We start from the raw sequence: 56,043 nt of genomic DNA on the forward strand, positions 1-56,043 counted from the left end.
GCCCCGGCTGGCTCTCCACCCTGGACGCCATGGAGCGCAAGCTCGTCTCGGACAGCCTCGTGTACCGGTACGACCCGGCCGCCTCACCGGACGGCCTGCGCGGTTCGGAGGGCACCTTCAGCCTCTGCACCTACCTCTACGTCGATGCCATGGCCCGGGCCGGGCGGATCCGTCCGGCGCGTTACACCTTCGAGAAGATGCACACCTACGCCAACCATGTCGGCCTGTTCGCCGAGGAGATCGGCCCGAGCGGCGAGCAACTCGGCAACTTCCCACAGGCGTTCACCCATTTGTCGCTCATCATGGCGGCGTCGACCCTGGACGAGGCCATCGACAGGGCGCGTCAGCGTGACTGAGCCGGGGCACGGACAGCCGGGTAGGGCGCTCCCCGCTCCGATGGCCGCCCGCAGAGCCGAGCCGACTTCGATGCCCTGTACGCGCGGCTGCGCCAACAGGCGGAAGCAGTCGGATCCCCGCTCTCCACCGGCGGCCGCGGGGCGCTGGCCGGCATCACACCGACGACGATCCTGGCCGCGGCGGGCGGGGTGCGCCTGGGCTTGTCGGCCGTGGCGTCCTGCTCGACATCCCGCGCCTGCGGGGAGTTCCGTGGCTCGAGCCGGGCGACCACGTCACCGCCGATGACCTCTGGGCCGCAGAGGCCGCCCAGGGCGTGCGGGTCGAGACCGGAGACATCCTGCTCGTGCGGGTCGGCCACCGCCGCAGGCGTGAGGAGGCAGGGCCGTGGGACGCCTCGCGCAGCCGGGCCGGCCTGCATCCGGACGCGATGGAGTTCCTGGCCGAGCGCCGGGTCGCCGTACTGGGCAGCGACGGCAACAACGACACGGCCCCCAGTCTCAGCGAGGGTGTCGACTTCCCCGTGCACGTGCTGGGCATCCACGCCCTCGGGGTGCACTTCATGGACTACCTGCAGTTCGAGGACCTGGTGCCGCTGTGCGAGGAGGCGGACCGCTGGTCGTTCCTCTGCGTGGTCACGCCCCTGCGGCTCCCCGCGGCCACCGGTTCCCCCGTCGACCCCATCGCCATCCTCTGACCTGCGAGCCGGCTGATCCCCCGCCCGTACCCGTCCCCCCATGATCCGAGGCCTACCCATGGCAGGAACCGAGCACTACGACGTCATTGTCATCGGCACTGGAGCAGGCGGCGGCACGCTCGCCCACCGCCTCGCTCCTACCGGTAAACGTGTCCTCATCCTCGAACGCGGCGGATACCTGCCTCGCGAGCGGGACAACTGGGAGTCGACCGCGGTCTTCGTCAAGGGCAAATACCGCGCCCCGGAATTCTGGTACGACAAGCACGGCGAGAAGTTCCCGCCCGAGGTCAACTACTACGTCGGCGGGAACACCAAGTTCTACGGTGCCGCGCTGTTCCGCCTGCGCCCCGAGGACTTCGGTGAGTTGCAGCACCACGGTGGCATCTCCCCGGCGTGGCCGATCCGTTACGAGGATCTGGAGCCCTACTACACCCAGGCCGAGCACCTGTACCTGGTGCACGGCCACCACGGCGAGGATCCGAGCGAGGGGCCGGTCAGCGCCCAGTACGCGTACCCGCCGGTGCTGCACGAGCCGCGGATCCAGCAGCTCAGCGACGACCTGGAGAAGCAGGGTCTGCACCCCTTCCACCTGCCGATCGGCGTCGACCTCACCCAGGACGCCCAAGGAAACGCGGCCCATGGAAGCGTGTGCATCCGCTGCAACCGGGTCGACGGATTCCCGTGCCTGGTGCAGGGCAAGGCCGACGCCCAGGTCATCTGTGTCGACCCGGCCCTGGAGCACGACAACGTCACGATGATCACCGGGGCCGACGTGCGCAAGCTGGAGACCGGTCCGAACGGCCGCAGCGTCGACAAGGTGATCGTCGAACTCGCCGACGGGACGACCGTGGCGTACTCGGCAGACATCGTTGTGGTGGCCTGTGGTGCCGTCAACTCCGCTGCGCTGCTGCTGCGTTCGGCGAACGATCACCATCCGGACGGCCTGGCCAACGGCTCGGGGGTGGTGGGCCGCCACTACATGCGGCACAACAACCTCGCGCTGATGGCGGTGTCGAAGGAGCCCAACGACACCCAGTTCCAGAAGACCCTTGCCCTGAACGACTGGTACCTGGGCGCGGACGACTGGGACTTCCCGCTGGGCGGCATCCAGATGCTCGGCAAGTCGGACACCGATCAGATCCGGGGCGAGGCGCCGCGGTGGGCGGGCATGGCCTCGCCGGACCTTCCGTTCGCGGTGCTGGCCCACCATGCCGTGGATTTCTGGCTGTGCGGCGAGGATCTGCCCCACCCCGACAACCGCGTCACCCTCGACGACGACGGTGACATCCACCTCAGCCTGGACGAGAAGAACAACACCGAAGGGCTGAAGCGTCTTCAGCACAAGCTCCAGAAGATGCTCGGCCATCTGGGCATGCACCCCCACCACCTGCTGCCGCACAGTCTTTATCTGCACAAGGGCATGCCGATCGGCGCCACCGCCCACCAGGCCGGCACCGTGCGCTTCGGCACCGACCCGCGGACCTCGGCCCTCGACGTCGACTGCAAGGCCCACGACCTGGACAACCTCTACGTCGTCGACACCAGCTTCTTCCCGAGCATCGGTGCGGTGAACCCCTCGCTGACAGCCATCGCCAACGCCATGCGGGTCGGCGACCGCATCGCGGAACGCCTTGGCTGAACACAGCGCGCACCGCTGCCGCGCCGTCGAAGTCGGCGCGGCAGCGGTGCGAAAGCCCGTAGAAGGACAATCTCTTCCGTGGTGGCGAAGGCCGCGCCGAGGACGGTCGGCGCGCAGGTCGAGCGGCCTGGCAACGACCGAATCAGCCGCCGGTACCGAAGCCAGGAAAGAGCGTCATGCCGCCGTCCACATAGATCGTGGAGCTGGCCACGTAGTCCATGGAGTCGGAGGCAAGCACAGTCGCCGCGTGGGCGATGTCTTCAGGGTCGCCGACCCGGCGGTACGGGATCAGCTTGAGCAGGTAGGCCTCGGGGGTCTCCCAGGCGCTGCGGTTGATCGGGGTGCCGAGGGCACCGGGTGCGACGGCGTTGACCTTGATGTCCCTTGGCCCCAACTCCTGCGCCAGGGTCTGCATCATCAGCGGAAGACGCCTCGGCCAGGGCGACTCCTAGGGTCCGTCTTCAAAGATCATCAGATTGGTGGATCATGGTGAGGTGATACGTCGCCATGAACTAACCGATCAGGAATGGGAGTTGCTCGCTCCACTCATACCGCGGGCCGCGACAGGTCGTCCGCGCGTGGAGGACCGGCAGGTCGTCAACGGGATGGTCTACAAGATCCGGACCGGGGTCTCCTGGCGTGACCTGCCGGAACGCTACGGACCGTGGAAGACGGTCTATACCCGCTTTCGCCGCTACGCGCTGGACGGCGTGTTCACCCGGGCTCTCCAGCAGATCCAGGCCCACGCGGACGCGGCCGGCGACATCGACTGGCTCGTGCAGATCGACTCCACCATCGTGCGTGCTCACCAGCACGCCGCCGCCACCGGCAGAAAAAGGGGATCCACCGGCCGGACGAACCGGACGATCACGCCCTCGGCCGATCCCGAGGCGGACTGACCACCAAAATCCACCTTGCCTGCGACGGCCGCGGGCGGCCCCTCGCCATCCTGCTGACACCAGGCCAACGCCACGACAGCATCTGCGCACGCCCCCTCCTGGAACGGATCCGGGTCCCGCGCACCGGCCTTGGGCGTCCCCGCTGCCGGCCCGACCAGGTCATCGCCGACAAGGCCTACAGCTCCCGAGGCTTTCGCGCCTACCTGCGCAAACGCGGCATCGCCTGCACCATCCCGGAGAAGAACGACCAGCAGCAACACCGCCACAACCGCGGCCGCCGCGGAGGCCGGCCACCGGCATTCGACCGGCAGATCTACCGTCGGCGCAACGTCGTCGAACGCTGCTTCAACCGGCTCAAAGGCTTCCGAGGCATCGCCACCAGATACGACAAGACCGCCACCTCCTACGAAGCAGCGGTCAGTCTCGCGTCATTCCTGCTCTGGGCAAGACTCGTTTGAAGACGGACCCTAGTACGAGCCCGAACAGCGGCACGATCCACAGACTCGCCTTGGCGTACTGCCGTAGCCGGAAGCGGATGGCCCACGAGGTCATACGGAGCCCATCAGGACAGCGGTGTCGCCCGGCAGCGGTGTGATCGTCTGGTTTCCCGTGACCGGGGCGAGCTGGCCGTCGGCGCGGACCACCAACAGGATGTCGCGGTCCGCGGGGATCGGCTGGGAGCCGGGCTGGACGTGGAAGCGCGCGCCCATTTCGTAGCGTGCCGCCAGGCGGTGCCGGACGAGCGCGCGACCGAAGAGGATGTCGCCGCCGGTGTAGGGGGCGACCACGCCGTGGCTCCCTCGGTGGCCCCACCCGGTAGACGGGCCCCTGCACGTTGTCCTTGATGACGACGGAGGCGAGGGCGGGCGATGCCCAGGAGAATGTCCTCGTCCGTCATGGCGGTCGCCCTCCTCGTAAGCCTTGTGGCCCGTGGGGTTCCAGCGCGTCCACAAGACCTCCCCCCCCCGCCTACGGGGCTCTTGGAACCGAGCGGCGCCCGGCTGGACGCTGACGAGGGTCGTCTTCAGAACTCCGCCGAGCCCGCCGCGTGCCCAGGCCAACCGTGGTCACGAGACGGGCTCTCCGAGATCCAATCCACTACACCCACGTTCGGCACGCACCGCCACGGAGCCGTCCGGGTGACCCGGACCGTCTGCCTCGCCGTCAGGCAAGGACGTCGACGGCCCGGGCGACGGAGATGTCTTGCGCCCGTTCTGTTTGCGCGGGCATCCCGACCTGCGAGCTGCCCCCGGCGGGCACGCGCAAGATGCCATCGGCCGCACGCGGTCGCCGTCCGCACGCAACTCCGGGCGTTCCGGAGCGAGCGAATACCCCGAACGGATGGCCACTGGCCTCCGGGAGCGCGGTTTGTCGGCCACCCGGGAACCAGTCTGTTTGTCTTGGGCGGCGAAATCAGCCTGCGCTGCGGTGCGGTGCGATGCGATGGATGAGGACAGATGAGTCAGCTGGACTTGGCGCGGCTGCAGTTCGCGATGACGTCGATCTACCACTTCCTGTTCGTCCCGGTCACCATCGGGCTCAGCCTGCTGACCGCGACGCTCCAGACCGCCTGGTACCGCGGCGGGCAGGTCGCGTACCTGCGGCTGACGCGGTTCTTCGGGACCCTGCTGGTGATCAACGTCGCCGTCGGCGTGGTGACCGGCCTGGTCCAGGAGTTCCAGTTCGGCATGGACTGGTCGGGCTACTCCCGCACCGTCGGTGATGTGTTCGGGGCGCCTCTGGCGATGGAGGGCCTCGCCGCGTTCTTCCTGGAGTCGACGTTTCTCGGGCTGTGGATCTTCGGCTGGGACAAGCTGTCAAAGCGCGTCCATCTGGCGACGATCTGGGCGGTAGCAGGGGGCAGCGCACTGTCCGCGCTGTTCATCATGGCCGCGAACTCGTGGATGCAGCACCCGGTCGGCTACCAGGTCGACCCGTCCACCGGCCGCCCGCAGCTCGATGACGTCTGGGCGCTGTTCACCAACCCCGTCTTCCTCCGCGGCTACCTGCACGTACTGCTGGCCGCACTGGTCACCGGTTCGATGGTCATGCTCTCCGTTTCCGCCTGGCACCTGCGCAAGGCCCTTCGCGATGACAAGGGCGGCACCGAGGACCAGACCCAGTCCCAAGCCCAGACCCAGTCCCAAGGCCAGGACGACCCGACGGCGATGAAGGGGGAGGCCGCCGGCTTCCGGCTGTCAGCCCGTCTGTCGCTGTTCGTCCTCGTGCCGGCCCTGATGTTCGCCATGCTCGTCGGGAGTGAACTCGGCGTGACCGAGGGCAAGTACCAGCCGATGAAGATCGCAGCGGCCGAGGCGCAGTGGGAGACCTGCCAGCCCTGCTCCTTCTCCCTCTTCCAGATCGGCGGCGGCAACAACGACCAGACACCCACGCAGATCCTGGAAATCCCCCACCTGCTGTCCCTGTTGGCCACCAACCACTGGAACGGCAAGGTTCTCGGACTGAACGAGGTCAACAGCCAGTACCAGAAGGCCTACGGGCCGGGCGACTACGTGCCCAACGTCTTCATCCAGTACTGGTCGATGCGTGTCATGGCCTACCTCGCCTCGCTCGCCCTCCTCCTCGGAGTGTGGGGTCTGTGGCTGCTGCGCCGCGAACGGCTCACCCGCTCACGCTGGTTCCTGACCGCGGCGGTGTGGGCCGTGGTGCTGCCGTTCCTCATCAACACCTCCGGCTGGCTCCTCACCGAGAACGGACGCCAGCCCTGGATCGTGCAAGGCATCCAGTTGACGAAGAACGGGGTCTCCTCCTCCGTCAGCACCACCGAGGTCGCCATCAGCATCGTGGCCTTCTTCCTCCTCTACGCCGCGATGGCCGTGATCGCGGCCGTGCTGATGACGCGCCACACACGCAAGGGCACCGGCCCCCTGCACCAGGACGACCAGCCCGCAACCGAGATGACCTACTGAGGTCACGAGCCACCCGGAAGGCCCGCGATGGCATTCACCACCCTCTGGTTCATCCTCGTCGCCGTGCTGTGGACAGGCTTCTTCGTCCTGGAGGGCTTCGATCTCGGAGTCGGCATGCTCCACGGACTGCTCTCCCGCAAGGAATCGAGCCGCCAGGCCGTTCTTCACACCATCGGACCCGTATGGGACGGCAACGAGGTCTGGCTGGTCACCGCCGGTGCCGCGATGTTCGCCGCCTTCCCCGGCTGGTACGCCACCCTGTTCTCCGGCTTCTACCTCGCCCTTGTCCTGCTGCTGGCCGGACTCATCGTCCGCGGCATCGCCATCGAGTACCGCGGGCGGGTCGACAGCGTGCGATGGCGACGAAGCTGGACGGTCCTGCTGACCGTCGGCAGCGTGACCGTGCCCCTGGTGCTCGGCATCGCCCTCGGCGACCTGCTGCACGGCGTACCCATCGGCCGCGACCAGGAGTACGAGGGCACCTTCGCCGACCTTTTCACCGGCTACGGCATCTTCACCGGCATCACCCTCACCGCCCTCTGCCTCCTGCACGGCGCGACCTTCCTCGCGCTGAAGACCAGCGGGGACATCCGCGAGAAGGCCCGCAGGCTCGCCCGCCGCATCGCCGTGCCCGCCGGCCTGGTGGTCCTCGCCTTCGTCTTCTGGACACGCTCGCTCGCGGGCGGCGGCATCCTCCTCAACCTCGCCGAACTCGCCGCCGTCCTGGCCGTCGTCGCCGCGGCCTGGCTGATCAGCGGCGGCCACGACGGCTGGGCGTTCGGCGCCACGACTCTGGCGATGGCCGCGACCGTGGCGTCACTCTTCGCCGAGCTCTTTCCCAGGGTCATGGTCTCCAGCACGAGCGGCGCCTTCGACCTGACCGTCCACAACACCGCGTCCGGCCCTTACGCCCTCAAGGTCCTGACCGTGGTCGTCCTCGTCCTGCTCCCTGTCGTCCTCTGCTACCAGGGCTGGACCTACCACGTCTTCCGCCAGAGGATCTCCGCCGACCATTTCCCCACGCAGGGACAGCCTGCTACGCCGTCCACGGGCAGGCCGGACCAATGAGCCCGGCGCGTTCGTGATGCGGATCGCTGTATCTCGGCTCATCCAGCCCGGCGCTGTTGGGCTCGCAGGCAGAGACTGATCTTGTCGGCTCGCCCCCAAGGTCCCATCAGGGGCCGGCCACGCATCGGGCGCCACTGAGTCCTTCCCGGTAAGGGAAGGACTCAGAGACCAAGTTGTTGACCGCCGCGTGCGTCAGCAGCCGGTGCCGCGGTGGATCTGGTCCGCTCGTTCCCATGGGTCGCACCCTTGTCGTCCAAGGTGCGGCACGCGTCGGCGATGTCCTGGCTCAGACGGTCGATCTGCTCGCGGCTCAGGGTCTCCTTCTGGATCCGCAGGGGATGCCGGTCGCGATTCCGGCCACCTCTGGTTGCCAATGGATCAGGGGCAGGCGTATGCGTCTGTGCGTGCAAATGGCGGGGGCGAGCGCGCCGGATCGCCCTCCGTATTGCTTCCGTCAAAGCCTTGCGGACACCGGGTCCCCGGTCCTTGGCCCCGGGGGGAGGGGGGTTACAACCGGTTGCCGCTGCTTCTGTTCGCCGTGAGCGCGCACAGGGCGCCGAGGACGACGGCCAGGGCGCCGATGATGATGCTGTTGAGCGCGACTCCGGTGTCCGGGCTGTTGCCGACGATCCACGGCGAGATGATCATCCAGGTGCCCATCGCGCAGATCGCCCAGCTCAGGCCGTACATCCTCCCCGGCGTGACGGTGAATCCAAGAGCCAGCACGCCGATCGCGATTCCCATGATCAGGTTGTGCGTCGCCAGGTCGGGCTGGCTCGTCGTGTAGTGGAGTACCCACGGGGACACGGCGCAGTACAGGCCGAGCAGGAACACCGGCCCGTCCACGAGCGCCACGTCGCGACCACCGATCACGCGCTCGTACCGCGCGCGCATCTCGGATGCATCCGGGTGGCTGGTGATGTCGCCACCGGCATGTGAGACGTCGGCCATGACTCGTCTCCTTCGATCTGGTCCGATCTCCACGGCCCGACCGCGCCCGAAGCACCGCGCGGTCGGCGCCGCGCACCACCATTCTGCGCTTATTTCATCCTTATGTGTAGAGGTGTCGCTTACCTGACGATGCGGGCGACCGGACCGGCGGACCCGTGGCTCCGCCGGGCCCGCGAGGCCGTGTCAGGGGGCGATGAGCAGGCGGGCGATGGCGCGGCGTGCCCGGGTCGGCGCCTGTGGGTCGCGGTGCAGCTGGATCGACTGGTCGGCCGCGAGGATCACTCCGCCCAGCTCGAAGACGAGCTGGTCCACATCGGTGCGCTCGGGAAGCTGGCCGGTCTCGACCGCCGTGGTCAGTTCCGCCGAGACGTACGCCGTCCACGCGTCCAGCGCGGCCAGGACGGCGTCGCGGACCGGGCCGGGGCGGCCGTCGAACTCGCTCGCCACCGAGGTGAGGAAGCAGCCCCCGTGCCCTTCGTCCTCGGCCATGTAGGCGATCCACTCCTCGAAGGCGCGCGTCAGCCGCTCCGTGCCGGGCCTGGCCCCGACGGCCCGTGCCGGGACCCGTAGCCGGAACCGCTCGACCGCCGCGTCCAGTACGGCGAGCTGGAGGGCCTCCTTGCTGCCGAAGTGGCCGATCACGCCGGCCTTGCTCATCGTCAGATCGGTGGCGAGGCGCCCGATGGTGAGGCCTTCGAGGCCCTCGGCGGAGGCCAGTGCGAGGGCGCTCCCGATGATCCGGTCGCGGGTGGCGGCGGTTTCGGCGACGGACTTGCGCGGACTCATGCGGCCAGCTTAACCTAACGACCGTTCGCTATTAGCTTACGAACGTTCGTTATCTATAGCGAGCCCCAGTACAGCTCCGTGCCGGTGCCAGGGGGCATCCACGGACGCCCGAAGGGACTCATCCGTGAAGATCCACCACCTGAACTGCGGTTCCCTGCGAACGATCGACAGCGCGGAGGGAAGCCTCCCCGCGGTGTGTCACTGTCTCCTCGTCGAAACGGACCGCGACGGCCTCGTCCTGGTCGAGAGCGGCATCGGTACGGCCGATGTGGCACGGCCCGAGGAGAACCTCGGCGCGGACTTCCTCGGCCGCGCCCAGCCGGTCCTGGACCTCGCCGAGACCGCGCTGCACCAGGTCACCAACCTCGGCTTCCGGCCCGAGGACGTACGGCACATCGTGCTCAGTCATCTCGACCTCGACCATGCCGGCGGCCTGCCCGACTTCCCCTGGGCCAAGGTCCATCTGAGCGAGGCCGAGCACCGCGCGGCCATGGCGGCACCCGGCGCCCACCCCGAGGACCGCGTCCGCTACCGCCCGGCCCAGTGGGCGCACCGGCCGCACTGGGTCACGTACGCGGAGCCCTCGGGGGACCCCTGGTTCGGGTTCGACGCGGTCCGGCCGCTGGAGGGCCTGGACGCGGAGATCCTGCTCGTCCCGCTCGGCGGCCACACCCGGGGCCACAGCGCGATTGCCGTCGAGGACGCCGGGCGCCGGCTCCTGCACTGCGGTGACGCCTACTACTTCCACCGCGAGATCGACCCCGACCGCCCCCAGGGCCATCCCGGCATGGACATCCTCCAGCAGATCACCGAGGTGGACCGGCCCCTGCGGCTCGCCAACCACGCCCGGCTGCGCGAACTGGTCCGCCTGCACGGCGACGAGGTCGACGTCATCAGCGCCCACGACCCCTGGGAACTGGCCCGGTACACGGGCGGGGCGGAGGGCACGGGCAGCCGGTGAGGACGGCCCGGCGCCCGCGGTCCCCTGGTCAGAGCATCCTCCGGCCGCCTCCTCACCCGATCGAAGGATGATCGCTCCCCGGCCAATCCGTTCAGGCCTCAGCTCCGGAATACCTCCGAGAGCTCCGACAAGGAGCCGGGTGGGAGGAGACCGATGAGGCACAGGTCCGCAGACGCTTCGGACAGCGGCGCCGGGCGCACCGGGCGGGAACGGCAGGGGGCGCGCCGTCGTACGGCCGTGATCGGCGGGGGAGTGGCCGGTCTCACCGCCGCGCACGTGCTCAGCCGCGTCGGGCCCGTGGCGCTGTACGAGGCGGACGACCGGCTCGGCGGACACGCGCACACCCACGACCTGACCTCGTCCGACGGACGCCTGCACCGCGTCGACTCGGGCTTCATCGTGCACAACCACCGCACCTACCCGAACCTGCTGCGGCTGTTCGCCGAACTCGGCGTCGCCACCCAGGAGTCCGAGATGAGCATGTCGGTGCGGTGCGAAGGATGCGGACTCGAGTACGCGGGCGCGCGCGGCCCCGCAGGACTGTTCGCCCGGCCGCGCAACGCGCTGCGCGGCTCCTATCTGCGGATGCTCACCGAGGTGCCGGCCTTCCACCGCGCCGCCCGCCGCCTGCTGGCCGAGGGCGGCGAAGACACCCTCACCCTGGGCGAGTTCCTGGCCTGGCAGCGCTTCTCGCCCTATTTCACCCGGCACTTCATGACCCCGCTCGTCTCCGCCGTCTGGTCCTGCGACGCGGCCACCGCCCGCCGCTACCCCGCCGCCTATCTGTTCCGCTTCATGGAGCACCACGGCATGCTCTCGGTGGGCGACTCGCCGGTCTGGCGCACCGTGACGGGCGGCTCCCGCTCCTACGTCGACCAGCTGGCCAAACAGTTCGACGCGGTGCACACCTCCACCCCGGTCCGGTCCGTGCGCCGCCACGCCGACGGGGTGGAGATCACCACCGAGGACGGCACCACCGCCTCGTACAACTCCGTGGTCATCGCGGTCCACCCCGACCAGGCGCTGCGGCTGCTCGCGGACCCCAGCCCGGCCGAGCGCGAGGTGCTCGGAGCCTTCCGCTACTCACGCAACACCACCCTCCTGCACACCGACACGGCACTCCTGCCGCGCGCCACCGGGGCCCGCGCCTCCTGGAACTACCTGATGCCGGACTGCGACACCGACGCGGACCGGGTCCGGGTCAGCTACGACATGAACCGCCTCCAGCGGCTGGACGCGCCCGAGACCTATGTCGTCACCCTGGGCGGCCAGGACCGCGTCGACCCGGCCCGGGTCCTGGCCCGCATGGAGTACGAACACCCCGTCTACACCCCCGAGTCCGTCGCGGCCCAACGCCGACTCCCGCCGCTCAACGGCCCGGTGACCGCGTACGCCGGCGCCTACCACGGGTGGGGCTTCCACGAGGACGGCTGCCGGTCCGGCGTCGAGGCCGCCGCCGCACTGGGGGTGACCTGGTGATCGACACCCCCGCCCTCTATCCCTGCACCGTCGCGCACATACGCACCGCACCCACCCGGTACGGGCTCCGCCACCGGACCTACATGTGGCTGACGGACCCCGACCGACCGCCCGAACTGCCCTACCTCATGCGCCCGTTGGCCCGGTTCGATCCCCGCGACCACTTCGACGGCGACCAGCCGAGCATCCGGGCCGGCCTGGACCGCTTCCTCGCCTCGCACGGCGTCGACCTGCACGGCGGCCCGGTGGTGATGCTCGCCCACGCCCGGGTCCTCGGCCACGTCTTCAACCCGCTGACCCTGTACTGGTGTCACGACCCGGACGGCACCGCGCGCTGCGTCGTGGCCGAGGTGCACAACACCTACGGCGAACGGCACTCCTATCTGCTGCGCCCCGACGGCAGCGGGACCGCGCGGACACGCAAGGAGTTCTACGTCTCGCCCTTCTTCCCCGTCGACGGCGCGTACCGGATGCGGCTGCCCAGGCCCGGCAGCCGGCTCGACCTGACGGTCCATCTGGAACGCGAGGGTGCCCGGCCCTTCACCGCCACCGTCCGCGGGACCCGCCGGGCCGCGACCGCCGGCGCGCTGCTGCGCCAGGCGCTGCGCAACCCGTGGTCCACCGCCGCCGTGTCCGCCGCCATCCGGCTGCACGGCATCCGCCTGTATCTGCGCGGACTGCCCGTCCAGCCCCGCACCCCTCACCGAGCCCAGGAGAACGTGAAATGAGGACTGCCGAGTCCTGCCCCGTCGCGGCACCACGACAGGACACCGACCCGGACCGCTGGCCGGACGTGGTGACGCCGCCGGACACCTCGCGGGCCCGCACCGCCGTCACCCGGGCCCTGCTGCGCCGGGCGCTGGAACGCCTGCCCCTGCAGGCACGGTTCGCCGACGGAACCCGCGTCGGCGCGGGCGGCCCCGTCATCGAGATCCACGACCCGGCCGCCTTCCACCGCCGCATCGGCGCCCAGGGCCTCATCGGCTTCGGCGAGTCCTACATGGCGGGGGAGTGGGACGCGCCGGACCTGGTCGCCGCGCTCACCGTGCTGGCCGGGAACGCGGCACAGCTCATCCCGGCCCCGCTCCAGAAGCTGCGGGGACTGTGGGCTCTGAGCCGGCCCGACGTGCAGCGCAACACCCCGACGGGCGCCCGCGACAACATCAGCCGCCACTACGACCTGTCCAACGACCTGTTCGCGCTCTTCCTCGACGACACCCTCAGCTACTCGGCGGCCCTCTTCCGGGGCTTCCCCGCCACCTGGTCCCTGCTGGCCACCGCGCAGCACCGCAAGATCGACCGCCTGCTGGACCTCGCCGAGGTCGGACCCGGCACCCGGCTCCTCGAAATCGGCACCGGCTGGGGAGAACTGGCGATACGGGCCGCCGCGCGCGGCGCCCAGGTCACCTCGCTCACCCTCTCCGGGGAGCAACAGGCCCTGGCCCGCGAGCGGGTACGCGCGGCAGGACTCGACGACCGGGTGAGCGTCGAACTGTGCGACTACCGCGAGGCCGGGGGCACGTACGACGCCGTGGTCAGCGTCGAGATGGTCGAGGCGGTCGGCGAGGAGTTCTGGCCCGTCTACTTCGCCACCCTCGACGCACGGCTCGCCCCCGGCGGACGCGTCGCGCTCCAGGCGATCACCATGCCGCACGACCGCATGCTCGCCTCGCGCGACACCTTCACCTGGATCCAGAAGTACATCTTCCCCGGCGGACTGCTGCCCTCCGTGGAGGGGGTGGACGAGGTGACCCGCGCCCACACGTCGCTGCGCACCACCCGCAGGGACGCCTTCGGGGCGCACTACGCGGAGACCCTGCGCCTGTGGCGCGAACGGTTCACCGAGCGGGCGGACGAGGTCGCCGCCCTCGGCTTCGACACGACCTTCCGGCGCATGTGGACCTTCTACCTCGCCTACTCCGAAGCCGGGTTCCGCTCCGGCTATCTGGACGTCCAGCAGTACCTGTTCACGAAGGAGGACCCCACCCCATGAGCACCGCGCCCGCCGCCCGCACCGCTCGACGCGGCGCCGCCCACCGGCTCGCCGCACTGGCCGAGGACGCGCTCGGCGGACCGCTCCCGCTGCGGCTGCGCGCCTGGGACGGCAGCGAGGCCGGACCGCCCGGCACCCCCGTCGTGGTGGTGCGTTCACGACGCGCCCTCAGACGGCTGCTCTGGCAGCCCGGGGAACTGGGCCTGGCCCAGGCCTACATCACGCGCGACCTTGACGTCGAGGGCGACCTCGCACAGGCCCTGCGGGTGATGTGGGGCGCCGTACGCGAACGCGGTCTGCACACACCCCGGCTCACCCTCGCCGACCGGGCCCACGCCGCCGGAGCGGCCCTGCGCCTCGGGGCGGTCGGACCCCGGCCCGCGACCCCCGCCTCACAGGCCCGCCTGCGCGGCGGCCTGCACAGCAGGTCCCGCGACCGGGCCGCCATCAGCCACCACTACGACCTGTCGAACGCCTTCTACCGCCTGCTCCTCGACGACACCATGGCCTACTCCAGCGGCTACTGGACGAGCGACGACCCCGCCTTCGGCCCCGCCGACGCCCAGCGCGCCAAGCTGGAGCTGATCTGCCGCAAGCTCGGTCTGGTGCCGGGAGCCCGGCTCCTCGACATCGGATGCGGCTGGGGCTCCCTCACCCTGTACGCGGCCGAGGAGCACAAGACACAGGTCACCGCGGTCACGCTGGCCGCGGAACAGGCGGCGTACGTACGCGAGCAGGTGCGGGAGCGCCGGCTGGAGCACCTGGTCGACGTGGTGTGCCAGGACTACCGGGACATCGAGGGAGGCGCCTACGACGCGGTCGCCACGATCGAGATGGGCGAACACGTCGGCGACGCCGAGTACCCGGCCTTCGCCGCCTCCCTGCGCCGGCTGGTGCGTCCCCAGGGGCGCGTTCTCGTGCAGCAGATGTCCCGGGGATCCGTCGCCCCGGGCGGCGGCGCGTTCATCGAGGCGTACATCGCCCCCGACATGCACATGCGGCCCCTGGGCGAGACCGTGGGACTCCTGGAGGGCGCCGGTCTCGAGGTGCGCTCCGTGGAATCGCTGCGCGAGCACTACGTCCGGACGGTCGCGGCCTGGCACCGCACCCTGGAGGAGCGCTGGGACGACTTCGTGCGGCTCGTCGGGGAGGAGACGGCGCGCGTGTGGCGGCTCTACCTCGTCGGCGGGGCGCTCGCCTTCGAGGAGCGCCGCATGGGCGTCGATCAGATCCTGAGCGTGCGGCCCACCCCCGCCGGGGTCAGCGGCATGCCCGCCGTGCCGCGCGCCTGGTACCCGGACACGGACGAGCGATGAGCGGCTTCCCCTGGGACGCGTTCGCCCAGAACCTCGCTCTCGCGGCCGCCGCGGCGCTCGCCGTCATGCTCGCCACCTTCGCCGTCGCCGTACGCAGGGGCCTGCACCGGATCGTGGACGTCGCCTGGGGGATCGGGTTCACCGCGGTCGCCCTCGTCACGTTCCTGGCGTCCGCCGGGGAGGGCGACGACGCGCGGCGCGTGCTGGTCACGGTCCTCACCTCGGTGTGGGGACTGCGGCTGGCCGCGCACATCGCGCGGCGCGGCCGGGGGCACGGCGAGGACCCGCGCTACGAAGCCCTGCTGGCCAGGGCCCCCGGCAGCCGTGACCTCTACGCCCTGCGCATGGTGTATCTCCTGCAAGGGGCGCTGGTGTGGCTGGTGTCGCTGCCGGTCCAGGCCGCGCAGTACGTGCCGGGGCCGCTGACCGGCCTCGCCTGGACGGGCACCGCGCTGTGGGCGGTCGGCCTGTTCTTCGAGGCCGTGGGCGACGCCCAGCTCGCCCGCTTCAAGGCCGACCCCGCCCACCGCGGCCGCGTCATGGACCGCGGACTGTGGAGCTGGACCCGCCACCCCAACTACTTCGGCGACTTCTGCGTGTGGTGGGGCCTGTTCCTGCTCGCCTGCGACAGCGCGCCGTCGGCGGCGGTGTCGGTGGTGTCACCGCTGGTGATGAGCTACCTCCTCATCAACGGAAGCGGAAAGCCGATGCTGGAACGCCACATGGCCGAGCGTCCGGGTTTCCGCGAGTACGCGGAGCGCACCAGCGGCTTCTTTCCCCTGCCGCCGAAGCGTCGTGGCTGAGCGGTCCGGAGTTTCCCGTTCGGCACCGCGGCGTCGCCTGTGGGTCCCCTCCCGCCGGAGGGGACCCACAGGCGGTACGGCGAGCACCTCGTGCCCTCACCGGTGCAGGGGTGAGGGCACGAACGCTCAGGCGGGGAAATTCAGCAGAGCCAGCGGACCGGAGGTGGGCTCGGCCGAACCGCCGGCCGGCTCCACCGTGATCCCCATGCCGGACGCGCCGTCGACGGAGCCCTCCATCAGCACGGCCTCGGTGGTGCGGCCGGGGTCCATCAGCCCGGCGGACCGCATGGCGCCCGCGTCGGCGAACCACAGCTGGTAGACCTTGCCGCTCGGCGGCCTCGCCATCCGCGACGCGATGAACACGGCCTGGTCCCGGCTCTTGGACACCACGACCGTTCCGGTCGCGCCGTCCCCCAGCGTCGCCGTACGTGCCTTGGCGTCGGGGGCGGCGAGGACCGCGGCCACCTCGTTCGTACGCCGCTCGGCCTGGCGGGCCTGCTCCTGGGCGTCCTGGGCGCGCTCGTGCTGCCACGCCGCCGTACCGCCCAGCGCGGCAGCGGCGGCCAGGACGGCGGCCAGCGCCCACCGCGCGGGCCGGCGCCCGCGGGCGCCGGCGCGTCGGGGCGCCGTGAGCGGAATCGCGCGCGGCCCCTCCTGGCGGACCGTGGTGATCCGCCGCATGACCTGGTCCTTGAGGGCCGGGTCCGGCGACGCGGTGACGGCCAGGCCAAGCCGCGCGGCCGCGGCGGTCAGTTCCCGGACCTCCTGCGCACAGGCCTCGCAGTCCGCGGCGTGCCGCTCGAACCGTTCACGTTCGTCGTCGGCCAGCGCGTGCAGCGCGTACGCGCCGGTCAGTGTGTGCAGGTCCGTCGTGGTCACGCCGTCACCCCCAGGCAGTCACGCAGTCGGATCAGGCCGTCGCGCAGGCGGGTCTTGACGGTGCCGAGGGGAAGCGCGAGCAGCTCCGCCACCTCCCGGTAGGTCAGTCCGCGGTAGTAGGCCAGCGTCACCGACTGGCGCTGGAGCTCCGTCAGGGTGCGCAGACAGCGCCGCACCTGCTCACGTTCCAGACGCGCCTCGACCTGCTCGATCACCTCGTCGAACTCGGGCGTCCGGTCGAGGAGAGCGGCCTTGTGCTCCCGCGCCGCCGAGGCCTCGACCGAGCGCACCCGGTCCACGGACCGCTGGTGGGCGAGGGTGAGGACCCAGTTCGTCACCGAGCCGCGCTCGGGCCGGTAGCGGGCGGCGGTCCGCCACACCTCGACCAGCACCTCCTGGGTGACCTCCTCCGACTGCGCCCGGTCGCGCAGCACCCGGCGCACGATGCCGAGGACGGGTCCCGCCACGACGTCGTAGAGCGCGGCGAACGCCTGCTGGTCGCCCCGGGCGACCCGGGCCATGAGATCCGGCAGGTCCGGCTCCGCAGACGGGCTTCTCCCGATCTCCACGGCTTCCTTCACGGTGTGGTCCTCCAGGACGCGTTGACGGTTCGGAAGTGATCCGAAGCCGGTCGGGCGGCGGATTGGCCCGGGGCCGGAAAGATCCGGACGGGCCGGGACGCATGGGTGCGCCGGGGCACGGGGCGGCCCGCGGAACACGGCGCGCGGTCGGCGTTCAGACCTCCGCCGCCGACCGCAGACCGTCGCGCAACTGGTGCAGACCGCGTCGGGAGTGGCTCTTGACCGTGCCCAGCGGCAGGCCTGTGCGCTGCGCGATCTGCGTCTGCGTGAGGTCCTCGTAGAACGCGAGATGCAGCACCCGGCGCTGCGGTGTGGGGAGCTTGGCCAGCTCGTGCCGGACCAGGACACGGTCGAGCGCCGCTTCGGGCCGGGCCCGGGTGTCGTCGGCGAGGACCAGGAGCGCGCCGGCCGCGCCGACCAGCTCGGTGCGCCGGGTGCGCGCGGACAGCGCGTCGGCGATCTTGCGCCGGGTGATGCCGACGAGCCAGCCGGCGAGTGTGCCGCGCTCCGGGCGATAGCCCCGCCCGCCCCGCCACACGGCGAGGAACACCTGCTGGGTGACGTCCTCGGCCTCGCGCGAATCGCCCAGCGAGCGCCGGGCGAGCGTGTGGACGAGGGGGGCCCAGCGCCGGTACGCGGCGGCGATCGAGGCCTCGTCCCCGTCGATGATGCCCCGCGCCAGGTCCGCGTCCGCGATCGCGTCCGTGATCGTGTCCGCGGGCTCGGCGGTCCGCTGTTCGACGGTCGGATCTGCGCTCATGGCCACGGCTCCTCGCTCCGGGCGCCTCCTGCGGCGGGCCCCGTGAACCCATCGTGTGAACGATGGGACAGAGGCGACAACTCGCATCGTTTCTGCGTCGTATAGTCGCCGTATGGGTGAGAGCCGGACGGATCAGGGGCGGGGACCGGGCACAGGATCCGCCGAGGCCGGTGTCACCACCGGTGCGCTGGCCCGTCGCCTCGGAGTCTCACCCACCACCCTGCGGTCCTGGGACCGCCGGTACGGCGTGGGGCCCGCGGTCCGTTCCGACGGACGGCACCGCCGCTGGACGCCCCAGGACGTCGCGATGCTCGAGGAGATGTGCCGGCTGACCTCGGCGGGAGTGCCGCCCGCCGAGGCGGCCAGGGCCGCGAAGGGCGGGGCCGACCCGGTCGCGCCCGAGGCCGATGCCCCGCCCGGCCAGGACGATCCCCGTTCGCGCGCGGCCGGAGCGCTGCCCCTCGGTGACGCCCGGCAGGAGTGCAAGGGTCTCGCGCGCGCCGCCGTACGCCTCGACGCGCCCTCGGTGGACGACCAGTTGACCTCGCTCGTCACACGGCACGGCGTGGTCGTCGGCTGGGAGGAGGTGATGGTGCCGACCCTGCACGCGGTGGGGCGCAAGTGGGAGTCGGCCGGGGACCGTTACGTGGAGGTGGAGCACCTGCTGTCCTGGCACATCTCCCGGGTGCTGCACCGCGCCCCCGGACCGGCGGTGCCCGGAGTGCCGGCCGCCGGCACGGGACCCGTGGTGCTGGCCTGCGTGCCGGGCGAACAGCACTGCCTGCCGCTCGAGGCGCTGCACGCGGGGCTCGTCGAACAGGGCCTGCCCACCCGGATGTTCGGCCCCGCCGTGCCCCCGGAGGCGCTGACCACGGCGGTGCGGCGGCTCGGGCCGGTCGCCGTCGTGCTGTGGTCCCAGACCCGTTCCACCGCCGACCGCCCGCTGGCCCGGCACATCGCCGCCACCACCTGGGGCGTCAAGGGCGCACGCAGCCATCCCGCCGTCCTCCTGGGCGGCCCCGGCTGGGCCGGACGCGCGGAGCCGGGCATGCTCCGGCCGCCGGGACTGCGGGACGCGCTGACCACGCTGGCGGGTCTGGCCGGCGGCTGAACGGGCCGAGGCCCACCGCTCCGCCGCGCGCACGGGTCCGCAACCCCGCGCGCGCGGCCGGAGCCACCGTCGCCGGTGCCGATCAGCCCACAGTCGGCGTCGGAGAGGGCTTCGTGGCGGCGCCGCTGCCTGCGGGCGGCGTCAGGACGACGACCGGCTCGCCGGGCTGCGGCGCGGGCGGCGTCAGGTTGTCCTTGGGCACCTTCGGGAGGGTCGTCTCCTGGATGATCACCTGCTCGAAGTCGACCAGCCCGGTCTTCTCCATCACGGTGATGTGGTCCAGCACGGTGTCGTTGGCCTGGTCGGCGAGCTGACGTACGAGGGCGTTCTCGGTCGTGGCGCGGATCTTCGCGACGGTCGAGAAGATCTGTCCGTGCGTGATGCGCAGGATGTTGGCGAAGTCGGTGTCGAACTTCTTGCCGCTGTCCGCGCTCAACGTCGCCACGAAGCCCTGCTGTTGCGGGGACGGCTTGTTGGGCAGCGTGATGCCGAGCTGTGTGGCGATCTTGCGGCTCGTGTCGTCGAGCCCCGCATGCCCCGAGATCAGGTGCTCCCCCGCGGTGCGGACCGCCGGTATGGTCCCCTTCTGCAGGGCCAGTTGCCCGACCGGGTACTCCCACAGTCCCGCCGCGCGCACCTTGACGACGAAGTCGCGGTCGGCCTCGGTCAGCGGCCCCGAGGACGGATTGGCGATGATGCGCGTCGAGGTGGTGGACGCGGTGGACACCCCCAGCATGGCCGGATAGGCGAGCGCGGCGAGGGTCAGGGTCAACGCGCCGGTCACGAAGAGTGTTCCCGCGTTCCGTGCAATGCGCATTGAGCAGCCTCCTGGGGGCGGGGCGGCGCTCCGGAGCCGTTGACTCCGGGCCGCGCGGTGGATCCGGTGCGGATGGATCCGGTACGGGTGGTTCGGACGACCACATGTACGGCGTCAGGCCGGAAAGAAATCTCTACTCCGGGTAAAATCCCGGAAGTTCTGCCCGGTCGCCGAGTCTCCCGATCACGGCCGCTACGCCTGGTCACGGCCGCGACGCCCGGTCCCGGTCCCGGCCGCGACGCCCGGTCCCGGCTCCGACGCTCAGTCGCGGCCCCGGGCCTTCTTGAACCGGGCCAGCCCCTCGGACAGATCGACGATCGGGTCCGGGTAGTCGAAGGCCGCGCGGTCCAGGCCCCGGAGCTTCCACGGCTCGTGCACGGCACGCCCCGCGAGCCCCGCCAACTCGGGCACCCAGCGCCGGACATACGTGCCGTCCGGGTCGTACTTCCCGGCCTGGATCACCGGGTTCAGGACGCGGTTGGGCCGGCTGTCCGTGCCCGTTCCCGCCATCCACTGCCAGTTGAGCTGGTTGTTGGCGACATCGCCGTCCACCAGCAGGTCCAGGAAGTGCCGGGCCCCGACCCGCCAGTCCACGTACAGCGTCTTGGCCAGGAAGCTCGCGGTGAGCAGGCGGCCCCGGTTGTGCATCCAGCCCTCGTGCCGCAATTGCCGCATCGCCGCGTCCACCACCGGATAGCCGGTCCGCCCCTCCCGCCACGCCTCGATGTCGTCCCGCGCCTCGGCGGCCGAGCGCCAACGGTCGTGCTGGGAGCGGTAGTCGGCGGCGGACGCGTCCGGCCGGGCGGCCAGCACCTGGTGGTGGAAGTCCCGCCACGCCAGCTGCCGTACGAACGCCTCGGCGCCCGGACCGCCCGCGGCGGCCGCCCGGTGCACCAGCTCGACCGGCGACAGCGTGCCGAAGTGCAGGTGGGGGGAGAGCCGGGAGGTGGCGTCGCCCGGCAGGTCGTCATGGCGGTCCTCGTACGCCCCGATCCCGCCCCGCAGCCAGGCCGTGACGCGCTTCCTGGCCTCCGTCTCACCGCCCGTGGCCAGCCCCGGCGACACCCCGGACACCCCCGAGCGGGACGGGACCTCCTCCGAGCCGACGCCCTCCGGCACCCGGACGGCCCGGGGAGCGGCGACCACGTCCCGCAACGGCTGCCGCGCCCACTGGCGGTGGTAAGGCGTGAAGACGGCGAAGTGGTCGGAGGACGCCGGGGTGACCGCGCCCGGAGCCAGCGCGGTGATCACCGTCTCGTGGACGTGCAGTCGGCACCCCTCCGCCTCCAGCGCGGCGCGCAGCCGCTCCTCCCGGCGGTGCGCGAAGGCGCTGACCCCCGCCGCCATGTGCACCTCGTCGGCGTCGGCCTCCGCGACCGTCTTGGCCACCTCGGCCACCACGTCGCCGGAACGCACCACCAGGCGGCCGCCGCGCTCCCGCAGCCGTGCGTCCAGATCCGCCAGGCAGTCGGCGAGGAAGGCCATCCGGTTGGGAACGGTGAACCCGGCCTCCGCGACGGCCTCGTCGCGGACGAACAGCGGCACCACCGCGTCGGAACCGTCGAGGGCGGCCCGCAGCGGCGGGTGGTCGTGCAGCCGCAGGTCCGAGGTGAACAGGACGACAGAGATGGTCATGGCGTGGCTCCGGGGCAGGTCCGCGAGGGGTACGGCGTCGATCTGCTTCGTCTCGGCCGGCTCCCGCGGATGCGGGGTCAGCGGGTGAGCGCGGGTTCCTCCCGCCCGGCGGGCGCGTTCTTCACGGCGGCCTTCGCGATGTTGCGGGCCATACCGCCGAACACCACGGAGTGGAACGGCGAGACGCTCCACCAGTACAGGTGGCCGAGCAGCCCGTGCGGATGGAACAGGGCACGCTGGCGGTAGCGCGTACGCCCGTCGTCCGTCACCTCGGCGTACATCTCCAGCCAGGCCAGACCCGGCAGCCGCATCTCGGCGCGCAGCCGCAGCAGTTGACCCGGCTCGATCTCCTCCACGCGCCAGAAGTCGAGCGAGTCGCCGACACGCAGCCGGGCGGCGTCCCGGCGCCCGCGCCGCAGCCCCACCCCGCCCACCGCGCGGTCGAGCCAGCCGCGCACCGCCCAGGCCAGCGGGAAGGAGTACCAGCCGTTGTCACCGCCGATGCCCTCGATCACCCGCCACAGCGCCTCGGGCGACGCGTCCACGGTCAGCTCGCGGCGGTCGGTGTAGAGACTGCCGCCGGCCCAGTCGGGGTCGGTGGGCAGCGGATCACTGGACGTCCCCGGATACGAGGCCGACGACCAGCGCGTGGTCACCTGGGCGTCACGCACCCGCTGGAGCGCCAGGGACACCGACGAGTCGAAGCCGATCGGCCGTCCCGGGGGATCGGGAACGTACCGGACGATGTCGTGCTCGCGGCACACGACCTCGTGGCGCAGCGACTCGGTGAGCGGCCGCGCGATGGACGCGGGCACCGGGGTGACCAGGCCGACCCAGTGACTGGACAGCCGGGGCGTGAGCACCGGCACCGGGAAGATGAGCCTGCGGGGCAGCCCGGCGATGACCGCGTACCGCCGCATCATCTCCAGGTAGGTGAGGACCTCGGGACCGCCGATGTCGAACGCGCGATTGACCTCCGCGGGCATCCGGGCGCTGCCGACCAGGGTGCGCAGCACATCGCGTACGCCCATCGGCTGGATCCGGGTGTGCACCCAGCTCGGCGTCACCATCACCGGCAGCCGCTCGGTCAGATAGCGCAGCATCTCGAAGGAGGCCGAGCCGGAGCCGATGATCACCGCGGCGCGCAGCACGGTGGTCGGTACCCCCGATTCCAGCAGGATGCGGCCCACCTCGGCCCGCGACCTGAGGTGCGGTGACAACTCCGCCTCCGGTACGCCCGCGGGGGTGAGGCCGCCCAGGTAGACGATGCGCCGCACACCCGCCGCGCGGGCCTGCTCGCCGAAGATGCGGGCCGCCCTGCGGTCGGTCTCCTCGAAGTCGTGGCCCGTGCCGAGGGCGTGCACGAGGTAGTACGCGACCTCGCACCCGTCCATCGCGTCGGCGACGGATGCGGCGTCCGTGACGTCCCCGCGCACCACCTCCGCCTCGCCCGCCCAGGGGTAGTCGCGCAGCTTGGCGGGGGAGCGGGCCAGACAGCGCACCCGGTAGCCCTCGGCCAGCAGTTCGGGGACCAGCCGTCCGCCGATGTAGCCGGTCGCACCGGTCACCAGACACCTCGGTCCGGTGGGGGCGTCGTCGCTCATGGGTCCTCCGTCGGTGCCGCCGTCGCCCCCGCTGTCCGCCCCCTCCTGATCCCTTCCCCGTCGGCGCCCCCAGCGGATGCGCCGTACGGGACGGCCTGGCGCGAGACGGCCGTACGGGGGACAGGCCGCGGACTTCTATAGGCTGATCGCGTGGCCAGACGAGACGACCGTGACGACCGGACGGGTGACCCGGACCCCGACGCGGGCCGGGAGCCGGAGCGTGCCCCGGTGACGGATCTCCAGGCCTTCGCGGTCCAGCTGCGCCGCATGAACGGCGAGATCAACCGGCTGGTCCACGGCTTCGCCGGGGAGCACGGTCTGCACGCCACGGACGTGCAGGCCCTCGCCGCGATCCTCGACGCGCCCGAGCCGCTCACGCCCGGCCGGCTCCGCGAGCATCTGGGACTCACCTCGGGCGCGGTCACCGCGTGTCTGGACCGGCTGGAGCGCGCGGGCCACATCCGGCGCGTCCGGGAGAGTCCCGACCGCAGAGTGGTCCACCTCCACTACGTCCCGGATGCCAAGTCGGCCGCGCGCGCCCACTTCCGGCCGCTCGCCGAGGTCACCGCGAGCGTGCGGTCCGGCTTCAGCGAGGACGAGCTGTCGGTGGTCCTCCGCTTCCTGACGGAGATGAACGAACACCTTTCCGGCGTGCGTTCCCCGGGGCGCTGAACCCGTCCGTCCGCGGGAACGCCCCGACGGCCGCCTGCTCCTGTCGTCGTTTCCCGGCTGCCGGTGTGTCACGGGTCGTGGGTCCGGTCGCGGTCCGGTGCATCCGGAGGGGTGCCGGGTCCGGAAGCGAGGGCGTGGTCTACGATCTGGGCGCAAGATATCTCAATGATTGAGATTCTTTATTATTGAGATACCTGTCCCACCTGCCCGTGAAATCTGGAGAGCGATGTCCATCACCCCGCGACGGGCCCTGTGGCTGATCCCCGTCGTCCTGCTCGTGGCCTGGCTCGGCATCGGAGGCACTCTCGGCCCCTACGCCGGCAGACTCGGCGAGGTCGCCACCAACGACCAGGCCGCCTTCCTGCCGCGCAGCGCCGAATCCACGAAGGTGGTGGCCCAGCAGCGCGCCTTCCGGCAGGCCGAGACGCTGCCCGCGATCGTCGTCTGGACCGTGGACGGCGGCGGTTCCGCCGCCGGGGCCCAGCGGTCGGCCGCGAGCGGAGCGCTCGCCTCGCTCACCGGCGCCCCCGGCGTGGTCGGCCGGGCGTCCCCCGCCCTGCCGTCGCGGGACGGCAAGGCACTCGAGGGTGTCGTCCAGCTCAGGCCCGACCTCGGCGAGAAGCTCCCCGACGCCATCGAGCGCATCCGCACCGCCGCCGAACGCGTCCCGGGAACGACCGCCCAGGTCGCGGGACCGGCGGCCAGTCAGGCCGACCTCTCCGACGCCTTCGCCGGAATCGACGGCCTGCTCCTCGGAGTGGCCCTGGCGACGGTCCTGGTGATCCTGCTGCTGGTCTACCGCAGCGTGCTGCTGCCCTTCCTCATCATCCTCGGGGCCGTCTTCGCGCTGGGCCTGGCCTGCGCCGTCGTCTACGTCCTCGCCGACCACGACGTCGTCCGCGTGGACGGTCAGGTGCAGGGCATCCTCTCGATCCTCGTGATCGGCGCCGCGACCGACTACGCCCTCCTGCTGACCGCCCGCTACCGCGAGGAACTCGCCCTGCGCGCCGACCGGTTCACGGCCGTCCGGGCCGCGCTCCGGCAGTCCTGGGGCGCGATCGTCGCCAGCGCCGGAACCGTCGCCCTCGGACTGCTCGCGCTGCTGCTCAGCGACCTGACGAACAACCGGGCGCTCGGCCCCGTGGGCGCCATCGGCGTGGTCTGCGCCGTCCTGAGCACGCTCACCTTCCTGCCCGCCGTCCTGGTGCTGCTCGGCCGCGCCGCCTACTGGCCCGCCGGTCCCCGCCCGGCGGGGAACGCGCGGACCGGCAGCGGCATCTGGAACCGGGTCGCGGATCTGGTGGACCGCGCGCCGCGCAAGGTCTGGGCGATCGCCCTGGCCGGGCTCCTGGCCTGCGCCGCCTTCGCGCCCACCCTCTCCGCGAAGGGCGTCCCCCTCGACGAGATCTTCGTCAACGACGCGCCGTCCGTCGCCGCGCAGGAGACCCTCGGCCGCCACTTCCCCGGCGGCTCCGGGAACCCCGCCGTGATCATCGCGGACGCCGGCAGCGTCACGCGGGTCACGGCCGCGGCGCGTGCGACGGAGGGTGTCGCGTCGGCCGCCGCGGTGACGGCCTCCGGGCAGCCCGGCGAGGGAGAGCCCCGGGCCGTCGACGGCCGGGTGCGTGTCGACGTCACCCTGCGGTCCGCCGCGGACAGCGACGCGGCCAAGGAGACCGTCGCGCGGCTGCGCGAGGCGGTACACGCCGTGCCGGGCGCCGACGCGCTCGTCGGGGGCTACACGGCCCAGCAGTACGACACCCGGCAGACCGCCGAACGCGACCGCACGCTCATCGTGCCCGTGGTCCTCGCCATCATCCTGGTCATCCTGATCGGCCTGCTCCGCTCGCTGCTGATGCCGGTCCTGCTGGTGGCCACCGTGGCGCTCAACTTCCTCGCCACCCTGGGCATCTCGTCCCTCGTGTTCCGGCACGGATTCGGCTTCACGGGCACCGACGCGTCCGTGCCGCTGTACGGCTTCGTGTTCCTGGTGGCTCTCGGAGTCGACTACAACATCTTCCTGATGTCCCGGGTCCGTGAGGAGTCGCTGCTCCACGGGGTGCGCCAGGGGGTGCTGCGCGGACTCGTCGCCACCGGCGGAGTGATCACCTCGGCGGGCGTGGTGCTGGCCGCGACCTTCGCCGCCCTCGGCGTGATCCCGCTGGCCTTCCTCGTGCAGATCGCCTTCATCGTCGCCTTCGGCGTCCTGCTCGACACCCTGGTGGTCCGCTCCTTGCTGGTGCCCGCCCTGGTCCGCGACATCGGCCGCCGCGCCTGGTGGCCGGGGACGCTGAGCCGCGAGCCGGAGCCCGGGCCCGTGCCCCGCGAGGTCGAGCGCGTCGGGGTGTGAGAGGACCGGCTTCACGGAGGGCGGATGCGAGAGGCCCGGGTGTGACGGGGCCCCGTCGGACGGCCCGGGTGTGACTGGGCCGTGAAGGAGAGGGTCCGCCCGCGCGGTTCGCGCGGGCGGACCGTCCGTGTCCGTCGCCGAGTCCATGTCCGTGCCCATGTCAGTGCCAGTGCCCATGCCCGTGTCCGAGTCCAAGGCCAAGTCCGTGCCCGGCGCTGTCGACGGACGGCGAACAGACCTGACATGTCTCGGAGAAACCCGGGCAAGCGGATCCCACGGGACTCGTCGCTCCGGGTCCGAGGTCACAGCTGGAGGTGTCTGCCGCCATGGGCACAAAGGTGCTGGAACGATTTCCCGCAGGGGCTCCGCGTGGATCCTGGACCGCGGAGGAGTACGCGGCACGACGCCGTACCGAGGGACTGGCGGCGACGGTCGTGATGGACCTGAAGTCGGACGCCTTCCTCGTGGTCGTCCCGATCGGCGAAGAGGACTGATTCCGCGTCGCCGTTCCGATCGGGGACGCGGACCGAGGCGGACCCCGCGCGGTCGGGCCGGCTCAGCGGCTCGCCCCGCCGCCGACCGGAGCCAGTGACGCACCGTTCTCCAGACGGGCCGTCACGCCGGGACGGGCGTCCTCCGGAGCCCGCACGGCGAGCGTACGGCCGTCCGTCCGGGCCGTGACGGCGCCGCTCACCTCGATACGGGTGACGGCCCGGCTGCCGGCGGCGAGCAGATACCAGTGACCCGCGAGTGAACGCCAGTGGGCGGCGGCCACCACATGCTGGCCGAACCGGCCGCAGGCCGCGGTGGACCCGGCCCGCACGACCTCCCGGGCCGGTGCGGAGGGCGAGGAGGCGGGGGCGCGCAACAGCACCCGCACATCGCCGGGACCGCGCCACGTGGCGGCCCGGGTGCACACCCACACGGCGTGTCCCCCCTTCTCCGGCAGATCCTGCTCGGCGAAGTCCCAGGCGTTGACCGCCCGGACCCCGGCGCCGCGCAGCCGATCCAGCCCGCACGCCATGCGGGCCCAGGCGACCAGCGCGGCCGGGCCGGTCGCCTCCCTGGGCTGCCGCGCCGGAGGAGTCCCGTGCCCGGGCAGCGGGGTGTACGTCAGATGGACCGGCGACAGCTCGCCCAGGTCGGTCAGCAGGAACGCGTGCTTCTCCACGATGCGTTCCGAGGAGCGCAGCCGGAGCACCGGCCGACGGTCGCAGGCCGCGCCCGCGGCCGCGGTGGCGACCGGTGCCGTGACCCCGTCCCGGGCGACGTCGACCGGCCGGGACGGAGAGTCGGGACGCGTCAGGTCGCGCGTCCGTGTCTCGGCGATCCAGGGGGCGAGGAGAAACCTCGTCCCCCGGGCGCCGCGCCCGACGACCAGGGCGGCGGCGGTCGTCACATCCGCGTCGTCGGTCCGCGCGAGGGCGAGGGTGCCGTGCCCCGGCGCGTGGAGCGGCTCGCTGTAGCGCACCACGCGCCGGCCGTCGTGCAGCAGGACCACGGCGTCACCGTCCACGTTCCCCGCGTAGAGGAGCTGGGGCGCGTGCGGCGGCGCGTCCATCGGTGTACCCGCCGTCGTGGTGACGTGCCCGGCGCGGGCCGGCCGGGCCCAGCTGGACAGGGCCCGGGCGAGCAGCTCCGGGTCGTCGGCGCGGGCGCCGCGCGCCGGCCAGGCGGTGAAGTCGACCCGCGCGGTGTCGGCCCAGGAGTCCCGGGGTGTGCGCACGAGGTCCGCGGGGCCGGGCAGGGTCGCGCCCGCGGGGGTGTCGCGGGTCGACGGCGGCGCGGCACCCGGGGCGGAGACCGCCAGCAGCACCCCGGTGAACACGAGGGCGGACAGCGCGCCCCACAGGAAACGGACACGGCGTCGGCGGCGCAGCAGATCGGTGGGCCCGGTCTGCACCGTGCAGGCGTCGAACTCCCGTGACCCGAGCAGCGTTCGGGTGGCCCGGCCCGCGGACTCGGCGAGCCGGGTCGCGGAACCGAGAGCGCCCTCGGGGTCGGTGACCCCGGCGGCGCGGAGCAGCGTCGCGATCGCCGCATCGGTTCGTTCGTCCACGCTGCGCAGGACGAATGCGGCGCGCGCGGCGGCTGTCGAACCCGCCAGAGCCCGGCCCAGCGCGAGGTCGTCCGCACCGCCCGCGCGCGGGAACAGCCGTAACCCCCATACGACCGGCAGTACGGGCAGCAGGGTGCGGGGTGGCGGCAGCCGGTGGGGCCAGCCGCGCGGCGGACGCTCGTACGCGATCGCCGAGCGCAGGACGCGGCCGCGCAGCCGGTCCTTCTGCGTGGCGGAGGGGCGGCCGGTGCCGCGCGGTTTCGGCAGGTGAGGCCCGGGGTCCCGCTCGCGGGAGCCCGGCAGTGAACGCTGCACGAGCGAATGGGCCACGAGGATGCGCCGGTGCTTGCTCAGTGAGGGAGGCAGCGTGAGGTACGCGAGCCGCACCAGAGCGCCGTACTCCTCGAAGAGGGCGGTCTCGGCCCGGTCGAGTGCTGTCCTGCCGCGGCGGGCCGATCGCGGAAGCAAGGGGATGGGCATGGAACGAATGCCTTCCGAAGGAGCTGACGTCGTGTCACGCCGATCCGTCAAACGAGTGACTCTTCGGATGGTCACAGGACGGGCCGTGCCGGGGCCCGGGGCGGGGTTCCTCGTCGAGGTCCGGAGCGCGGGTCCCGCTCGGGGCAGGTGAGAGGTCCCGCCGGGGCCGGGACGTACGTCTAGCCGGGCAGCCGCACCGCCTCGCCGGCCGCGTCCCGCACGCACGGTCCGGAGTGCGGCTGCCGCCGGGGCCCGGAGCGGGGCGCTCGGCGGGGCGTGATCATGCGCCGGTTGCCCGCGGTTGCCCTTCCGCGCCACGGATCACGCCGCGGACGTCAGCGCGCCGCCGAGCTCCCCGGCTCTCCGGACGAACGCCTCGTGCAGGTCCTGGGCCGCTCGCGGTACCGAGTCGGCCCGTCGGCGCCGCAGGATCAGCAGGACCCGTGTCGCCTCGTCGGTGAGCGGCCGGTGGGTGATCGCGCCGCACCTCTCCAGCGGATCGCCGATGACGCTGAAGTCGGGCAGCACGGTCGCGCCCAGTCCCTCGGCGACCATGAGTTTGCCCATCTCGGCGCCGTCGGTGGAGTACGAGAAGCCGGGTTCCCGGCCCTCCAGGAATCGGTGGACGTACCGGTGCATGACGTACCCGGAGCGCATGGCGATGAGCGGCTCATGGCCGGCGAGCAGGTCCTCGGCCGACACCGACGACAGGGACGCCAGCGGGCTGTCCGGTCGCACGCACAGCACCGGCCGTCCGCCGAGGAGCCGGGTGGACTCGAACTCCGCGGGCAGATCGTCGCCGTCCAGATGGTTCACCAGGCCCAGATCGAGGCCGCCCTCGGACAGCGTGCGGTGGATCTCCGCCTGCTGGGCGCCGACCACCTCCACCTGCGTCAGCGGATGCGACACGCGGAAATCCCGGACCGTGGGGATGAGCAGCGGCACGGTGGCCGCGTTGACCGTGCCGACGCGGACCATCCGCCGGACGCGGTGCTGCTCGCCCGCCGCGCCGCGCAGCCGGTCCACGGCGTCCAGCACATCGACGATGTGCGGGAGCAGCTCCCGTCCCTCGGCGCTCATCCGCGCCCCCGACCGCTTGCGCTCCAGCAGGTCGACCCCCAGTTCGCGTTCCAGGTTCCGCACGGTCTCGCTCAACGCGGGCTGGGACAGATGGAGTTCCTCGGCGGCCCGCCGCAAGGACCCGAGCCGTGTTACCGCCGCGATGTATTCCAGCTGCTCTATTCGCACACCGGCAGAATGCCGCCGCCGCGCGAACCGGTTCAAGGGTTTCCCTGTCACGCCCTCGTGAAATGCGGCGGTCCGGGATACGAGACCGGTCCGCCGTTCCTTGACTGCCCGGGCCGGGGGCTGCGACGATCGACGACATGAAGATACGACTGGACCTCACGCGGCGACGCCACGTCGACCTCGCGCGTGTCTCCAGCTCCTTCTGTTGTCGCGAAGCCTGACGATCCCGACGGTAGGGTCCCCTTCGCACGGACCGGTCCGCCCCGGCTGATTCCACTCGCCGCGCGCCAGGACGAACTCCCTGCCCGTCACCCGCATTTCGCAGCCCGAATTCCCGCTGAATTCCCGGGCCTTTCTTCGTCATGCCCGTGTACCGCACATCAGGAGTCGTTCCGTGTCCGCAACCGAACCCGTCCGCTTCGCCTACTGGGTGCCCAACGTCAGCGGCGGCCTGGTCACCAGCAAGATCGAACAGCGCACCGACTGGGGCTACGACTACAACCGCGAACTCGCCGTCCTCGCCGAGAACAACGGCTTCGACTACGCGCTCAGCCAGGTCCGCTACATGGCCGGCTACGGCGCCGAGTACCAGCACGAGTCGACCTCCTTCAGCCTCGCCCTGCTCCTCGCCACCGAGCGCCTGAAGGTCATCGCGGCCGTCCATCCGGGACTGTGGCATCCCGGCGTCCTCGCCAAGTTCGGCGCCACCGCCGACCACCTCTCGCACGGCCGCTTCGCCGTGAACGTCGTCAGCGGCTGGTTCAAGGCCGAGTTCACCGCACTCGGCGAACCCTGGCTGGAGCACGACGAGAGGTACCGCCGATCCGAGGAATTCATCCGCGCGCTCCGCCAGATCTGGACCGAGGACCACACCGAACTGGCCGGAGACTTCTACCGGTTGCGTGACTTCTCGCTGAAGCCCAAGCCGCTGGACACCCCCGGGCGCCCGCACCCGGAGATCTTCCAGGGCGGCAACTCCACCGCCGCCCGCGCCATGGCGGGCCGTGTCTCGGACTGGTACTTCTCCAACGGCAAGGACTTCGACGGAGTCGTCGAACAGATCGAGGACGTCCGCGTCTCCGCCGCCCGGGCCGGACGCACACCGCCGAAGTTCGGCCTCAACGGATTCCTCATCGCCCGGGACACCGAGGCCGAGGCCCGCGCGACCCTCCGGGAGATCGTCGCGCAGGCCGACACCGAGGCCGTCGAGGGCTTCGGCGCCGCCGTGCAGCAGGCCGGAGCGTCCACCTCCGACGGCAAGGGCATGTGGCGGGACTCCAGCTTCGAGGACCTCGTCCAGTACAACGACGGCTTCCGCACAGGGCTCATCGGCACCCCGGAACAGATCGCCGAACGGATCGTCGCCTACAAACGCCTCGGCGTCGACCTCTTCCTCCTCGGCTTCCTGCACTACCACGAGGAGGTCGAGTACTTCGGGCGCCGCGTGCTGCCCCTCGTACGCGAACTGGAGGCCCAACTGCCCGACCGGGAGAAGGAGTCCGCCGCGGCGCACGCGTGACGAGCGGTCCGCGCCCGTCTCCCCGCCCTTCCCCCGTCCGATCCGGCAGCCCGCCCACTCAGAACCCCGCTCACGAAAGAGGACTCATGGCCACCGTCCTGTCCGTCTCCGGCAGCCCCTCCGTCTCCTCCCGCACCGCCAAACTCCTGCGTCACCTCGACACCCGGCTCGCCGCCCAGGGCCACGAGGTGATTCCCCTCGACGTCCGCACCATCCCCGCGGAGGCATTGCTCGGCGCGGACTTCCAGCACCCCGCCATCGTCGAGGCGACCGCCCTGTTCGCCCGAGCCGACGGGGTGGTCATCGGCACCCCCGTCTACAAGGCCGCCTACTCCGGCGTCCTCAAGGCGTTGCTCGACCTGCTTCCGCAGTACGCCCTGACCGGAAAGACCGTGCTGCCGCTGGTCACCGGAGGCAGCACCGCCCATGTGCTCGCTCTGGACTACGCGCTGCGCCCGGTGCTGAACTCCATGGGCGCGGCCCACATCGTCCAAGGCTGGTTCACCCTCGACAAGGACATCACCACCGGGCAGGACGGGAGCGTCACCGTGGCCCCGGGCACCGCCGAGGCCCTGGCCCAGGTGGTGGACCAGTTCTCGGCGGCCCTCGGCCGCACGCCCCTGCTGGCCGCCGCGGGCTGACCTGATGACCGCCAAAGTGATCGCCGACGACACCGAGGCCCTGGCCGTCGCCGCCGCCCTCGCCGACGAGTTCCGCACCGGAGCCTCGGCGCGGGACGCCGAACGACGCCTTCCGTACGAGGAGTTGGAGCGGCTCTCCGCCTCGGGCCTGCTCGCCGTCACGGTGCCGGCCGAGCACGGCGGAGCGGACGTACGCCAGGAGACCCTGGCGGAGATCTTCCGGCTGCTGGCCTCGGCGGACGCCAGCCTCGCCCAGATCCCGCAGAACCACTTCGTGTACACGAACGTGATACGCCATCAGGGAACCCCCGCCCAAAAGGAGTTCTTCTTCGCCGAGGTCCTGGCGGGGCGGCGGTTCGGCAACGCGCAGTCGGAGGCCGGCACCCGGCACGTCCAGGACATCCGCACCCGGCTCGAACCGCGGCCCGACGGCTCGTACCGGCTCACCGGCGTGAAGCACTACTCCACCGGAGCGCTCTTCGCCGACTGGATCCCCGTCCTGGCCCGTGCCGAGGACGACAACCTGCACGTCGCCTACGTCCCACGGGACGCCGACGGCGTCACCGTCGACGACGACTGGGACGGCATGGGGCAGCGCACCACGGCCAGCGGCACCGTCCGTCTCGACGCCGTCGACGTGCCGGCCGACCGCGTGATCCCGCACCATCTCACCTTCCGGGGACCGCAACTGCACGGGGCGGTGGCGCAGTTGCTGCACGCGGCCATCGACGCCGGGATCGCGGCGGGCGCGCTCGCCGAGGCGGCGGAGTTCGTGCGCACCAAGAGCCGGCCCTGGTTCGAGAGCGGCGTGGAGACGGCGGCCGAGGACCCGTTGCTCATCCAGCGCTTCGGTGAACTCGCCCTCCAGGTAAGGGCATCCGAAGCGCTGCTCGGTGTCGCGGCCCGCGCGGTCGACACGGCTCGCGACGAGCTGACCGACACGTCGGCGGCCGAGGCGTCCATCGCGGTGGCCGCCGCGAAGGCGCACACCGCCGCCACCGCGGTACTGGTGGCGGACGCCCTCTTCGAGGTGTCAGGCACCCGTTCGGCTCTGAACTCCCTCAACCTGCACCGGCATTGGCGCGACGCCCGCACCCACACCCTGCACGACCCGGCCCGCTGGAAGATCCAGCACATCGGCCGATACGTCCTGAGCGGCACCAAGCCACCGCGACACGGCCTGCTCTAGCCCCCGCGATCAGACCCCGCACGCCAGGCACGGCGCGTCGGCCCCCGTCCGACGGGCCCCCTCGCCCGCCATGCCCCCACGATCGGAGAACCCCGCCGTGTCCCTCACCTTCCACTGGTTCCTGCCCACCAACGGAGACAGCCGCGATGTCGTCGGCGGTGGCCACGGCACGCCCGCCACCGCCTCCGGACGGGACCGGCCGCCGACGGTCGCCTACCTGAGCCAGATCGCCCGCGCCGCGGAGGACCTCGGCTTCGTCGGGGCCCTCACCCCGACGGGTGCCTGGTGCGAGGACGCGTGGCTGACCACCGCGATGGTCAGCCAGCACACCGAGCGCCTGAAGTTCCTCGTCGCCTTCCGGCCGGGTTTCGTGTCGCCCACACTCGCGGCGCAGATGGCCTCCACCTTCCAGCGCCGGACCGGCGGACGGCTGCTCCTCAACGTGGTGACCGGCGGCGAGAGCCACGAGCAGCGCGCCTACGGCGACTTCCTCGACAAGGACGCCCGGTATCGCCGTACCGGCGAATTCCTGCAGATCGTCCGGGACTTGTGGGACGGCAAGACCGTCGACCTGGCCGGCGAGCACCTCCGGGTCGAGGACGCCCGGCTCGCCCGGGTCCCCGACCCGGTCCCCGAGGTCTACTTCGGCGGCTCCTCGCCCGCCGCCGGTGAGGTCGCCGCCCGCCACGCCGACGTCTACCTCACCTGGGGCGAACCACCGGCCCAGGTCGCCGAGAAGATCGCCTGGATCCGCGGGCTCGCGGCGAAGGAGGGGCGGACCCTGCGGTTCGGCATCCGGCTGCACGTCATCACCCGGGACACCTCCGAACAGGCGTGGGCCGAGGCCCGCCGGCTCCTCGACGGCTTCGACCCGGACACCGTGCGGTCCGTCCAGGCGGGGCTCGCCCGCAGCGAGTCGCAGGGCCAGCAGCGGATGCTCGCGCTGCACGGCGGCGGCCGGGACGGCCTGGAGATCCACCCCAACCTGTGGGCCGGCATCGGTCTGGTGCGCGGCGGAGCGGGCACCGCCCTGGTCGGCAGCCACGAGGAGGTCGCCGAGCGGATCAGGGAGTACCACGCCCTCGGCATCGACGAGTTCGTGCTCTCCGGCTACCCCCACCTGGAGGAGGCCTACTGGTTCGGCGAGGGCGTCCTGCCCCGCCTCGCCGAGCGGGGCCTGTGGCAGCACCCGTTCGCGACCCCACCGGCACAGGCTCCGCAGGTGCCCTTCACCGGCTGAGCGGACCGGGTGACCCCAGCGACCCCAGGTGCGCGGCACGCACCTGGGCCGTCTGCCCCTGCACCAGCAGGAACATCCCCTCCCGCGCCAGCCGCTGTGCCGGGCTGCGCACGTCCATCGCCCGCCCGCCCCGGGCGACCACCGCCGCGGTGGTGGCCGCGCGCATCACGTCGTACGCCCGTGTCTTGCACGCCAATCGCTCCTCGATCCGCTCGGTCGGCACCGGGTGGTCGGCGAGGTCGTACGCCTGCCGCCTGACGGCGTCGAGGCGTGCCCGCAGCGCGCCCGCGGTCTCCTTCGCGGAGGGATCGTCCTCCAGCAGGCCGATCGCCGCCGCCGTCACCCCGAACACGGCCGGTGAGGCATTGGTGTTCTTGGGCCGGTCGGTGACCGCCCAGGACGCGTACGGGGTGCGCAGCGCCACCGCGTCCTCGGGCAGCCACAGCCCGTCCAGTTCCAGCGAGACCGTCCGGGACGCCGTGAGCGCGGCGAGCCGCATCGGCGGGGACGGGCGCAGCCCCGGCTGTTCGCGCGCCTCGGTGAACGCGAACAATGCCTCGTCCGCGTCCGTCACGCCCGCGAGCAGCATGACGTCGTTCAGCCCCCAGCCCGTGTACCAGGGAATCCTCCCGTCGAAGCGCCAGCCGCCGCGCTCGCGGGTGACCCGCACCGGGACCCGCGGGTGGGCGCGCAGCTGGGCGTACGCGACCCCGGACAGCAGCTCTCCGCGAGCGAGCGGGCCGAGCAGGCGCTCCCGCACCGGAAGGTCACACTTCGCCAGGGTCGTCACCGGCGTGTGGTGCTGGGTCTGCACGAACCACGTCGAGCAGCAGGCCCCGGCCAGGATCTCCGCGGTCTCCCGGACCACGGCGGCGGGCGCCGCCGACCCGCCGTACGCGACCGGGGCGGCGATCCCGAGCAGACCCGACCGCTTGACCGCCTCGACGCTGCTCGCGGGCATGCCGTCCTGGTCCACGCGCTCCGCCCGCGGTGCCAGCACGTCGGCCGCCAGCCTCCGGGCCGCGGTGACGAGCGGATGCGGTGGAATGGTCATCGAAGGATTCTCCCGCTGTCGTCGTGGCGTGTGTCGATCCGGCGCCTTCCCGTTCGTGTAGTCAGTGAGACGCCGAGTCAGTGAGACACCGAGCGAGTGACCACCGAGGAGGACACATCATGAAGTACTACCTGCTGAGCGTGATGCAGCCGCAGGGCGAGCCGCCCGCGCCCGAGGTTCTGGAAGAGATCATGCACAATCTCGACGTGTTCCACGCGGAGCTGCGCGAAGCCGGTGCCTGGGTGTTCGCCGGCGGACTGCACGGGCCGGACACGGCCACCGTGCTGCGGGCCCGGGACGGTGACGTGCTGGCCACCGACGGGCCGTACACCGAGAGCAAGGAGTATCTGGGCGGGATCTGTCTGATCAAGGCGCCCGACCTCGACGCGGCGCTCGCCTGGGGACGCAAGGCGATCCTGGCGACGACGCTCCCGATCGAGGTGCGGCCGTTCACCCACGAGTCCGAGGACCGATGACTGTCGGAGCCGGTGACATCGAGGCGGTCTTCCGCGCCGAGTACGGCCGGGCGGTCGCCGTCCTCATCCGCTTCCTGGGCGACATCGACCTCGCCGAGGAAGCGGTCCAGGACGCGTTCACCACGGCCGTGGCCAAGTGGCCGGAGACCGGCATACCGCCGAGCCCGGCCGGCTGGATCATCACCACCGCCCGCAACCGAGCCGTCGACAGACTGCGCCGCGAGTCCACCCGCGCGGCCCGGCACGCCGAAGCGGCCCGGCTGCACGCCCCGGACGAACCCGTGGAGGAGGGCCCCGTGCGCGACGACCGGCTCCGTCTGATCTTCACCTGCTGCCACCCCGCGCTCGCCCCCCAGGCCCAGGTCGCCCTCACCCTGCGGCTCCTCGGCGGACTGACCACCCCGCAGATCGCCCGCGCCTTCCTCGTCCCCGAATCCACCATGGCCCAGCGGATCGTCCGCGCCAAGGCCAAGATCCGCGACGCGGGCATCCCCTACCGCATCCCGCGCGACGCCGATCTGCCCGAGCGCGTCAAAGGCGTGCTGGCCGTCGTCTACCTCGTCTTCAACGAGGGGTACGGCGGCCGCGAGGACCTCTGCGCCGAGGCCGTGCGCCTCGGACGACTCCTCGTCGAGCTCATGCCGGACGAACCCGAAGCGCTCGGCCTGCTCGCGCTGATGCTGCTCATCGAGGCCCGCGGGCCGGCCCGCGCGACGGCGGACGGCGACCTGGTCCTCCTCGCCGACCAGGACCGAACGCGGTGGGACCCGGACCTGATCACCGAGGGCCAGGCCCTCGTACGCCGCTGTCTGCGCCGCAACCGGCCGGGGCCCTACCAGATCCAGGCCGCCGTCAACGCCGTCCACAGCGACGCGCCGACCGCGGCCGCCACCGACTGGGGCCAGATCCTCCAGCTGTACGACCAGCTCATGAACCTCGCCCCCAGCCCGGTCGTGGCCCTCAACCGCGCCGTCGCCGTGGCCGAGGTCGAGGGACCGGAGACCGCCCTCGCCCTCGTCGACAAGCTCGACCTCGGTCGATACCACGCCTTCCACGCCGTACGGGCGGACCTGCTGCGCCGGCTCGGACGGCACACCGAGGCGGTACAGGCGTACGACGCCGCCATCACGCTGTCCGGGAGCGCGCCGGAACGCGCTCACCTCGAACGGGCCCGAGCAGCCCTCGCGGGGACCTGACCGCACGCGCGGTCACACGCTGAGCGCCTCCCGCACCACCCGTTCGGCGTCGCGGCCGCCCTCGCCCGACGACGTGACCCGGCCCGCCTCCAGGACGTAGTAGCGCTGCGCCGCCCGCATCGCGAAACCGACGTGCTGCTCGACCAGGAGCACCGACAGACCGCCCCGGGCGGCCAGGGCGAGGATCGTCTCCTCGATCTCGGTGACCACCGAGGGCTGGATGCCCTCGGTCGGCTCGTCGAGAAGGAGGACCCGAGGCTCCGTCACCAGGGCCCGGGCGATGGCCAGTTGCTGGCGCTGACCTCCGGAGAGCAGCCCCGCGCGGCGGCCCGACAGGGCACGCAGCGCCGGGAACAGGTCCAGCGCCTCGGCGATCGCCTCCCTGCCGCGGCGCCGCCCGTCCGCGACCAGCTGGAGATTCTCGGCGGTCGTGAGGTGCGGGAAGGCCTGCTGACCCTGAGGGACGTACGCCATACCGCGCGCCACCCGCTCATGAGGCCTCAGCCGGGTGATGTCCTCGCCGTCCAGGCGGACCGAGCCGCTCCGCGGGCCGAGCAGTCCGACGGCGGCCCGCAGCAGGGTGCTCTTGCCCGCGCCGTTGTGCCCGAGCACCGCAGCCACGCCGTCCCTCGGCACCTCGACGGAGACACCGTGCAGGACGAGACTGCGGTGGTAGCCGACGTGGACGGTGTCGATCTCCAGCATCACGCCTCCTGAGCGGCGGTCGGTCCGGGCACGGACGCCGTGGTGTCCTCGGCGGCCGCGTGCCCGAGATACACCTGCTGCACTTTCGGGTCGGCCTGCACCTCGGAAACCGTCCCCTCGCTGAGCACCCGGCCCGCGTGCAGCACACTGACGCTGCGCGCGAAGGAGCGCATGAAGTCCATGTCGTGCTCGATCACGACGACGGTCCGCTCCCGGCTGATGCGCTCCAACAGCTCGCCGGTGGCCTGTCGTTCGTCGTGGCTCATGCCCGCGACCGGCTCGTCGAGCAGCAGCAGCCGGACGTCCTGCACGAGCAGCATGCCGATCTCCAGCCACTGCTTCTGTCCGTGCGCGAGCGTGCCGGCCGGGCTGTCGGCGCGGCCGGTCAGGCCCACCGTCTCCAGGGCGCGCGCCACGGACTCGGGCACACCCCTGCGGCGCCGCAGCATCGTCAGCGCGCCCCGCCCGGCGCCCGCCGCGATGTCCAGATTCTGAAGGACCGTCAACTCCTCGAAGACGGTGGCCGTCTGGAAGGTGCGGCCGATCCCCGAGCGCGCGATGCGGTGCACGCTCCGCCCGAGGATGTCGGCGCCCGCGAACCGCACCGATCCCGTTGCCCTCACCAGCCCGGTGACCGCGTCGACCAGAGTCGTCTTGCCCGCGCCGTTCGGCCCGATCAGGAAACGCAGATCACCGGGCCGTACGTCGAGATCCACCCCGTCGACGGCGGTGAAGCCGTCGAACGTGACCCGCAGCCGGCGTATCTCCAGTCCCGCGGGCCCATTGTCCGCAAACTCCGTCATGCCGTGTCTCCAGCGAGTCCTCGGTTCGCCCGGCGCCGCCGCACGATCCCGGCCAGCGAGGCGAGTCCGCCCGGCAGGAACGCCAGGGCGACGATGAACAGCAGCCCCTGGAAGTAGGTCCAGGCCGCGGGGAACTCCTCCGACAGGGCCGTCCTGGCCCAGGCGACGCCGATCGCCCCGAGCACCGCTCCCACCAGGCTCGCCCGGCCGCCGACCGCGGCGCCGATGACGAGCTCGATGGACGGCACGATGCCGACCAGCGCGGGGGAGATGATGCCGACGGCCGGCACGAACAGCGCGCCCGCGAGTCCGGCCATGCCGGCCGCGACGACGTACGCGACGAGCTTCACGTTCGCCGGGTCGTACCCGAGGAAACGCACCCGCTCCTCCGAGTCCCTTACGGCGACGAGGAGTTCGCCGTAGCGGCTGTGCATCAGCTGACGGGCCAGGGCGATCAGCAGGAGCAGCACCGCGGCGATGACGAAGTACACCATCCGCTGGTTGACCGGGTCGTTCAGGTCGTAGCCGAAGAAGCCCTGGATGTCGGTCAGGCCGTTGGTGCCGCCCGTCGTCTCCTGCTGGCCGATCAGCCAGATCGCGAAGGCGGCGGCGAGCGCCTGGCTGAGGATCGCGAAGTAGGCGCCCTTGACCCGGCGCCGGAAGATGAACGAGCCGAGGATCGCGGCGACGGCCATCGGCAACAGGACGGTCGCGGCGATCGCGAACACCGGATTCGCGAACGGCCGCCACCACCAGGGGAGTTCGGTGGCGGACCCGTACAACTGCATGAAGTCGGGGAGGTTGCCGGGGCCCGCGTCCGCGATCTTCAGGTGCATGGCCATGGCGTAGCCGCCCAGCCCGAAGAACACCCCTTGGCCGAGTGTCAGCAGTCCGCCGCGCCCCCAGGCCAGACAGATACCGACCGCGACCATGGCCGTGCACAGATACTTGGCGAGCAGACCGAGCCGGAAGTCGGACAGGGCGAGCGGGGCGACGGCGAAGAGCGCGACGGCGGCCGCGATGAAGCCCGCGGCCGGCCGAGCCGCCTCGAACCGGCTCCGTGGGCCCGGCTGTTGCTCCGCCTTCGGCGCGAGGGGAGTGGTGGTGGTCATGTGAGACTCCTGGTGCGCAGCGTGTACAGGCCCTGCGGCCGCCACTGGAGGAACGCGACGATGGCCACGAGGACCAGCACCTTCGCGACACTGACGGTGGTGGAGTACTCCAGGACCGACTGCAGCGCGCCCAGCACGAAGGCCACGATCACGCTGCCCTTGAGCTGCCCGATGCCGCCGACCACGATCACCAGGAAGGCGTCGATGATGACGTTGGTGCCCATCGTCGGCCCGATCGGGCCGACGAGTGTCAGCGCGACCCCGGCGACCCCGGCGAGCCCGGAGCCGATGAAGAAGGCGGTGCGGTCCACGCGGCCGGTGGAGATGCCGGACACCTCCGCCAGGTCCCGGTTCTGCACGACCGCGCGGATGCGCCGCCCGAGCGGGGTCAGCCGCAGCGTCACGGACAGCGCCACGACCGCCGCGATCGCCAGTCCCAGAATGAACAGCCGGCTGTTGGCGAAGGTGAGCGGGTCGTCGCCTCCGATGACCGTGATGTTCCCGGTGAGGACATCGGGTGCGCGGGTCTGCACATTCGGCGCCCCGAAAATGTCACGGGCGAGCTGCTGAAGCATCAGCGAGACACCCCATGTGACAAGAAGAGTGTCGAGGGGACGGAGGTAAAGGCGGCGAATCAGCAGCCATTCCAGCAGGGCGCCGAGCGTCCCCGACACGAGAAATGCGACGGGCAGCGCGACGATCAGTGAAATTCCTGCGTCGGAAATGGACTTCTGCAGTACGTACGTGGTGTAGGCGCCGGCCATGATGAACTCGCCGTGGGCCATGTTGATGACATTCATCTGGCCGAAGGTGAGCGAGAGGCCGAGCGCGATGAGGAGCAGGACGGCACCGATGCTGACGCCGGTGAACAACTGCCCGAGGATCACGGTCATGCGGCGGCTCCGGGGAGTCGGGACGCGGGGCCTGTGCGCACAGGCCCCGCGCGACGGGTGATCAGGAGAGGCCGGAGGCCCAGTCGTAACCCTTCAGGTAGGGGTCCGGCTCGATCGGCTTGCCGGAGTCCCAGACCTGCTTGATCAGCCCGTCGGAGCCGATCCTGCCGATGCGGGCGGTCTTGTAGATGTGCTGGGTCGCGCCGTCCACGGTGACCTTGCCCTCCGGCGCGTCGAACGTGATGCCGTCGGAGGCCGCCTTGACCTTCTCGGGGTCGAACGACTTCGCCTTCTCGACCATCGCCTTCCACAGGTAGACCGAGGTGTACGCGGCCTCCATCGGGTCACTGGTCGGCTTGTCCTGGCCGTACTTGGCCTTGTAGGCCTTCACGAACTCGGTGTTCGCGGCCCCAGGGGTGGTCTGGTAGTAGTTCCAGGCCGTCAGCTGGCCCGCCAGGTACTGCGCCCCGATCGACTTGACCTCCTCCTCGGCGATCGACACCGAGACCACCGGCATCCCCTTGGCGGTGAGTCCGGCGGACTTGTACTCCTTGAAGAACGCCACGTTCGAGTCGCCGTTGAGGGTGTTGAAGACCGCGTCCGCCTTCGACGCCTTCACCTTGTTGGCGATCGTGCTGAACTCCGTGGAGCCGAGCGGCGCGTAGTCCTCGCCGAGCACCGTCATGCCGTTGGCCTTCGCGTACGCCTTGATCTCCTTGTTGGCGGTGCGCGGGAAGACGTAGTCGCTGCCGACCAGGTAGATCCGCTTCCTGCCCTGGGACTTGAGGTAGTCGAGGGCCGGGATGATCTGCTGGTTGGTGGTGGCCCCGGTGTAGAAGATGTACGGGGACTGCTCGAGGCCCTCGTACTGCACGGGGTAGAAGAGCAGCGACTTGTTCTTCTCGAAGACCGGCTTGACGGCCTTGCGGCTCGCGGAGGTCCAGCAGCCGAAGGTGGCCGCCACCCGGTCCTCCCTGATCAGCTTGCTCGCCTTCTCGGCGAAGGTCGGCCAGTCGGAGGCGCCGTCCTCGCTGATCGGCTTGATCTGCTTGCCGAGCACTCCGCCCGAGGCGTTGATCTCGCCGATGGCCAGCTTCAGCGAGTCGCGTACGGTGACCTCGCTGATCGCCATCGTGCCCGACAGCGAGTTGAGCAGGCCCACCTTGACGGTGTCGCCGCTCACGTCCGCCTTCGCGGCCTTGTCGGACGTACCGCCCGCGTCGGTCTTGGCGCCGCACGCGGAGAGTGCGACGACGGTCGCGAGCGCGGCGGCACCGGCTGCGATCCGGCGTCGGAGAATTCGGGAACCGCTGGACAATAGAACCCCCTCGGGCTGTGGAGGAGACGACCTCCTGAAGTGCGGTCCACAGCCTCAAGTCACGCTGTTTCCAAGGTGTTTCGCGGTACTTTCCCGGCCGTATCTTCCCGCTCTCATGACGGATTCGTAGGCGGGCCGACCAGGCAACAAAAAATGCCCGGGGCGGAATTCGGCATCCGAATTCATGACACGCCCAAGGCATTCTGATTACTTCCTGCGGGAAGTATCTTGGCGCGGGAGAGCCGCTGTCAAGAGCGCGGTTCGCGGAGGTCGAGCTCGGCGACCACGTCGAAGTCCAGCCCCTCCGCCCGTGCCAGGTAGATGCGTTGGCGCACATGGCCGCCGCGCAGATGGAGCAGCCCGCGCGGCCCCTCGTACGACACGGTCTCGGCGGCCGCCCCGATCGCGGACACGTCGATGGCCTTGGCGCGCTGGATCAGCGCGGCCAGCAACAGCACACCCTCGTAACAGGATTCGCCGAGGCTGCCGAGGGCCGGTGCCTCGACTCCGAACCGTCCGGCGTACTGGCCGTGGAAGTCGAGGGTGTCCTGGTTGGCGAGGGAGGCGAAGAAGCCGGCCGTGCTGTAGAGGTCCGCGGTGGCCGAAGGCCCGCTCGCCATCAGCATGTTCTCGTCCATGAGCGTGCTCAGCCTGAGACAGCGGGCGTCGAGACCGGCCGCGGCGAACGCCCGGTTGAAGCGCACCGCGTCACTGCCGACCAGCAGCATGATGACGGCGTCCGCCTCCGTGTGCTCGATCCGGCGCAGCACCGCCCCGAAGTCATGGGTGCCCAGCGGCAGATACACCTCTCCGTGGACACTGCCGCCGGACTCGCGCGCGTAGGCGTGCGCGGCCCGGGCCGTACGGCGCGGCCACACATAGTCGTTGCCCACCACGAACCAGCGGCGCAGCCCACGCTCGTGCGCCAACAGACCCATGGCCGGACGTAGTTGGTCACGCGGTGTCTCGCTCGTGAGGAAGACCCCGGCGGTGTGCTCGCCGCCTTCGTACAGGGCGGTGTAGACGTAGGGAACCCGATGCGCGATTCTCGGGGCGAGGGCCTGGCGTACCGAGGAGATGTGCCAGCCCGTCACCCCCTGCACGGCTCCCAGGTCCACCAACGCCTCGACGTGGTCGGCGACTTCGCGCGGCGTGCCGCCCCCGTCCACGGGCAGCAGCCGCAACTCCTTGCCGAGCACTCCGCCCGCGCGGTTGACCTCCTCCGCCGCCAGGCGTGCGCACAGTTCGCAGGTGGGCCCGAAGATGCCCGCCGACCCCTGCATGGGAAAGACGAGGGCCACGCCGAACACGGAATCGTCCGCCGTGAACCAGTCGGGCGGAGGCGAAGGGGGCCGGAACATGGCGTCATGATTCCGGGTCCTCCCGGTGAACTCCAATCCGTCTCGTACCATGTACACCCCCCGGGAGCGAGGAGCAGGATGCCGACCCCATCGCCGCGTCAGCCCCAGGATCTGATGCAGCTGCTGACGCGGGCCGAGCGACTGGCCGCGCGTCGGCTCCAGAGCGTCCTGGACGAGGACGGCTGCTCCCTCGACGCCTGGCGGGTCCTCGCGCTGCTCTCCGACGGCGAGGGCCACTCCATGACCGCGATCGCCGAAGCCGTCTTCCTCCCGCCGGCCACGCTCACCAAACTGGTCGACCACCTCGTCGACCAGAACCTCCTGTACCGCCGCGTCGACCCGAACGACCGGCGCCGCATCCTCGCCCACCTCACCCCGCGCGGTCGGACGTACTGGCGGCGACTGGACCGCGAGGTCCGCGCGGGTTGGCCGGTGCTGAGCGACGGGGACGACGAACTGCTGCGGTCGCTGCTGGAGCGGCTGGCGGACACCCTCGGCGTGGCGGGCGCGCGCTCCACACTCTGATGCCCAGCGGTCGCGGAAAGTAGTGCCGCGGACCCGGAATGCACCGGATCCGGAAAAGGTTGGCATATACATCCAGCGTGGTCGGTCCAGGCGTCCGACCGCAGAGCATGTCCGCGTGGCCGGCCCCCGTCCGCGCCCCGACCAGCGAGGCACCGTGAACCACTCGACCCCCGAAGAGCCCGCCGACGTCGTCTCCCGGCTGCGCGCCGGCTTCCGCACCGGCCGCACCAAGCCCGTCGCCTGGCGCGTCGACCAGCTGCGCCGACTGCGCGAACTGCTCACCTCGCACGGCGAGGAGCTGGCCGCCGCCCTCCACGAGGACCTCGGCAAGAGCTCCACGGAAGCCTTCCGCACCGAGATCGACTTCACCGTGCGCGAGATCGACCACACCCTGGAGCACCTCGACGGCTGGCTGCGCCCCGAGTCCGCCCCGGTCCCGGCGCACCTCGGCGAGGACGCCACGGCCTGGACGCAGTACGACCCGCTCGGCGTCGTCCTCGTCATCGCGCCCTGGAACTATCCGCTCCAGCTCCTGCTGACCCCGATGCTGGGCGCGCTGGCCGCCGGCAACGCGGTGGTCGCCAAGCCCAGCGAGCTGGCCCCCGCCACCTCCGCGGCCGTCGCCCGGCTCATCCCTCGCTACCTCGACACCGACGCGGTCGCCGTCGTCGAGGGCGGCATCCCGGAGACGACGGCCCTGCTGGCCGAGCGTTTCGACCACATCTTCTACACCGGCAACGGCACGGTCGGCCGCGTCGTGATGCGCGCCGCCGCCGAGCACCTCACCCCCGTCGCCCTCGAACTCGGCGGCAAGTCACCGGCGTTCGTCGACCGCGACGCCGACCTGTCCGTCGTCGCCGACCGGCTCGCCCGAGGCAAGTTCCTCAACGCCGGGCAGACCTGCGTCGCGCCCGACTACGTCCTGACCGCCCCCGGGACCGCCCGCGCCCTGGAGCCGAAGCTCGCCGAAGCCGTCGAGGCGCTCTTCGGTGCCGAGCCCCGGCAGTCCGCCGCGTACGGTCGGATCGTCAACGAGCGGCATTTCGACCGTCTTTCCGCGCTGCTCGCCTCCGGCCGCACCGTGACCGGCGGCGACAGCGACCGCTCGGCGAAGTACATCGCGCCGACCGTGCTCGCCGACGTCGACCCGAAGTCGCCCGTCATGGGGGAGGAGATCTTCGGCCCGATCCTGCCGATCGTCACCGTCGCGGACCTCGACGAGGCCATCGGCTTCATCAACGACCGCGACAAGCCGCTCGCGCTGTACGTCTTCACGGAGTCGGACACCACCCGGGAGAGGATCGCCGCCGAGACCTCGTCCGGCGGCCTGGGCTTCGGCCTGCCGCTCGCCCATCTGACCGTCTCCGACCTGCCGTTCGGCGGCGTCGGGGAGAGCGGCATGGGCAGCTACCACGGCCGCTACTCGATCGAGACGTTCAGCCACCGCAAGGCGGTACTGGAGAAGCCGCTCGGCTGAACGGCCGACGGGTGCGGGCGCCGAGAAGCCGACGTGGTTCAGGAGCCGGGCGGCCGGCGACCGACTGAGCCGATTGGGCCGGAAGGGGACGAACGAGCCCCGCTCCGTCACTCCGGAGCCACGCGGTGAGCCAGATGCCGGAAGGTCCTCACCCGAGACCCGCGTCATCCGTCAACATCCGCCCGAGGCGGAGCGGCCAGGGGGCAGGATGGCCTCATGACAAAGCTGCCCGTACGGTCGGTCCCCCATACCTCCTCCGGTTCGGTGCTGTCGCTGTGGTCACAGGACTCCGTGCTGTCGATCGGCTCCGTGGGATCGGTGCTGTCCGTGGGCTCCGTGGGTTCGGCCCTGTCGGTCGGCTCGATCGGCAGTGCCCTGTCGGTGGGCTCGATCGGCTCCGCCCTGTCACTGATCTCGACCGGTTCGTGGCTGAGCACAGGATCGTTGTTCTCCGCCCAGTCGCGCTGGTCGGTGCTGTCCTGGCGTTCCTCCGGCGGTTTCCTGGCCGCGGGAGCGGTAGGGGCGGCGGCCGGAGGCGCCCTGCTGGTGGCCCGGATGCTGCACAAGACCGGAACCGGCACGGACTAGTCGAACTCGCGCGCTCGGTCGGCGCGTCCTCACCACCCGCGCTCGGTCGGCGCGTCCTCACCCGCAGTCGATGTCGGCCGAACCCCCGGCGGTGACCGGATCGGTGCTCGTGCCGCTGACCCGCAGAAGACCGCCGTCCCGCCCCCAGTCCAACTCGTACGCGCCCGCGCCGACGGGCCGGTACCCGTCGTCGACCGTCCAGGATCCCGACTCGCCCAGGGCCAGGCCGGAGCGCCCCACCGCGTACGCCTCGCCATTGCCGATCACGAGAAACGACGTCTCCCGCACCACGACCGTGCAGCCCCCCGGCCCCGCCGGACGCAGCACGAGGTACTCTGCATCCGAGCCGTGCTGTGTAGATGTTCCGGTCACGGCGGGTACGACTCCCCGGACGCGCGGACAGTTGCGCGGCGGACCGCCCCACTTCTTGCTGTCCGGATCAAGCCGGTCCAGGCACGGCTGCGACGCGTCCGGCTCCGCCATCGACCTGTCCATGCACGGCTCCGGCGACTGCGGTGCCGGCAGACGAGCCACCCGTTGCCGATTGGCCCGGGAACTGGGCACAGCGCCTTGAAAGACTGCACCCCATTGCCGTGCTTCTAGGAGATGCCATGCGGGTAGCCGTGGTCACCTTTGACGGGTTCAACGAGCTCGACAGCTTCATCGCCTCCGCGCTGATCAACCGGTGCCGAAAGGACGGCCTGGAGGCCTTCATCACGACACCGACGCCGGTGGTCGCGTCCATGAACGGTGTCGAGGTGACCGGCCAGCGCCCGATGGAGTTCGTGACCGAGGCCGACGTCGTGCTGATCGGCAGCGGGGTGAAGGCGCGCGAGGTGGTGGCCGACGACCGGCTGATCTCCAGGCTGCCGCTCGACCCTTCGCGTCAGCTGATCGGTGCGCAGTGCTCCGGCGCGCTGGTGCTCGCCCGGCTCGGGTTGCTGGACGGCATGCCCGCCTGCACGGACCTGAAGAGCCGGCCCTTCGTGGAAGCCCGCAACATCACCGTGCTGGACGCGCCGTTCCATGCCGAGGGGAACATCGCCACGGCGGGCGGCTGCCTGGCGTCCCAGTATCTCGCCACGTGGGTGATCACCCGGACGCTCGGGGAGGACGCAGCGCGCGACGTCCTCGACTACGTGGCTCCGGTCGGCGAGAACCAGGAGACTGTCGAACGTGCCCTGCGCGCCATCCACGCGGGCGAGGCCGTACGACACTGACGCCCCGCGAACCGGCCCCTGGGCCGCTGTCTTGCCGCCGAGGACTGGAACCATCGCGTGCAGCTGCGCCAACAGCTGGTCGGCGGCCTCCGCGACCTCCGCCGGCCCGGCAATCGATGTCCGACTGTGTGCAGCCGTCACCTCAGCCCACAGGGCGGCGGTACCGTCGAACAGCTCCCGATCGGCGTTTCCCTTGCCCAACTTGGAGTTGAGGTGCCACCAGTGCATCCGGTACTGGTGAGCCGCGTCGGCAAAGGCGTTGCATGCTTCGCGCCGTAGGTCATCTCTGCGGCGCCGCTCTTCGAACTCAAGCTGCGCTCGTGCCTGTCGGCCCTGGAGGAAGGCGGTGAAGAGCCCACCGGCCAGTCCGCCGACCGTACCGATGGTGGTACCGATCAGAGTTGCCACCGTTGCGTCCATAGTGGGATTACACCAGCGGGGCCGAGCAAAGGGCTGCGGGGAACGGACCCGTACGGCGATACCCCACCGGGGGCTTCGTAGTCAAGAGCCAGCGGAAGCCGCAAGGGTCTCAGCCGGCCCAAGGCGCCAGTTGCCGCCCGGGGGTTGAACCCACGACCTCTGTCGTCCCGAAGTAGCTTGTCGGGGCCCCACTTGGAGGCGGGGCACCTCTGGTCTGCGGTGATCGTCCGGCGATCACTGACCCTCAAGGCCGCCCGCCTACATCATCGTCGAGGTCGGCTGGTGATTTCAGGTTGGATGGCGTGATGAAGCGCGTTGAGGCAGAGCTGTTCAGTGACGGCGGCAACGATGCTGTGGTTCGCATGCCCGGCAGACGGTTCCCCGGGGTCCTGGTGCAGGGCGACTCCCTTCACATCCTCCGCGGCGACATGGCCGAGGTGGTGGGGGCGTGTGAGCGCGGCGACCTGGAGGAAGCGAGGGACTCCGCCGGCCTACTTCTGGTGCACCTGGACGCTCTGCTGGCCCGGTACGAGGCCGCGTTGGGCGAGCACGAGATTCCACGGCCGTACTGAATTGCCGGGCCGTCGGCTTGGGAAGCTCGGGTTCTCCGGCGGAAGGTGCTGAACTGACCTGCGCCGGAGTGGCGTTGGAGTCCTGGTCGCACCTGCGGTCAGTCCCCGCTGTTCCCCGTGGTTCTCCGCAGGACCTGGCACGTATCCGGCACGCACGTCCTCGGGCAACCGCGGACTGCCTCTGGCCAAGCATGGTCCTGAGGCCCGGAACACACCGCCTTCATCGGACGCCGGAGGGGGCGGCCGGTCCCACTCCGCCGCGGAGGGTGACCCCGAACCGGGTCCGCATCCGCCGCAGCTCCCACAGCGATACGGCGGTCACCGACAGCGGCCCGCCCAGCAGGGAGCAGAACTGGAAGACCGGCGGACCCTGCGGCATGCCGCTGTCGATCAGGTTGAAGACCACGAGCACCCACACCAGCACTCCGGTGAGCACGGGCGGCAGCATCGGGTGGACGTGGGCGGTGTTGAAGGCGCTGCGGGCGGAGTACAGCGATGCCAGGAAGAAGAAGGGGAAACCCCACACCATCACGGCCAGCGACAGGAGGAGCAACACATAGACCAACCAGTCCTTCCGATCCCCGACGGCGACCTGGGCCGTCGTGTACAGGACACCGGCGATGACGAGCACCGTCAGCAGGTACCAGCCGACCGCCTTGAGCGGTGCATGGAGCCGGGAGCGCAGATGCGGGCGAAGGTGTGAGGGTGCGTACAGGATGAAGCCGAGGATGACCAGCGGGCCGGTGCAGAGCAGCAGAACCGGGGTGATGATCATGTTGGCGACGCCTTCGGTCGCCGCGTTCTCCCAGCGGTCGGCATCCGCGCCGTAGACCAGGATCAGCGTGAGAGCGGCGACGACGCCGAGCACCGTGCGGGCCACCTGGACGCGGTCCACGGTGCGGTCCTCGATCCGGCCGTCACCCTCCTGCACGAAGAGGCGGGTGGCGACGCGGTGCGCCGAGCGGAGGACGAGGCCGGCGAGGAACGGGACGGAGAAGTACCACAGGCGGCTGCGGCGTCGCTGCGGGCGAGCGAGGACCGGGGCCGGCCGGCCGTAGGGATACGGGTTCTGCGGCGGATATGGGTGCGGCGCGGGCGGACCGTAGGTATCGCCGGCGGGCGGTGGCCCGTAAGGGTTGTTGGCCGGCGGCCCGGGAGGACCCCAGCCCTGGCCGCCCGGTCCGTTGCCGCCGGGTTGTCCCGATCTCGGGCCCGGCCCCCATCCCCCGCTTGCCATGTCTCTTCCCCCGTTTGTCCGCGGCCAGTTGCTGTGTCGCACGGCGACATCGCGGCAGCTTAGTGGCTCATGAGTCGCCTCTCCCCATGGTCGTTGTGTGAACCCTGTCAGCTTTCTGGGGAGACTCCGGGCCGACCCGGCCACCGTGGCCGCCGGGGGCTCCCGTACGTCCGGGCGGTTCGGCTCGATGATCCGGAAGCCGGAAGGGGAAGGGGCTCCTAAGGGAGGGGAGCGCCATGAGGCGCCCCGGCCCGGTGACACCCGGGTCCACTGGCTCTTCACGGGCACGCTGCCCGGCAGGGGCCTCACCCTGATCGCGGATTCGCGCTGCGCATCCGCGCGGTTGCGGGCACGGTGATGGTGGGGCTGACGTGGGTGGCCGAGTGGGTGCCCGCCCGGTACCCGGCCGTCGGTTCACCGAGAGCATGCCGGTCGATCCGTCAACCCGTGTGCGGCCCCCTGCCCCGCCTTGGGCCGAACGGCCCCCATCGGGGACCTGCGGCCCCTGCCTCGCGCATCCGTTTCGACCCGACGCTGGAATCCGACGCCCGATCAGGAGGTGGACACCATGCCCCGCACTGTCACCGTTGGTCTCGACGGCTCGTCCGAGAGCCTCGCCGCCGCCGAGTGGGCCGCCCGCGAGGCGCGGCTGCGCGCACTGCAGGTCAGGCTGGTCAACGTATGGGAACCGGCGCCCGACCCCATCGCCCAGGCCCCGCTGCTCGGTGGCGAGACCCATCAGCACTGGAGTGAGCGGATCCCGCGCGAAGCGGCCGAAGGGGTACGGGCACGGCACCCCGGGATCGACGTCACGACGGAGCAGCTCACCGGCCGGCCCGCCGAGGCGCTGCTCAAGGCCGCGGACGACGCCGAACTCCTGGTCCTCGGCACCCGTGGACTGAGTGGCGTGGGCGGCTTCATGGTCGGCTCGGTCGGCCTGGCCGTCGTGGCGCACGCCGGGCGCCCCGTCGTGTTCGTACGCGCCGGAGAACAGGCCGCGGACGAGCACCTGATGGATCCCTCGGGCATACCGTCCGCCGTGGCGCCCTTCCGTCCCGTCGTGCTGGGGCTCGACACCACCGGCCCGGACGCCACGCTGATCGGCTTCGCCTTCGAGGCGGCCTTCCTGCGCGCCACGGCGCTGCGGGTGGTGCACTCCTGGAACGAGCCGCCCTACATCGCGTACGGACTGCCCCCGGACCTGGAGATGAACGCCGCTCTCGCCGCGCAGGAGGCCGCCGCCGTGACGGACGTACTGCGCCCCTGGCGGGAGAAGTACCCGGCCGTGGAGGTCATCGAGGACGCCCTGTCCGGGAAGGCCGCCAACCACCTCGTGGACGCCTCCCGGGAGGCGTCGCTCGTCGTCGTGGGCCGACGAGCCCGCCGCGCCGCGCTCGGCGCCCACATCGGACCGGTCACCCACGCCGTGCTGCACCACTCGACCGCCCCCGTCACCGTCGTCCCGCACTCCTGATCACCACGGGCCGCCCTCGACCGAACACCGATCGCGGTCCGACCGCGCAAGGAGAGTCATCCCATGAAGGCAGCAGTCGTACGAGCGTTCGGTGAGCCGCTGGTCATCGAGGAGCGTCCCGACCCCGAGCCCGGACCCGGCCAGGTCCGCATCCGGGTGGAGGCCTCCGGGCTGTGCCACACCGACATCCACGCCGCCCACGGCGACTGGCCGGTCAAGCCGACCCCGCCGTTCGTCCCCGGACACGAGGGCGTCGGCCTGGTCGAGGCGCTCGGCGACGGCGTCACCCATCTGACGATGGGGCAGCGGGTCGCCGTGCCCTGGCTGGGCAGCGCGTGCGGACGCTGCGAGCACTGCCTCTCCGGCTGGGAGACCCTGTGCGAGCAGCAGATCAACACCGGCTACGGGTGCGACGGCGGTTACGCCGAGAAGATGCTCGCCTGGGCCGACTTCGCCCAGCCGGTGCCCGAGGGGATCTCCCCGCTCGACGCCGCCCCGCTCACCTGCGCCGGCGTCACCACGTACAAGGCCCTGAAGGTCGCCGACGTGAGGCCCAGCCAGTTGGTCGCCATCTCCGGCGTGGGCGGCCTCGGCCACCTGGCCGTGCAGTACGCGAAGATCGCCGGGGCGACCGTGGCGGCGATCGACGTCACCGACGACAAACTCGAACTCGCCGCGGAACTCGGCGCCGACATCGTGATCGACGCCCGCAAGGAGGACCCCGGCGAGGTCCTCAAGCGCCACGGCGGCGCGCACGCCGCGCTCGCGCTCGCGGTGAACGAGGAGGCCTTCTCCGCGGTGTACAAGGGGCTGCGGCGCGGTGGGAAGCTCGTCATGGTCGCGATGCCGGCCCACGGCACGATCGCGGTCCCGATCTTCGAGACCGTGCTGAACGGCACCTCCGTGATCGGCTCCATCGTCGGTACCCGGCAGGACCTGGCCGAGGTGTTCGACCTGCACGCCGCGGGCAGGACCAGGGTCATCCGCGAGTCCCGGCCCCTCAGTGCCGTCAACGAGTCCATCGACGAGGTGCTGCACGGCCGGATCCAGGCCCGGATCGTCTTCGACTTCGTCGAAGGGAGCTGACCGCCGTGGATCTGCCCCTCGTCGTGGGTGTCGACGGGTCCGAGCCCGCCATGCGCGCCGTGGACTGGGCCACGGACGAGGCGGCCCTGCGGGGTCTGCCGCTCCGTCTGGTCTACGCCTCGCTCTGGGAACGCTACGAAGGCGCCGCCCTCGCCGAGGGACTGGGCCGCTCCTCGGAGCAGATCATGGCCGACAGGATCGTCGAGGCCGCCGCCGAACGCGCCCGCCGTCGCGACGCCGGGGTGAAGGTCACCACCGACGTCCTGCCCGAGGACGCGGTGAGCATGCTGCTGACGGAGGGCTTCGGCGCCACCGCGCTGGTGCTCGGGTCGCGGGGCCGCAGCGGCATCGCCGAAAGGCTCCTGGGGTCGGTGAGCCTCACGGTCGCCGCCCGCGCCCACTGCCCCGTGATCGTGCTGCGGGGCGGCCACGACAACCAGGCCAGGGCCGGCCGGTACCGGCGGGTCGTCCTCGGGGTCGGGGATCCCTCGCAGGGTGAGGCGGCCACCCGCTTCGCGTTCCGGGAGGCGGCGGAACGCGGAGTCCCGCTGGAAGCCGTACGGGCCTGGCGGAGCCCCGCGCACGAGACGACCGACCACCCGCCGGTGAAGGGCGAGCCCACCCGGACGCACGAACAGCGGGCGATGGACATCCTGGACGAGGCACTGAGCGGGGCCGCGGCCGACCATCCGGCCGTGGACGTGCACCGTCGTACCGCCGAGGGAACCGCCCGCAAGTTGCTGCTGGACGCTTCCACCGAGGCCGATCTGCTCGTCGTCGGGGTCCGGCGGCACGACAGCCACGGGCACATCGGGATGCAGCTCGGCCGGGTCGCCCACGCTGCCCTGCACCACGCGGCCTGTCCGGTCGCCGTCGTGCCCCTACGGGGATGAGCGGCTCAGAGGCTCGCCGCGTGATCGGGGACGAAGGTCTGCAGATCGCGCGGCGGGCGCTCGTAGCCCTTCGACGGCGGCCGGCGGGGCAGCTCCAGGACCGGCGGCGGCACCTCGTGGTAGGGGACGGAGTCGAGCAGATGGGCGATCATGTTCAGCCGGGCGCGGCGCTTGTCGTCGCTCTCGACCACGAACCACGGCGCCTCCGCGATGTCCGTGTGCACCAGCATCTCGTCCTTCGCCCGGGAGTACGCCTCCCACCGGGTGATCGACTCCAGGTCCATGGGGGAGAGCTTCCAGCGCCGCGTCGGGTCCTTCAGCCTGCGCCGGAACCGTTTCTGCTGCTCCGCGTCGCTCACCGAGAACCAGTACTTGCGCAGCAGCACGCCCTCCTCCACCAGCATCCGCTCGAAGATCGGGCACTGCCGCAGGAAGAGCTGGTACTCCTCCTTCGTGCAGAAGCCCATGACGTGCTCGACCCCGGCGCGGTTGTACCAGCTGCGGTCGAACAGCACGATCTCCCCGGCGGCCGGCAGATGTTCCACGTACCGCTGGAAGTACCACTGGCTGCGCTCGCGCTCGGTCGGCTTGGGCAGCGCCACGATCTGCGCGACGCGCGGGTTCAGATGTTCCGCCACACGCTTGATCGTGCCGCCCTTGCCCGCGGCGTCCCGGCCCTCGAAGACCACCACCACACGGGCGCCCTCGGTGCGCACCCACTCCTGGAGTCTGACCAGCTCCGTCTGCAGACGGAGCAGCTCCCGCTCGTACGCCGCAAGCGGCACCTTCGCCGTCTTCTTGCCGGCCATGCCGCCTCCTCGCCCGATGACGCCTCACGCGAAGCGTCCCGTTGACCTGCCTCGCCGACGTGCCCCGATTACTTACGGAGTCACCATGACCAAGGTCGAACACCAGGACAGCACCGTACTGACCGACGAGGAACTGCGCACCCTGGACGCCCACTGGCGGGCCGCCAACTACCTTGCCGTGGGCCAGATCTACCTGCTCGCCAACCCCCTGCTCACCGAGCCCCTGACTCCGGAGCACATCAAGCCCCGGCTGCTGGGCCACTGGGGCACCTCGCCCGGCCTCAACCTGGTCCACACCCACCTGAACCGTGTCGTCACGGCGCGCGGCCTGGACGCGCTGTGCGTCTGGGGTCCCGGTCACGGCGGCCCGGCCGTGCTGGCGAACTCCTGGCTGGAGGGCACCTACAGCGAGACGTATCCCACCGTGTCCCGCGACACCGAGGGCATGGGGAAACTGTTCCGGCAGTTCTCCTTCCCCGGCGGCGTGCCCAGCCATGTCGCGCCGGAGACACCCGGCTCCATCCACGAGGGCGGCGAGCTCGGCTACTCCCTCGCCCACGCCTACGGCGCCGCCTTCGACAATCCCGAGCTGCTGGTCGCCTGTGTGATCGGCGACGGCGAGGCGGAGACGGGACCCCTCGCCGCGTCCTGGCACTCCAACAAGTTCCTCGACCCGGTCCACGACGGCGCCGTCCTGCCCATCCTGCACCTCAACGGCTACAAGATCGCCAACCCGACGGTGCTCTCCCGGCTCCCGGAGTCCGAACTCGACGAACTGCTGCGGGGGTACGGTCACGACCCGATCCATGTGACCGGCGACGAGCCGTTGCAGGTGCACCGCGCCATGGCCGCCGCGTTCGACCAGGCCCTGGACCGGATTGCGCTGCTCCAGCGCACCGCCCGCGAGGAGGGCGTGGCCGAACGGGCACGCTGGCCCATGATCGTGCTGCGCACCCCGAAGGGCTGGACCGGCCCCGCGGAGGTCGACGGCGAGCCCGTCGAAGGCACCTGGCGCGCCCACCAGGTGCCGCTGGCAGGAGTCCGCGAAAACCCTGAGCACCTGCGGCAGTTGGAGACCTGGCTGCGCTCCTACCGCCCCGAGGAGCTCTTCGACGCCGAGGGACGGCCGGTGGCCGACGTGCTCGCCTGCGTACCCGACGGCTCCCGGCGGCTGGGCGCCACCCCGCACGCCAACGGCGGCCTCCTCGTCCGCGATCTGCCGCTCCCGCCCCTGGAGCGGTTCGCCGTACCCGTCGACAAGCCGGGCGTCACCCTGCACGAGCCGACCCGGGTGCTGGGCGACCTCCTCGAACACGTCATGCGCGAGACCTCGCACCGCCGCGACTTCCGGCTGGTCGGCCCCGACGAGACGGCCTCCAACCGGCTGGGCGCCGTCTACGGCGCCAGCGGCAAGGCCTGGCAGGCACAGATCCTGCCGGTGGACGAACACCTCGACCGGCACGGCCGAGTCATGGAGATCCTCTCCGAACACCTCTGCCAGGGCTGGCTGGAGGGCTATCTCCTCACCGGCCGGCACGGTCTGTTCTCCTGCTACGAGGCGTTCGTGCACATCGTCGACTCCATGGTCAACCAGCACATCAAGTGGCTGAGGACCTCACGCGAACTGCCCTGGCGCGCCCCGATCGCCTCCCTCAACTACCTGCTCACCTCACACGTGTGGCGCCAGGACCACAACGGCTTCTCGCACCAGGACCCCGGATTCGTCGACCACGTCCTCAACAAGAGTCCCGAGGTCGTACGCGTCTACCTGCCGCCGGACGCCAACACCCTGCTGTCCGTCGCGGATCACGTGCTGCGCAGCCGCGACTACGTCAACGTCATCGTGGCCGGCAAACAGCCGAGTTTCGACTGGCTGTCCATGGACCAGGCCCGCGCCCACTGCGCCCGCGGCGCCGGGATCTGGGAGTGGGCGGGCACGGAGAACGGCGGCGAGCCCGATGCAGTCCTGGCCTGCGCCGGGGACGTACCCACCCAGGAGGTGCTGGCCGCGGCGCAGTTGCTGCGCCGACACCTCCCGGACCTCGCCGTCCGAGTGGTCAACGTGGTCGACATGACCAGGATCCTGCCGCGCGAGGAACACCCGCACGGAATGAGCGACTTCGAGTACGACGGCCTGTTCACCACCGACAAGCCGGTGATCTT

Annotated in this window: 52 protein-coding genes and 2 pseudogenes (2 of these 54 cut by a window edge); 32 read left to right on the forward strand and 22 right to left on the reverse strand. The window is 71.4% G+C overall.

Annotation, left to right across the window (positions count from 1 at the left end; all coding sequences use genetic code 11):
• The 3 genes and pseudogenes from OOK38_RS30465 to OOK38_RS30475 all read left to right on the forward strand — a co-directional run.
• Positions 1-356: the end of a glycoside hydrolase family 15 protein gene (locus tag OOK38_RS30465; protein ID WP_266755312.1), read on the forward strand. It extends 1,468 nt beyond the left edge of the window; the window shows 356 of its 1,824 coding nt (coding positions 1,469-1,824); its start codon lies off the left edge, out of view; the stop codon is at positions 354-356.
• 197 nt (positions 357-553) lie between these two features.
• Positions 554-1,051, forward strand: a pseudogene (locus OOK38_RS30470) (cyclase family protein); the annotation flags it as partial.
• Positions 1,052-1,109: 58 nt separating this feature from the next.
• Positions 1,110-2,690 (forward strand): GMC oxidoreductase, encoded by a 1,581-nt coding sequence (locus OOK38_RS30475; RefSeq protein WP_266755310.1) that lies wholly within the window; start codon positions 1,110-1,112, stop codon positions 2,688-2,690.
• 142 nt (positions 2,691-2,832) lie between these two features.
• Here OOK38_RS30475 and OOK38_RS30480 read toward each other — a convergent pair.
• Positions 2,833-3,117 (reverse strand): annotated as a pseudogene (locus OOK38_RS30480) (SDR family oxidoreductase); the annotation flags it as partial.
• Positions 3,118-3,187: 70 nt separating this feature from the next.
• Here OOK38_RS30480 and OOK38_RS30485 point away from each other — a divergent pair.
• Positions 3,188-4,047 (forward strand): IS5 family transposase gene (locus OOK38_RS30485; RefSeq protein WP_266765546.1). Its coding sequence is split into 2 segments (ribosomal slippage): positions 3,188-3,542 and positions 3,542-4,047, totalling 861 coding nucleotides; the frame shifts between segments, so codons are not numbered across the junction.
• A gap of 90 nt (positions 4,048-4,137) precedes the next feature.
• Here OOK38_RS30485 and OOK38_RS30490 read toward each other — a convergent pair.
• Positions 4,138-4,377, reverse strand: a complete 240-nt coding sequence (locus OOK38_RS30490; protein WP_266755308.1) for a hypothetical protein — start codon at positions 4,375-4,377, stop codon at positions 4,138-4,140.
• A 669-nt stretch (positions 4,378-5,046) separates the two neighbouring features.
• On the opposite strand from OOK38_RS30490, the gene OOK38_RS30495 reads away from it, so the two are divergent.
• Both OOK38_RS30495 and cydB read left to right on the forward strand, forming a co-directional pair.
• Positions 5,047-6,519: a cytochrome ubiquinol oxidase subunit I gene (locus tag OOK38_RS30495; protein WP_266755307.1), complete on the forward strand. Its 1,473-nt coding sequence runs from the start codon at positions 5,047-5,049 to the stop codon at positions 6,517-6,519.
• A 27-nt stretch (positions 6,520-6,546) separates the two neighbouring features.
• Positions 6,547-7,587, forward strand: a complete 1,041-nt coding sequence (gene cydB, locus OOK38_RS30500) for a cytochrome d ubiquinol oxidase subunit II (protein WP_266755305.1) — start codon at positions 6,547-6,549, stop codon at positions 7,585-7,587.
• Between the two features lie 507 nt (positions 7,588-8,094).
• Here the strand turns inward: cydB and OOK38_RS30505 are convergent.
• Both OOK38_RS30505 and OOK38_RS30510 read right to left on the reverse strand, forming a co-directional pair.
• A complete protein-coding gene (locus tag OOK38_RS30505) occupies positions 8,095-8,538 on the reverse strand; it encodes an SPW repeat protein (RefSeq protein WP_266755303.1) in 444 nt (147 codons plus the stop codon).
• Positions 8,539-8,721: 183 nt separating this feature from the next.
• Entirely contained in the window at positions 8,722-9,324 is a 603-nt protein-coding gene (locus OOK38_RS30510; protein ID WP_266755301.1) for a TetR/AcrR family transcriptional regulator, read from the reverse strand.
• 124 nt (positions 9,325-9,448) lie between these two features.
• Here OOK38_RS30510 and OOK38_RS30515 point away from each other — a divergent pair, with 124 nt between their 5' ends.
• The 6 genes from OOK38_RS30515 to OOK38_RS30540 all read left to right on the forward strand — a co-directional run bounded on the left by OOK38_RS30515 (position 9,449) and on the right by OOK38_RS30540 (position 15,876).
• Positions 9,449-10,285: an MBL fold metallo-hydrolase gene (locus tag OOK38_RS30515; RefSeq protein WP_266755300.1), complete on the forward strand. Its 837-nt coding sequence runs from the start codon at positions 9,449-9,451 to the stop codon at positions 10,283-10,285.
• 153 nt (positions 10,286-10,438) lie between these two features.
• Positions 10,439-11,764, forward strand: a complete 1,326-nt coding sequence (locus tag OOK38_RS30520; protein ID WP_266755298.1) for an NAD(P)/FAD-dependent oxidoreductase — start codon at positions 10,439-10,441, stop codon at positions 11,762-11,764.
• Complete coding sequence (locus OOK38_RS30525) at positions 11,761-12,492, forward strand: DUF1365 domain-containing protein (protein WP_266755297.1); 732 nt, start codon at positions 11,761-11,763, stop codon at positions 12,490-12,492. Before OOK38_RS30520 ends, OOK38_RS30525 begins: the two co-directional genes overlap by 4 nt.
• Entirely contained in the window at positions 12,489-13,757 is a 1,269-nt protein-coding gene (locus OOK38_RS30530; RefSeq protein ID WP_266755296.1) for a cyclopropane-fatty-acyl-phospholipid synthase family protein, read from the forward strand. Before OOK38_RS30525 ends, OOK38_RS30530 begins: the two co-directional genes overlap by 4 nt.
• Positions 13,754-15,073: a cyclopropane-fatty-acyl-phospholipid synthase family protein gene (locus OOK38_RS30535; protein WP_266755295.1), complete on the forward strand. Its 1,320-nt coding sequence runs from the start codon at positions 13,754-13,756 to the stop codon at positions 15,071-15,073. Before OOK38_RS30530 ends, OOK38_RS30535 begins: the two co-directional genes overlap by 4 nt.
• Positions 15,070-15,876: a DUF1295 domain-containing protein gene (locus OOK38_RS30540; protein ID WP_266755294.1), complete on the forward strand. Its 807-nt coding sequence runs from the start codon at positions 15,070-15,072 to the stop codon at positions 15,874-15,876. The genes OOK38_RS30535 and OOK38_RS30540 overlap by 4 nt, the downstream gene beginning before the upstream one ends.
• A 126-nt stretch (positions 15,877-16,002) precedes the next feature.
• Here the strand turns inward: OOK38_RS30540 and OOK38_RS30545 are convergent, their stop codons facing one another.
• The 3 genes from OOK38_RS30545 to OOK38_RS30555 form a co-directional block, all read right to left on the reverse strand.
• On the reverse strand, positions 16,003-16,755 hold the full coding sequence (locus tag OOK38_RS30545) for an anti-sigma factor (protein WP_266755292.1): 753 nt from the start codon (positions 16,753-16,755) through the stop codon (positions 16,003-16,005).
• Positions 16,752-17,336: a sigma-70 family RNA polymerase sigma factor gene (locus tag OOK38_RS30550; protein WP_266755291.1), complete on the reverse strand. Its 585-nt coding sequence runs from the start codon at positions 17,334-17,336 to the stop codon at positions 16,752-16,754. Before OOK38_RS30550 ends, OOK38_RS30545 begins: the two co-directional genes overlap by 4 nt.
• Before the next feature lie 154 nt (positions 17,337-17,490).
• Positions 17,491-18,096, reverse strand: a complete 606-nt coding sequence (locus OOK38_RS30555) for a sigma-70 family RNA polymerase sigma factor (RefSeq protein ID WP_266755290.1) — start codon at positions 18,094-18,096, stop codon at positions 17,491-17,493.
• Between the two features lie 112 nt (positions 18,097-18,208).
• On the opposite strand from OOK38_RS30555, the gene OOK38_RS30560 reads away from it, so the two are divergent.
• Entirely contained in the window at positions 18,209-19,207 is a 999-nt protein-coding gene (locus OOK38_RS30560; protein WP_266755289.1) for a MerR family transcriptional regulator, read from the forward strand.
• An 82-nt stretch (positions 19,208-19,289) separates the two neighbouring features.
• Here OOK38_RS30560 and OOK38_RS30565 read toward each other — a convergent pair whose 3' ends face one another.
• From OOK38_RS30565 to OOK38_RS30575, 3 genes are all read right to left on the reverse strand, one after another.
• Positions 19,290-20,024 (reverse strand): DUF4142 domain-containing protein, encoded by a 735-nt coding sequence (locus tag OOK38_RS30565; RefSeq protein WP_266755288.1) that lies wholly within the window; start codon positions 20,022-20,024, stop codon positions 19,290-19,292.
• A gap of 261 nt (positions 20,025-20,285) precedes the next feature.
• Positions 20,286-21,659 carry a deoxyribodipyrimidine photo-lyase gene (locus tag OOK38_RS30570; protein ID WP_266755286.1) on the reverse strand — a complete coding sequence of 458 codons (1,374 nt, stop codon included), beginning with the start codon at positions 21,657-21,659 and terminating at the stop codon, positions 20,286-20,288.
• Between the two features lie 77 nt (positions 21,660-21,736).
• Positions 21,737-23,263 (reverse strand): SDR family oxidoreductase, encoded by a 1,527-nt coding sequence (locus tag OOK38_RS30575; protein WP_266848992.1) that lies wholly within the window; start codon positions 23,261-23,263, stop codon positions 21,737-21,739.
• A gap of 228 nt (positions 23,264-23,491) precedes the next feature.
• On the opposite strand from OOK38_RS30575, the gene OOK38_RS30580 reads away from it, so the two are divergent.
• The 3 genes from OOK38_RS30580 (at position 23,492) to OOK38_RS30590 (ending at position 26,779) form a co-directional block, all read left to right on the forward strand.
• Positions 23,492-23,935 carry a MarR family winged helix-turn-helix transcriptional regulator gene (locus OOK38_RS30580; protein ID WP_266765545.1) on the forward strand — a complete coding sequence of 148 codons (444 nt, stop codon included), beginning with the start codon at positions 23,492-23,494 and terminating at the stop codon, positions 23,933-23,935.
• Between the two features lie 226 nt (positions 23,936-24,161).
• Positions 24,162-26,285, forward strand: coding sequence for an MMPL family transporter (locus OOK38_RS30585; RefSeq protein WP_266755283.1), 2,124 nt, complete (start codon positions 24,162-24,164; stop codon positions 26,283-26,285).
• Between the two features lie 326 nt (positions 26,286-26,611).
• Complete coding sequence (locus OOK38_RS30590) at positions 26,612-26,779, forward strand: hypothetical protein (RefSeq protein WP_266755282.1); 168 nt, start codon at positions 26,612-26,614, stop codon at positions 26,777-26,779.
• 62 nt (positions 26,780-26,841) lie between these two features.
• On the opposite strand, the gene OOK38_RS30595 is transcribed toward OOK38_RS30590, so the two are convergent.
• Together OOK38_RS30595 and OOK38_RS30600 are read right to left on the reverse strand one after the other, a co-directional pair.
• Entirely contained in the window at positions 26,842-28,824 is a 1,983-nt protein-coding gene (locus tag OOK38_RS30595) for a hypothetical protein (protein WP_266755281.1), read from the reverse strand.
• A 321-nt stretch (positions 28,825-29,145) separates the two neighbouring features.
• Positions 29,146-30,072 (reverse strand): LysR family transcriptional regulator, encoded by a 927-nt coding sequence (locus OOK38_RS30600; RefSeq protein WP_266755280.1) that lies wholly within the window; start codon positions 30,070-30,072, stop codon positions 29,146-29,148.
• A 137-nt stretch (positions 30,073-30,209) separates the two neighbouring features.
• On the opposite strand from OOK38_RS30600, the gene OOK38_RS34650 reads away from it, so the two are divergent.
• The 5 genes from OOK38_RS34650 (at position 30,210) to OOK38_RS30620 (ending at position 34,661) form a co-directional block, all read left to right on the forward strand.
• On the forward strand, positions 30,210-30,293 hold the full coding sequence (locus tag OOK38_RS34650; protein ID WP_351542021.1) for a putative leader peptide: 84 nt from the start codon (positions 30,210-30,212) through the stop codon (positions 30,291-30,293).
• A gap of 173 nt (positions 30,294-30,466) precedes the next feature.
• On the forward strand, positions 30,467-31,591 hold the full coding sequence (gene sfnG / locus OOK38_RS30605; protein ID WP_266755278.1) for a dimethylsulfone monooxygenase SfnG: 1,125 nt from the start codon (positions 30,467-30,469) through the stop codon (positions 31,589-31,591).
• A gap of 86 nt (positions 31,592-31,677) precedes the next feature.
• Positions 31,678-32,232 carry an NADPH-dependent FMN reductase gene (gene ssuE, locus OOK38_RS30610; protein WP_266755276.1) on the forward strand — a complete coding sequence of 185 codons (555 nt, stop codon included), beginning with the start codon at positions 31,678-31,680 and terminating at the stop codon, positions 32,230-32,232.
• A 4-nt stretch (positions 32,233-32,236) separates the two neighbouring features.
• Positions 32,237-33,421 (forward strand): SfnB family sulfur acquisition oxidoreductase, encoded by a 1,185-nt coding sequence (locus tag OOK38_RS30615; RefSeq protein WP_266755275.1) that lies wholly within the window; start codon positions 32,237-32,239, stop codon positions 33,419-33,421.
• Between the two features lie 97 nt (positions 33,422-33,518).
• Positions 33,519-34,661, forward strand: a complete 1,143-nt coding sequence (locus tag OOK38_RS30620) for an LLM class flavin-dependent oxidoreductase (RefSeq protein ID WP_266765544.1) — start codon at positions 33,519-33,521, stop codon at positions 34,659-34,661.
• Here OOK38_RS30620 and OOK38_RS30625 read toward each other — a convergent pair.
• Positions 34,651-35,715, reverse strand: a complete 1,065-nt coding sequence (locus OOK38_RS30625; RefSeq protein ID WP_266755273.1) for an acyl-CoA dehydrogenase family protein — start codon at positions 35,713-35,715, stop codon at positions 34,651-34,653. The genes OOK38_RS30620 and OOK38_RS30625 overlap by 11 nt on opposite strands.
• A 119-nt stretch (positions 35,716-35,834) precedes the next feature.
• On the opposite strand from OOK38_RS30625, the gene OOK38_RS30630 reads away from it, so the two are divergent.
• On the forward strand, positions 35,835-36,191 hold the full coding sequence (locus OOK38_RS30630) for a YciI family protein (RefSeq protein ID WP_266755271.1): 357 nt from the start codon (positions 35,835-35,837) through the stop codon (positions 36,189-36,191).
• On the forward strand, positions 36,188-37,387 hold the full coding sequence (locus tag OOK38_RS30635; protein WP_266755270.1) for an RNA polymerase sigma factor: 1,200 nt from the start codon (positions 36,188-36,190) through the stop codon (positions 37,385-37,387). The genes OOK38_RS30630 and OOK38_RS30635 overlap by 4 nt, the downstream gene beginning before the upstream one ends.
• Positions 37,388-37,399: 12 nt before the next feature.
• On the opposite strand, the gene urtE is transcribed toward OOK38_RS30635, so the two are convergent.
• From urtE to OOK38_RS30665, 6 genes are all read right to left on the reverse strand, one after another.
• Positions 37,400-38,092 (reverse strand): urea ABC transporter ATP-binding subunit UrtE, encoded by a 693-nt coding sequence (gene urtE, locus OOK38_RS30640; protein WP_266755269.1) that lies wholly within the window; start codon positions 38,090-38,092, stop codon positions 37,400-37,402.
• Positions 38,092-38,895 carry an urea ABC transporter ATP-binding protein UrtD gene (urtD, locus tag OOK38_RS30645; RefSeq protein ID WP_266755267.1) on the reverse strand — a complete coding sequence of 268 codons (804 nt, stop codon included), beginning with the start codon at positions 38,893-38,895 and terminating at the stop codon, positions 38,092-38,094. Before urtD ends, urtE begins: the two co-directional genes overlap by 1 nt.
• Complete coding sequence (urtC, locus tag OOK38_RS30650) at positions 38,892-40,007, reverse strand: urea ABC transporter permease subunit UrtC (protein WP_266755265.1); 1,116 nt, start codon at positions 40,005-40,007, stop codon at positions 38,892-38,894. Before urtC ends, urtD begins: the two co-directional genes overlap by 4 nt.
• The gene (urtB, locus tag OOK38_RS30655; RefSeq protein ID WP_266755264.1) at positions 40,004-40,900 is read right to left on the reverse strand and encodes an urea ABC transporter permease subunit UrtB; all 897 of its coding nucleotides are present in this window, start codon (positions 40,898-40,900) and stop codon (positions 40,004-40,006) included. The genes urtC and urtB overlap by 4 nt, the downstream gene beginning before the upstream one ends.
• Before the next feature lie 61 nt (positions 40,901-40,961).
• Positions 40,962-42,218 (reverse strand): urea ABC transporter substrate-binding protein, encoded by a 1,257-nt coding sequence (gene urtA / locus OOK38_RS30660; RefSeq protein ID WP_266755262.1) that lies wholly within the window; start codon positions 42,216-42,218, stop codon positions 40,962-40,964.
• A 248-nt stretch (positions 42,219-42,466) separates the two neighbouring features.
• Complete coding sequence (locus OOK38_RS30665) at positions 42,467-43,579, reverse strand: substrate-binding domain-containing protein (RefSeq protein ID WP_266755260.1); 1,113 nt, start codon at positions 43,577-43,579, stop codon at positions 42,467-42,469.
• A gap of 78 nt (positions 43,580-43,657) precedes the next feature.
• Between OOK38_RS30665 and OOK38_RS30670 the strand changes: the two genes are divergently transcribed.
• From OOK38_RS30670 to OOK38_RS30680, 3 genes are all read left to right on the forward strand, one after another.
• The gene (locus OOK38_RS30670) at positions 43,658-44,104 is read left to right on the forward strand and encodes a MarR family winged helix-turn-helix transcriptional regulator (protein ID WP_266755259.1); all 447 of its coding nucleotides are present in this window, start codon (positions 43,658-43,660) and stop codon (positions 44,102-44,104) included.
• Positions 44,105-44,219: 115 nt separating this feature from the next.
• A complete protein-coding gene (locus OOK38_RS30675) occupies positions 44,220-45,581 on the forward strand; it encodes an aldehyde dehydrogenase family protein (protein ID WP_266848994.1) in 1,362 nt (453 codons plus the stop codon).
• A 216-nt stretch (positions 45,582-45,797) separates the two neighbouring features.
• On the forward strand, positions 45,798-46,169 hold the full coding sequence (locus tag OOK38_RS30680; RefSeq protein WP_266755257.1) for a hypothetical protein: 372 nt from the start codon (positions 45,798-45,800) through the stop codon (positions 46,167-46,169).
• Between the two features lie 57 nt (positions 46,170-46,226).
• Here OOK38_RS30680 and OOK38_RS30685 read toward each other — a convergent pair whose 3' ends face one another.
• The gene (locus OOK38_RS30685) at positions 46,227-46,664 is read right to left on the reverse strand and encodes a hypothetical protein (protein ID WP_266755256.1); all 438 of its coding nucleotides are present in this window, start codon (positions 46,662-46,664) and stop codon (positions 46,227-46,229) included.
• A gap of 116 nt (positions 46,665-46,780) precedes the next feature.
• Between OOK38_RS30685 and OOK38_RS30690 the strand changes: the two genes are divergently transcribed.
• Positions 46,781-47,389: a DJ-1/PfpI family protein gene (locus OOK38_RS30690; RefSeq protein WP_266755255.1), complete on the forward strand. Its 609-nt coding sequence runs from the start codon at positions 46,781-46,783 to the stop codon at positions 47,387-47,389.
• A 782-nt stretch (positions 47,390-48,171) separates the two neighbouring features.
• Positions 48,172-48,381 carry a hypothetical protein gene (locus OOK38_RS30695; RefSeq protein WP_266755253.1) on the forward strand — a complete coding sequence of 70 codons (210 nt, stop codon included), beginning with the start codon at positions 48,172-48,174 and terminating at the stop codon, positions 48,379-48,381.
• Between the two features lie 220 nt (positions 48,382-48,601).
• Here OOK38_RS30695 and OOK38_RS30700 read toward each other — a convergent pair whose 3' ends face one another.
• Complete coding sequence (locus OOK38_RS30700; protein ID WP_266755252.1) at positions 48,602-49,312, reverse strand: hypothetical protein; 711 nt, start codon at positions 49,310-49,312, stop codon at positions 48,602-48,604.
• 874 nt (positions 49,313-50,186) lie between these two features.
• On the opposite strand from OOK38_RS30700, the gene OOK38_RS30705 reads away from it, so the two are divergent.
• The 3 genes from OOK38_RS30705 (at position 50,187) to OOK38_RS30715 (ending at position 53,071) form a co-directional block, all read left to right on the forward strand.
• Positions 50,187-51,092 (forward strand): universal stress protein, encoded by a 906-nt coding sequence (locus tag OOK38_RS30705; RefSeq protein WP_266755250.1) that lies wholly within the window; start codon positions 50,187-50,189, stop codon positions 51,090-51,092.
• 63 nt (positions 51,093-51,155) lie between these two features.
• Positions 51,156-52,178: a zinc-dependent alcohol dehydrogenase gene (locus OOK38_RS30710; protein ID WP_266755248.1), complete on the forward strand. Its 1,023-nt coding sequence runs from the start codon at positions 51,156-51,158 to the stop codon at positions 52,176-52,178.
• Positions 52,179-52,183: 5 nt separating this feature from the next.
• Positions 52,184-53,071: a universal stress protein gene (locus OOK38_RS30715; protein ID WP_266755246.1), complete on the forward strand. Its 888-nt coding sequence runs from the start codon at positions 52,184-52,186 to the stop codon at positions 53,069-53,071.
• A 5-nt stretch (positions 53,072-53,076) separates the two neighbouring features.
• Here the strand turns inward: OOK38_RS30715 and ppk2 are convergent, their stop codons facing one another.
• Positions 53,077-53,880, reverse strand: coding sequence for a polyphosphate kinase 2 (ppk2, locus tag OOK38_RS30720; RefSeq protein WP_266755244.1), 804 nt, complete (start codon positions 53,878-53,880; stop codon positions 53,077-53,079).
• Positions 53,881-53,965: 85 nt separating this feature from the next.
• Between ppk2 and OOK38_RS30725 the strand changes: the two genes are divergently transcribed.
• Positions 53,966-56,043 carry the 5' portion of a phosphoketolase gene (locus OOK38_RS30725; RefSeq protein ID WP_266848995.1) on the forward strand. 304 nt of this gene lie beyond the right edge of the window, so only the first 2,078 of its 2,382 coding nucleotides appear in the window; the start codon lies at positions 53,966-53,968; the stop codon falls past the right edge of the window.

The sequence above is a fragment of the Streptomyces sp. NBC_00568 genome (assembly GCF_026341855.1).
In the GTDB taxonomy this organism is placed as follows: Bacteria; Actinomycetota; Actinomycetes; order Streptomycetales; family Streptomycetaceae; genus Streptomyces.

What these genes read in the sequence shown, in the direction of transcription:
- OOK38_RS30475 (WP_266755310.1), top strand. Translation starts at nt 1,110, where the DNA reads ATGGCAGGAACCGAGCACTACGACGTCATTGTCATCGGCACTGGAGCA.
- OOK38_RS30495 (WP_266755307.1), top strand. Translation starts at nt 5,047, where the DNA reads ATGAGTCAGCTGGACTTGGCGCGGCTGCAGTTCGCGATGACGTCGATC.
- cydB (WP_266755305.1), top strand. Translation starts at nt 6,547, where the DNA reads ATGGCATTCACCACCCTCTGGTTCATCCTCGTCGCCGTGCTGTGGACA.
- OOK38_RS30505 (WP_266755303.1), bottom strand. Translation starts at nt 8,538, where the DNA reads ATGGCCGACGTCTCACATGCCGGTGGCGACATCACCAGCCACCCGGAT.
- OOK38_RS30510 (WP_266755301.1), bottom strand. Translation starts at nt 9,324, where the DNA reads ATGAGTCCGCGCAAGTCCGTCGCCGAAACCGCCGCCACCCGCGACCGG.
- OOK38_RS30520 (WP_266755298.1), top strand. Translation starts at nt 10,439, where the DNA reads ATGAGGCACAGGTCCGCAGACGCTTCGGACAGCGGCGCCGGGCGCACC.
- OOK38_RS30530 (WP_266755296.1), top strand. Translation starts at nt 12,489, where the DNA reads ATGAGGACTGCCGAGTCCTGCCCCGTCGCGGCACCACGACAGGACACC.
- OOK38_RS30535 (WP_266755295.1), top strand. Translation starts at nt 13,754, where the DNA reads ATGAGCACCGCGCCCGCCGCCCGCACCGCTCGACGCGGCGCCGCCCAC.
- OOK38_RS30540 (WP_266755294.1), top strand. Translation starts at nt 15,070, where the DNA reads ATGAGCGGCTTCCCCTGGGACGCGTTCGCCCAGAACCTCGCTCTCGCG.
- OOK38_RS30555 (WP_266755290.1), bottom strand. Translation starts at nt 18,096, where the DNA reads ATGAGCGCAGATCCGACCGTCGAACAGCGGACCGCCGAGCCCGCGGAC.
- OOK38_RS30560 (WP_266755289.1), top strand. Translation starts at nt 18,209, where the DNA reads ATGGGTGAGAGCCGGACGGATCAGGGGCGGGGACCGGGCACAGGATCC.
- OOK38_RS30565 (WP_266755288.1), bottom strand. Translation starts at nt 20,024, where the DNA reads ATGCGCATTGCACGGAACGCGGGAACACTCTTCGTGACCGGCGCGTTG.
- OOK38_RS30570 (WP_266755286.1), bottom strand. Translation starts at nt 21,659, where the DNA reads ATGACCATCTCTGTCGTCCTGTTCACCTCGGACCTGCGGCTGCACGAC.
- OOK38_RS30575 (WP_266848992.1), bottom strand. Translation starts at nt 23,263, where the DNA reads ATGAGCGACGACGCCCCCACCGGACCGAGGTGTCTGGTGACCGGTGCG.
- OOK38_RS30585 (WP_266755283.1), top strand. Translation starts at nt 24,162, where the DNA reads ATGTCCATCACCCCGCGACGGGCCCTGTGGCTGATCCCCGTCGTCCTG.
- OOK38_RS30590 (WP_266755282.1), top strand. Translation starts at nt 26,612, where the DNA reads ATGGGCACAAAGGTGCTGGAACGATTTCCCGCAGGGGCTCCGCGTGGA.
- OOK38_RS30595 (WP_266755281.1), bottom strand. Translation starts at nt 28,824, where the DNA reads ATGCCCATCCCCTTGCTTCCGCGATCGGCCCGCCGCGGCAGGACAGCA.
- OOK38_RS34650 (WP_351542021.1), top strand. Translation starts at nt 30,210, where the DNA reads ATGAAGATACGACTGGACCTCACGCGGCGACGCCACGTCGACCTCGCG.
- ssuE (WP_266755276.1), top strand. Translation starts at nt 31,678, where the DNA reads ATGGCCACCGTCCTGTCCGTCTCCGGCAGCCCCTCCGTCTCCTCCCGC.
- OOK38_RS30615 (WP_266755275.1), top strand. Translation starts at nt 32,237, where the DNA reads ATGACCGCCAAAGTGATCGCCGACGACACCGAGGCCCTGGCCGTCGCC.
- OOK38_RS30625 (WP_266755273.1), bottom strand. Translation starts at nt 35,715, where the DNA reads ATGACCATTCCACCGCATCCGCTCGTCACCGCGGCCCGGAGGCTGGCG.
- OOK38_RS30630 (WP_266755271.1), top strand. Translation starts at nt 35,835, where the DNA reads ATGAAGTACTACCTGCTGAGCGTGATGCAGCCGCAGGGCGAGCCGCCC.
- OOK38_RS30635 (WP_266755270.1), top strand. Translation starts at nt 36,188, where the DNA reads ATGACTGTCGGAGCCGGTGACATCGAGGCGGTCTTCCGCGCCGAGTAC.
- urtE (WP_266755269.1), bottom strand. Translation starts at nt 38,092, where the DNA reads ATGCTGGAGATCGACACCGTCCACGTCGGCTACCACCGCAGTCTCGTC.
- urtD (WP_266755267.1), bottom strand. Translation starts at nt 38,895, where the DNA reads ATGACGGAGTTTGCGGACAATGGGCCCGCGGGACTGGAGATACGCCGG.
- urtC (WP_266755265.1), bottom strand. Translation starts at nt 40,007, where the DNA reads ATGACCACCACCACTCCCCTCGCGCCGAAGGCGGAGCAACAGCCGGGC.
- urtB (WP_266755264.1), bottom strand. Translation starts at nt 40,900, where the DNA reads ATGACCGTGATCCTCGGGCAGTTGTTCACCGGCGTCAGCATCGGTGCC.
- OOK38_RS30665 (WP_266755260.1), bottom strand. Translation starts at nt 43,579, where the DNA reads ATGTTCCGGCCCCCTTCGCCTCCGCCCGACTGGTTCACGGCGGACGAT.
- OOK38_RS30670 (WP_266755259.1), top strand. Translation starts at nt 43,658, where the DNA reads ATGCCGACCCCATCGCCGCGTCAGCCCCAGGATCTGATGCAGCTGCTG.
- OOK38_RS30680 (WP_266755257.1), top strand. Translation starts at nt 45,798, where the DNA reads ATGACAAAGCTGCCCGTACGGTCGGTCCCCCATACCTCCTCCGGTTCG.
- OOK38_RS30685 (WP_266755256.1), bottom strand. Translation starts at nt 46,664, where the DNA reads ATGGACAGGTCGATGGCGGAGCCGGACGCGTCGCAGCCGTGCCTGGAC.
- OOK38_RS30690 (WP_266755255.1), top strand. Translation starts at nt 46,781, where the DNA reads ATGCGGGTAGCCGTGGTCACCTTTGACGGGTTCAACGAGCTCGACAGC.
- OOK38_RS30695 (WP_266755253.1), top strand. Translation starts at nt 48,172, where the DNA reads ATGCCCGGCAGACGGTTCCCCGGGGTCCTGGTGCAGGGCGACTCCCTT.
- OOK38_RS30705 (WP_266755250.1), top strand. Translation starts at nt 50,187, where the DNA reads ATGCCCCGCACTGTCACCGTTGGTCTCGACGGCTCGTCCGAGAGCCTC.
- OOK38_RS30710 (WP_266755248.1), top strand. Translation starts at nt 51,156, where the DNA reads ATGAAGGCAGCAGTCGTACGAGCGTTCGGTGAGCCGCTGGTCATCGAG.
- ppk2 (WP_266755244.1), bottom strand. Translation starts at nt 53,880, where the DNA reads ATGGCCGGCAAGAAGACGGCGAAGGTGCCGCTTGCGGCGTACGAGCGG.